Source organism: Shewanella sp. ALD9 (assembly GCF_002836315.1).
Classification (GTDB): domain Bacteria; phylum Pseudomonadota; class Gammaproteobacteria; order Enterobacterales; family Shewanellaceae; genus Shewanella.
This window is the reverse complement of the sequence record NZ_PJCD01000002.1, coordinates 922,740-978,063: the sequence shown is the minus strand read 5'-3', so window position 1 is coordinate 978,063 and position 55,324 is coordinate 922,740. Positions and strand designations below refer to the sequence as shown.

Here is a 55,324-nt window from a genome sequence, read left to right as displayed (position 1 = left end):
AACTACATCAATGGTAGGTGCATCGTTGGCTGGCGTTACATTAATAGTTAATGTCGCTGTTTCACCAGTGTTAGTAGTGTAAGTAATAACAGGAACTGTACCGTTCCAGTTTTCATTTGGGGTGAAGGTATAAGAGCCATCTTCATTGATGATCAGTACACCGCCCTCAAGTGTGACTTCTGTGCCGGCAGTATAAGTTTGGCCGTCAACTTCAAATGTCACCACGCTTAAATCTGAATCAACATCACCGTCGTTATCTAATACGTTACCCGTTGCTACACTGTCTTCAGCAACAGTATTGGTATCGTTGACCAAAAAGGACGCATCATCAACTGGGGTGATTTCAATAGTTAATGTAGCGGTAACACCAGTATTGGTGGTGTAAGTAATAACAGGAACTGTACCGTTCCAGTTTTCATTCGGAGTGAAGGTATAAGAGCCATCTTCATTGATGATTAGCACACCACCCTCAAGCGTGACTTCAGTGCCTGCAGGATAGGTTTGGCCGTCAACTTCAAATGTCACCACGCTTAAATCTGAATCAACATCACCGTCGTTATCTAATACGTTACCCGTTGCTACACTGTCTTCAGCAACAGTATTGGTGTCGTTGACCAAAACGGACGCATCATCAACAGGGGTGATTTCAATAGTTAATGTAGCGGTAACACCAGTATTGGTGGTGTAAGTAATAACAGGAACTGTACCGTTCCAGTTTTCATTTGGAGTGAAGGTATAAGAGCCATCTTCATTGATGATCAGTACACCGCCATCTAGTGTGACTTCAGTGCCGGCAGGATAGGTTTGGCCGTCAACTTCAAATGTCACCACGCTTAAATCTGAATCAACATCACCGTCGTTATCTAATACGTTACCTGTTGCTACACTGTCTTCAGCAACAGTATTGGTGTCGTTGACCAAAAAGGACGCATCATCAACTGGGGTGATTTCAATAGTTAATGTAGCGGTAACACCAGTATTGGTGGTGTAAGTAATAACAGGAACTGTACCGTTCCAATTTTCATTCGGAGTGAAGGTATAAGAGCCATCTTCATTGATTATCAGTACACCGCCATCTAGTGTGACTTCAGTGCCGGCAGGATAGGTCTGGCCGTCAACTTCAAATGTCACGACGCTTAAATCTGTGTCGGCATCGGTGTCATTAGCTAACACATTGCCAGAAGCAACTTGATCTTCGCCGACTGTAATAGTGTCATTTAATAATACTGATGGGGAATCATTTTCAGTAAGAGCTTCTTCTTGAATGACTGCTGTTGGGGCAGCAGCTTGTCCGGTTGTGTCGTAGCCAGAATCCGCAAGTGTTTCGTCACCATCTCTTGTTACAGCAACATAACCAAAATCACCTTGGTTGGCCGTTGGGGTGCCAGCCGCGGTTTCTGGTAAATCTGCAGTTGGGTCTTCTCCAGACGCAATCAATGCCTGTAAAGCTTCGATTTCATCTAAAGCTTGTTGATCTGCTACTTGTTCAACAACGGTATCATCGATGTTATCGGCTAATGTATTAATCGATTCGTCATTAGGAATGTTAGCGCTATTAAAAATAGTGCCGTCATCAAACGTAATCACGAAACCAAGGTTATTACTGCTGGCAACTATTGCACCAGTCGGCACAACTTGACCGAGTTGTAGTTCCTTAGTTTCATTGTTAATCGTTATTGTTACTGAACCTTCCGAAGCAGAAAGTATTCCATTTTTTGACGTAGTCATTGATCCCATTTGAAGCTCCCAACAGCTTTAATACACTTATAATACCAATACATTAATATGCATAATATATGCATAATATATGCATAATATATGCATAATATATGCATAATATATGCTTAATATATGCTTAATATATGCTTAATTAAATACTAGTATTAACATTAAAATTAATTTAGACACAATATGTTAATAATATCATCCGCTGCTAAAGTAGTCAATTTTTTGACGTTGTACCAACGTTAAATATATTATTGAAAATAGAGTTATAAAATAGATAAATACCATAGAGCATAAACTGATACCACACGTTTCTCCGTCATAAAAAGTTCACAATTAAGGATTAGCTCTACCACCATTATATCGGCAGATATAACATAAAATGAACAAATTGATGACAAAAAAGCCTGCAAGATTGCAGGCTTTGGGTGTGTACAAAAATAATACTTATTGTTTACAGAATATTAGCTGCATTGCGATAGCTATGAGCCGCTGTCGAATTTTCGCCTAACTGTTCTTGTGCTTGGGCTAAAGCCAGCCATGATTGATGGGTTGGTGCTATGCGACATACATTTTGCCAATGAATTTTGGCTTGTTTAGTATCCCGACTCTGAATCGCTAGTCTTGCAAGGCACATTTGATAGTCAGCATCATTTTCATGAGTGGTTTCTAATTTACTGAGTAATTTACGTATATCTTGATCTTGAGCGGTAATTAAGTCAGGTATTGCTGTAAACAACGCTGCTGATGGCGAAGCATTGAGTTGTTTATTAATTAACTTTAGCGCTTGATCTTTATGACCATACTGAATAAGTCCATGAGCATAAGCTAATATAAGTTCATCCTCTTTACGTTCTGACTTATTTAACCAATGCCAACATTTAGTTAACTCAGCTTCAGATACTTTTGCTGCATTGATCATTAAAATACTGTTGGTCTTAGTATTTAATTGGTTGAACTCTGTTTCAGCTAATAATTGACGCTTTTTAAGAATTGGTAACAACAACTTCAATGCCTGCCAATCGTGTTGTTGTTGATATAATTCTTGTGCCAATTTAAGCACTGGGGAGCTACTTTTGCTTGTAGGGTTCAGCTTATCTAATATTGCACGGGCCTTAATCAGTTCACCTTGTTTCATTAAATAACGGGTACGCGAAGTATAAACCGCTGTTTTTGCAATTGGGTTTTTCTCAGCTTGAGTTAAATAATGATCGCGAGCTGTAATATCACCTTGATAGTGTGCCGCTCTAGCTGCTGCAAATAGATTTAATACCGGAATTTCACCTTTTTCAGCCCCTTTTGCCATGGCTTTTTCTGCTGCTGACCAATCTTCTTCTGCCAACGCTAAAGCGCCGATTAACGTATGTTTTTTAGCGGCTTTTCTCCGCCATTGCTCAGGAAGATATCGGCTACTTAATACGATATTTAATAACAAGATGATTAACCATTCGAGTAATTGCAGCGCAAAATAAAACACAATTAAGCCAACAACACCTGTCACTAAGCTGGTTTCTATCTGATAGTCACCCATCGCGATGTAAATGTAACCGCTTTGCCCAATAATGAGTGGACTAAGACACAGTCCAATTAAAATGAGAACAACATAAACTAGCGTCTTAATCATTGCGTAGGCTCCCCAGTAGGCATAATTTCACCATAGATAACCAGTTGCTGCAGTAGTGGCGATGCTTGAAATTTATTGAGGGTAATCTTCTCGATGTTAACTTTGGCAAGCTTATCTAAAGACGCAATCATTGTTTTGGTCTTTGGATCACTTAAGTCAAAATACTGTTGTAACCACTTGTCTGCTAATGAAATAGATTGTTGATAATTCAGTTGATCAAATCGGTACAATGCTAATTGTGCTTGCAATAATTTGTTGCGAATATTTTCGACCAAATACCATTGCTGCTCAGGTGATAATAGTGGTTCTAGATCAGTAGTACGTTTACGGATAGTGATAAAGCCATCAGTTAAATCGTGCCAAGTTCGGGCCAAATTCTGTTGCCAGTCATCAATTGAATCAGTTACTTGTTGAGTGCTTTTATTGTCAGCAAAATTTTCATCAACACGATTTAATGGTAATTGTGTTAAGCCATCAATAAGGGTATCTAAGTCAAAGATAGTATTAGTGATGTCAGTCGTTTTTAATGCTTTAACTTTGGTGATGTCAGCTGCTAACGCTTTGCGTAATACTGTTAATGCAGGATCTTTCATCGCACTAATGCGTTCATCTGCCGATTGTAATAAACCAATAGCGGTTTGTGGATCGTTTTCTAACCACAGTTTTCTACCCGCCATGCGTACAAGGTATTCAGCTTCTGATGCCATCCAATGGTTAGGACTGCGCTGTGCAATCACCGCAACACGCTCTTGCAATTGTTTATTCGACTGCTGCAGTTGGGCTAATTTCGCATAAGCTTTGGTATCATTCAGTTGTTGTTGCTCTAACGTGCCAATGCGTTTATTCGTTGCCATTGCCGTTTGCTGTAATTCATATTTTAACGATTTATTTTGGGTTACTTGCTCAGAGATATTTTGCCCTAACTGAGTTTGGCCATTACTTTGTTGATCCAGTTGCAAATACAGCCAATAACAAGCTGCAATAGCCACTATTGCTACGAGTAAACTGAACAGTACTCCAAGACGGATCCACCAAGAACTAGGTTTCGCTTTGCGTCGACTATTATTGACAGGTGAATTAGCAGAGGAGTTTGCCTGGTTATTATTGGTTTTGCTGTCAGCAGATTTTTGGCTGGTTGCATTGCCTTTTTTGGTCTGTGTCGGCTTTTCTACAGGAGTTGGTGCTGGAGAAATAACTTTCTCATCCTTGTGAGCTGGCGAGTTTGGATCTTTTTTATTGTTTTCCATGAACAGTCCTTGAAAGCAAAAATACAACCAATAAAAGCAATATTAATAAATGCGTGTCGATGCAAGATAACAATACAATAACAAATTATAACGCAAGACTCGCTAGTATAGCTTGAGTATTTGCTCCATTTGCATTGGTAATGTGGCTTAAGCCCATTGCTTTTGCTTGTAATTCGACGCGATTACTGGGGACTATAATATGACATGCACGTAGCCATGCAAATAATTCTTTTGGTACAAGCTCAACTAAGTTGGATAATATTTCACCGCTGGTGACAACGATGGTGTCAATTCCAAACGATTCCCACTGCTGAGTTATCGCTTTAGCGTCAAGTTTTGGTATGGCTCGTTGATAGACTTGCCAATAGTTAACATTGGCGCCTCGCAGTCGTAACTGCTCCGCAAGTGTTTCTCGTCCGCCTAAACCCCGAACAATGATAAATGACTGTTTATCGACATTCTGTAATTGAGCTAGCGATAATAAACCTTCACTATCTTGATTGTCTTCAGGTGAGGTAAAAGCATTGATATTGTATTGAGCTAGGCTATCTGCCGTAGCTTGACCTACTGCAAAATAACGACAATGAGTCGGAAATTGTTGTTGTAATTTTTGCGCAGCAAAGTCCACTGAATTAGTGCTAATAAATAGTAAGTTGTCAGTGTTATTTAAGTGGATAGGATCGAGTTGTTCTGTGGTTTCTACAACCGATAATAGCGGAGTAACAAGATAAGCAACGTCTCGCAGCGAGAGTTGCTCTTCCATTGCTTGATTGCGCCCTTGTGGGCGCGTTAACAAGACTTTCATGGTCTGTTATCTTGATGACACAAGATTAACTGGCATACACGGCATCTAAAATCGTTTTAGCACCGCGACTCAATAAATCCTCTGCCAGAGACTCCCCAAGTGTCACCGCATCAGTTTTAGGCCCCGAAACAGTGCCTGTGATTATTTGGCTGCCATCAGGATTACCAACTAAACCGCGTAGAGTTAAGTTATCACCGTTTATTTCAGCAAAAGCACCAATAGGGACTTGGCATCCACCTTCTAAACGAGTATTCATTGCTCGTTCAGCAATTACTCTATAACGGGTTTCTAAATGTTCAAGGGGGGCTAATAAGGCTTTAACGCGCACATCATCAGTACGGCACTCAATTCCTACCGCACCTTGGCCATTTGCTGGCAATGATTCTTCGGCAGAAATAAAGTTAGCGATACGTTCATTTAGTTTTAAACGAATTAATCCGGCAGCAGCTAAAATAATGGCATCATAATCACCACTGTCTAGCTTGGCTAAACGTGTACCGACATTTCCGCGTAAATCTTTGATAACTAAATCAGGACGAGCAGCTCTAATTTGGCACTGACGGCGTAAACTGGATGTACCTACCACCGCGCCTTGTGGCAATTCGCTGATAGATTTATAACTGTTAGACACAAATGCATCACGTGGGTCTTCACGTTCACAAATCACTTGTAAGCCCAAACCTTCTGGAAACTCTACCGGTAAGTCTTTCATGGAGTGCACTGCAATATCGGCACGATTTTCAAGCATGGCAACTTCCAGCTCTTTAACAAACAGGCCTTTGCCACCGATTTTAGCTAAAGGAGTATCTAAAATGACATCACCTTTAGTACTCATTGGTAATAACTCAACGGTTAGTCCAGGATGAATACGCTCAAGCTCAGCTTTAACAAATTCAGCTTGCCACATTGCAAGTGGACTTTTACGTGTTGCGATACGAATTATATTTTCAGACATGGTAGTAGATCCATCAGATAGCCTCATTAAGGTAATGCTATCATCGCTCAAGCTTTGATGTAACAAATCGATGGTAATTGTTTGAAGTGTGTAGGGCTTATTTTTGATTACTATTGTTTGTTAGTGACGAGTTAAACAAAAACAAATGTTGCGACGATCACTATTTAAGCAAAAATGTGATCTTGATTGGCAATAATGGCCATTAACGGTTAGTCTTTTATAATGAGTAGTTACCAGATAGTTGTATTAGAGAAAGAAAAAGGAAGTCAGCCTTGACCGATAAAACGGCACATTATCAAAAGGATTTAGCTGAAAAACTAAATTGCACCAGATTAGCTCGAGCACTTAATGTACTTACTAATTTGCAGCAACATTTATTTCATCTTATTCCCTTCCTAATACACCATAATCAAATTGATGTTCCCGGTATTATTGATCCTGACACACCGTGTGGTGTCCACGGTTTTATCTTATCAGATGCGATAATTTCAGCATGTGATTTCTTATCTTTATCTATTCCTGAGACAAACCAGCCAAGTGATTGTGTTTTTGAAGGCGTATATGCCATGGGAAGCACCGCTAGTTTTGGGCAGAACCCACAAAGTGATGTCGATATATGGCTGGTTTACAATAGTCAATTGACTCAAGAGCAGCTTAAATTAATTGAATATAAGAATAAACTCATCAGTGACTGGTTTGCAGGTTTTGAGTTTGAAGTGAACTTTTATCTGGTGCATCCGATGCAATTTAGAGAATGCAGCGCATTTGATAATTGTCAGCCAGTAGGATTAGAACATAGTGGCAGTAGTCAGCACTGGCTATTATTAGAAGAGTTTTACCGTTCTCACATTCGGCTCACAGGTAAAGTTGTTGCTTGGTGGCCCGATGCCGACAGTCAAAATACAGAGTCTGATGCCAATTTACTTTATCTTGGCGATATCAATTCTTTGCCAGCGGCAGAATATTTTGGCGCCTCATTATGGCAACTGTATAAGGGGCTTAATAAGCCTCATAAAGCATTATTAAAAGTGTTGTTGCTGGAAACTTATGCCTCGGAATACCCCCATACAACACTGATTACCCAACAACTTTGGCAATATTGTGAACAACAAGATTTTAGTGTTGATAACGATGCTTACTTACTGCTTTATCAGCGTATTGAAGCCTACTTGATTGCTCAAGGTGATGACAATCGTTTAGAAATTGTCAGGCGTTGTTTTTACTTAAAATCTGGTGTCACGTTATCGTGTTTATCACCTCATAGTGCAGCGGACTGGCGGGTAGAAAAAATTAGCTCTCTGGTTAAGCAGTGGACATGGAGTCATGAGTTGGTGGCCACATTGGATAATAGCCCTCATTGGCATGCAGGTCAGTTAAAATGGTTCAATCAGCAACTTAGTGAACTGTTATTAGTCAGTTATAAGAATCTATTAAAATTTGCTTCAAAACAAACGCTAAGCGAACGTATGCGGGTTGAAGAATTAGGCTTGTTGGCGCGTAAATTACACACTTATTTCAGTGAGGATGAACATTTATTACAGCCTCTGAACCGCTTGTGGAGTTTATCGACTGCTGAAAAATCGTTGACTATCTTTCATTGCAAGCAAGCATCACGTTTTTATTTATATCGTCAAGCTTATATTGAACAGGATCCGTCTCAAGCTGTTGTGCACAATCAAGGAAATGAGTTCGATAATCATCCTATTCACGATGCGGATAATATATGCAGTTTAGTTGCCTGGTCAGTGTTGAATGGACTCGCAACGGTAGAGACTAAATGGTTTCAAGTTGGACGAGGTAAAAGACGGACTGATAAATTAAGTTACCTAACGCGTAAACTTATCCCTGTTATGCACAATGTACCAACGGTCTATAAGCGTGATTTATGTGAACCATGGTGCTATCAAAAAATTGTGTTGATTACCAATATGGATAAAGATCCGACCACTCAATTGAATGAACAAGAACTGATGTTGGAACATGTTAATGCCAACATTCTATCCTTCGGCCAGACAAAAATTAGTATGTTGTCATCGGTGGCGGTTGTTTGTTTAAACAGTTGGGGAGAATGGCAGAGTCATCGTTTTAATGGGAAAACCGCATTGCTCGAAGCGATTTCATTTATTATTTTGGGACTAAAACGTTCAAATGAGCAAGTTGATTTATCAATTATTAGTTGCTCGGCAAAATTAAAACAACCGATTTTTAATCAACTTAAAACCTTACTGTTACGTTGTTATGGTTTAATGAAAAAGGTCAATCAGACAAATACATTGATGCATCCGATAACGATAGGCGATCAACATTATAGTATGCATTTCAATTCATTAGGTATGATGTATCGTAAAATTGATTCCACAACAGGTACAGAAAATCTTAATTCGTCTGTGTTGCCGTATGCTGATTTAGCTGACCATTCCCATTTGAATGCGCCATCGGTGATCCAAAAGTTCATCGCCATGGGGGCGAAGCAGTATTTTTTACGCGAACGTCTTCAAACGCTCGATGTGTTCATTGCAGACGAGCATAATCAGCTTGAACATTTACAATACCAACACACTAGTATTAATGATTTTGTTGCCAAAGAAAGTCATTTGTATGTATTCGACGAGCAAAAGCAACGATCCCCTGTGTTTAATATGCCGCAGTTTTTTCAGCTTGTGGATATTGAAGGCAAGTTAACGGTAATGCCTTTTGGTTTGTCAGTAGATGAGATGGGCTCAGCATTTTAAGCAAAAGCCCAATCTCAATGACAATTAAATGACTAACTTAGTGCTATCACACACTAAGTTCTTACGAGGTTTATGCGTTTATCTCGAGCAAAATGCCACTTTGTTTATTGATGGCATCAATCACAAAAGACATAAATTCCAAGCCATTACGGGTATCTAACCATTTACCATCTTTGTAATTAAAGTGATAACCACCTGATTTTGTCGCCAGCCAAATTTCATGAAGAGGCTCTTGTTTATTGATGACGATTTGCGAACTGTCTTCAAAAGCCAGCTGTAAAACATTGCCACTGGCGTTGATATCAACATCGGCATCTTGCTCGTCAATCGCTTTTTCTACCGCGTTCTCTATTTCGCCAAACATTTCATCGGCTAATCGATGAAACTCAGTATCTGTAATAGCCATGTATTTCTATCCTTTGCTTTCTGCGTTATGAATGCGATTATAAGACCATTATTCACTAGATGCACAGATGTTGAAAAAAATGAGACTGCTTTTATTTATTATGCTTGCTAGCCTATTCGTAACCGCATGTGGTCAAAAAGGCGTTTTATACAAAACTCCCGAGCCGGTGGCCAATAAAGTCGCCCCAAAACCTGCTAGCACTGATGTGCTAAAGCAAACTGAGGAACTCGACTCTCAACCTTCAACTTCACAACAAGAATAGCATTTATAAGGGACCGCATTTTGGATTACTTTTCATATCAAAATAATTCACTATTCGCAGAAGACTGCGATGTAGCAAAACTGGCCAACACTCACGGTACGCCGTTGTACATTTATTCTCGTGCCACATTAGAGCGCCATTGGCATGCTTTTAATAATGCCGTTGCTGACCATCCGCATCTTATTTGTTATGCAGTGAAGGCGAATTCAAACCTTGCAGTATTAAATGTATTGGCTCGCTTAGGCAGTGGTTTTGATATTGTCTCTGGCGGTGAACTCTCGCGTGTGCTGCAAGCTGGCGGCGATCCTAAAAAAGTGGTTTTCTCTGGTGTGGGTAAAACCGTTGCCGAAATGGAGCAAGCTCTGAATATTGGCATTTACTGTTTTAATGTCGAGTCAAGTGCCGAACTTGAACAACTTAATGACGTCGCGAGGCGCTTGGGTAAAGTGGCACCAGTTTCATTACGCATTAATCCAGATGTTGATGCCGGTACGCATCCATATATTTCAACAGGTCTTAAAGAAAATAAATTTGGCATTGCCATGGAAGAAGCCGAAGTGGTGTTTGCCCGTGCAGCAGAATTAACCCATTTACATGTTAAAGGTGTGGATTGCCATATTGGTTCACAGCTCACCGAAATAAAGCCATTTTTAGATGCTATGGACCGTATGCTTGCATTGATCGATCGCTTAGGCGAGTTAGGCATTCAAATTGAACATTTTGATGTGGGTGGCGGCTTAGGGGTAACATATAACAATGAAACTCCGCCACATCCAGACGTATATGCTGCAGCATTACTTGATCGCTTAAATGGCCGTAAATTGAAGTTAATTTTTGAACCAGGTCGGGCCATTGCAGCCAATGCGGGTATTTTTGTCACTCAAGTGCTTTATTTGAAAGAAAACAGTGATAAGCGTTTTGCCATTGTTGATGGTGCAATGAATGATCTTATTCGCCCATCGCTGTATAGCGCATGGCAAAATATTATTCCGGTACAACAAAATGATGCGCCAACCTTTGCTTATGATATTGTAGGTCCAGTATGCGAAACGGGTGACTTTCTGGGTAAAGACAGACAGTTAGCGGTTAAATCAGGCGACTTATTAGCGATACGCTCAAGTGGCGCTTACGGTTTTGCGATGGCCTCAAATTATAATTCTCGCCCAAGAGTGGCTGAAATTATGGTTGATGGTGGTAATGATTTTGTTGTTCGTCAGCGTGAAACGCTAGAGCAACTTTGGCAAGGCGAACATTTATTGCCATAGGCAGTAAGCTAGCGGCATAACGTTTTATAAGGAAACTTTTGTGATCCATTTCACTAAGATGCACGGACTGGGTAATGACTTTATGGTCGTTGATGGCGTAACACAAAATGTGTTTTTTTCGCCTGAACAAATTCGCCGTCTTGCCGATCGGAATTTTGGGATTGGTTTTGATCAACTTTTGTTGGTTGAGCCGCCTTATGATCCAGATTTAGATTTCCATTATCGTATTTTTAATGCCGATGGCAGTGAAGTTGAACAGTGTGGCAATGGTGCTCGCTGTTTTGCTCGTTTTGTTCGCAATAAAGGTTTAACGCAAAAGAATAAAATTCGCGTGAGCACTAATTCGGGTAAAATAACTTTACGCATTGAGCGCGATGGTAACGTGACCGTTAATATGGGCGTTCCCGTTATCGAGCCAAGCCAAATTCCATTTAAAGCTAAAAAAAGCGAAAAAACCTATTTATTGCAAACGCCGATGCAAACTTATTTATGCGGTGCCATTTCAATGGGTAATCCACATTGTGTGATTGAAGTGGAAGACGTGCAAGCCGTTAACGTAGATGAAATTGGCAGTAGCTTGACTCGTCATGAGCGCTTTCCTAAAGGCGTGAATGTTGGCTTTATGCAAGTGATTAATCCTGGGCACATTAAGTTACGTGTGTATGAGCGCGGCGCCGCAGAAACCTTAGCATGCGGTACAGGAGCATGTGCCGCGGCAGCGGTTGGGCAATTGCAAGATAAGCTCGATAAACAGGTGAGAGTCGATTTACCAGGTGGTAGCTTAATCATAAATTGGGAAGGCGAGGGTAAGCCGTTATGGATGACCGGACCGGCAGAACATGTATATGATGGACAAATACAACTATGAGTGACATTACCTTAAAAGACAGTGTGACTAATGTAGGCGCTGACAATACGGTTAGCAGTGAACAAGCAAAAGATATTAATTCAATTGGACAAGATCTTGGCATCGACATGATGGCTAGCCTACAACAAGCTCCGTTTGATGAAATGTTGATCCGCGAATACTTATTGGACAATCCTGACTTTTTTAATCGTTATCCTGAGTTATTAGTGGCCATGCGTGTACCGCATGCGGAACGTGGCGCGGTATCATTAGTTGAACGTCGACAAGAATTGTTGCGTCAACGTGTTAGCCAGCTAGAAGAAGAAATTACCTCGTTAATGAATATCGCCACTCATAATGAGAGAATATTCAAATATAATACTGAGTTGTCGTTTAAAATGCTTGCGAGCCAAGATTTGGGTGAGCTGCGTTTAGTGTTGTCAGAAGGATTAAAAAACGAGTTTGGCTTTAGTCATGTCAGATTAATTACTGTGCACGATATCGACAGCGAATTAGCTAAAATTTGGCGTCATCGGGTTCAAAGTGGTTATTATTTTGGCCGGTTAACTCAATCAGAATCCAAACGTTTGTTTGGTAGTGAAGTTGGTTCTGTGGCATTAACTAAATTATCTGATGAAAATGGCCAAGTGATATTTGCTATAGCCAGTAAAGACCCAACGCATTTCCATCCTGATATGGACTCATTGTTATTCAGTCAGTTGCGTCGTTTATTAGATCATATGTTGCCGAAAATGTAATCGTTAAGCTAAGAGTATTGTTGAGAATACACGGATTACGTCAATCGTTTGTAACTGTTTTAAACGAGTATTCTTGAGCGATGAAATAGGCTCAAATGACGGCGGTCTTAGTCGTTACAATCTGGGAGTATCTTGATGAAGCCAACTGACTGGCAAGCGATATTTAGCCAACATTTGTCTTCAGAAAGACAGCTCTCTGCTTATACCGTACGCAACTACCTGTTTGAATTACGTCGTGTCGAAGACATGTTAGCTGAATCAACTCAGCTGATTGACGTTAGCCGTGATCAGCTGCAAGCAGTACTGGCTACATTACACCGTAAAGGGCTGAGTCCCCGTTCATTATCTTTGTGTTTGTCTGCCTTAAAACAATTTTTTGATTTTTTGCTGCGCGAAGATGCTGTCACCGTAAACCCGGCACAGACGTTAAGCGCACCTAAACAAAATAAACCCTTACCGAAAAATATGGATGTGGATGCTGTCAGCCATTTATTGTCCATAGAAGGTGATGATCCTTTGAGCTTGCGTGATAAAGCCATTATGGAATTATTTTATTCAAGTGGTTTACGTTTAGCGGAGTTAGCCAGCTTAGATTGCGTTGACATTAAGTTTGATCAAAGCGAAGTTAAAGTGATGGGTAAGGGCAGTAAACAGCGTGTTGTGCCCATTGGCCAAATGGCATTAACCGCGATCAAAACGTGGTTGGATTGCCGTAACCAGTTACCTTGTGCAGAAGCTGGGGATGCGTTATTTGTTAGCAGCCAAGGTAAACGATTGTCACATCGCAGTATTCAAGCGCGCATGGCTAAGTGGGGCCAAGAACAGGCCATGGCGGTAAAAGTTCACCCACATAAGTTGCGTCATTCGTTTGCAACCCATATGCTTGAATCAAGCCAAGATTTACGTGCAGTACAAGAATTACTTGGTCATGCGAACTTATCGACTACACAAATTTACACCAGTTTAGATTTTCAACACCTTGCTAAAGTGTACGATAACGCGCATCCAAGAGCGAAAAAAGACAGGGGGAAATAATGACTTTGCAATTGCCTAAAGCTTCGATGATCCAATATCAGCGCCTACAACCTTTTAGCGCGATTAGTTTTGATTTAGACGATACACTTTACAATAATCTTCCTTATGTAATACATGCCAGTGAGCAGCTGTTCTCGTTAATTAATCAAGCCTATCCTGCCACCACTGCATGGGATACTGCTCAATGGCAGCAACTCAAACATGCACTGTTCAAACTACATCCAGAGTTAGCTCATGATACCAGTGCAGCACGCTATGCCATGTTGCACCAAGGTCTTTTGCACTTTGGTTATAGTGAGACTGAAGCCAGCCAAGGTGCACAAGATGGCATGACATGCTTTCATCATCATCGCAGTGATTTTACTATTGATGATAACGTGCTGGGATTACTAGAACGCCTAAGCCAACGGTACCGACTAATCGGCATCACTAATGGTAATGTCGACACCCAGCGCATTGGGTTAGGTAAGGTGATGCAGTTTGTGCTACATCCTGGCCATGGGGTTAAAATGAAACCTGCCGCCGACATGTTTAGCCTTGCTTGTCGTCAATTAGATATTAAGCCGTCGGCGTTATTGCATGTGGGCGATCATCCGTTGTCTGACATTGCTGGAGCTAAAATGGCGGGGTGTCAAAGTGTGTGGCTAAACCCCTGTATGCAGCAACGGCATAAAAAGGCGCAACCGGTATTACCGCATATCGAGATTAACCAATTGGATTTACTGCTTCAGTTGCTTTAGCTTGAGATCGATTCCGGCTTTTAGGCTCATTTGTTCAACTTGCTCACGGCTAGCATGCATATCGGCATCGCCAACTCGAAAATAGGTACCACTGTAAGGATCGGTGCCAACATAAATAGGTCGGAGTTTTACGTCGACGCAGGGCACATGAATTCTGATCAGCTTTTTAGCCATAATTTCGATTATTTGTACGTCGGTAGGCGCTAAAATATTGTGACTGATTTTTTTGGGGTCATGTAAAATTGCCCAAATTTCACTGAGCATTGGCATTGGATTAATAATGCCCTCAATCGTAAACTCACCTTGTTGTTCTTTTACCCCTAAAATAATTTCCCCGCCTAAGGTGTTAGCAAAAGCACTATAGCTTTCCCACATGCCTTCGGGCAACATTCCATTACCATCTCTTCCACCTGCTAACTTAAATTCAACTTGGGCAGATTCATGTAAGTTTGCTATGTCGTCTAGGGCAAAGGTTGGGTAATGATGAGGTGACATTTAGGCTCCATATTGAAGTACGGTAAACTCATTATGTACTGTATTAAGTTTCGCAAAAAAAAGGAAGCAAATCCGTAAGGATGATCTCGAAGTTGCTTCAAAATGGGGAACCTAGGAGCATTATAGTGCTAAAGCTTTTGGGAATAATAAAGTGTTTTCAATCTCTATATGGATTTGCAAATCGGCATCAAATTCAGCCAAGGTGCGATAACACGCTTGCCACGTATGGCAAACACCTGCAGGTGGCGTGTAGTTATTGGTTAAGTTTCGAATGGTTTGCAACATGTGGTCTGCATTATCGTGTTCATGCAACATCATGTTGATAGGATTACTAATATGACCAAAGCATCCATCAACAGTTTTGCCTAAGCTGAGCGATTTAATCGCCGGAAATAAAATGCGTTCTTCTTTCATTAAGTGCGGCATTAATTCGGCAATTAACTCATTAACCGCATGTGCCAGAGGCTTTATCTCGCTGTGATCATCACCGTGTGCGCGAACCATTTTATCTGTGTATTCCACTAATAATGGGGCGGTTTCACGAATGTATTGATGATGAGTCGCTTCAATATGATCTATCAAATCAATTAATGATAAGTGCTGTAATGCGGGTGCTGCTTGTTCGGTTAACATGGCAATTCCAAAGGTGCACATAATTTACATGTATTTTATGTGCATCTTTAACAATGCTCAATTTATTCACCACTAATCTGTTAGCTAACTCACACATTAATTGAAAATTGATACGTTATTGAGTACAAGACTCGCCTTGCGCCAAAGTGCTTAGCAGTACTTTTGAACTGACTTTTTGTTGCTGTAGCATACCGCCGACTCTTAATAAGCTACCTTGCCAACACACTAACCCACGGTGATCCATGCTTGGCTGCGATAGTGTCTGCGGTGCGAGCCACTGCTTGGTAGCCAAGTCGAATCGATAACCATAGGCGTTTGGTTCGCTAGGTTCACCGTTATAACCAATACCTGAATAGTTATACGGATTATCACTTCCGCCTAAAAATACAATTTGGCCACCAGTTGCTGTTTTAATCCCGGTAGCAGCCATGCGGTAATGAGCTGTAGCAGTTGCAGCTGTGTTTGATTTGGCAGTGTTTGCTATTGCTTGGTTTACGTTTGATTCAGTTATTGTAGATTTACTTGCGTTGATATTAGCCGCGACAGAGTAATGCGGCAGTAATTGCCAATCAATTCGCAAATGATTATCTGGATTGACCTCACCATACAAACACACGGGTGATGCTTGGTAACTGCGGCGCGCGTTGATATTAGCTTGTACTTTTACGCCGTCGCATAATACCAGCTGATTACCTACCATTCCTACTGCTTGACCAAATACAGCCGGTGCTGGTATTGGGCTCGCTTGAGCCCAAGTGTTGGTCTGGGTGTCATACACTTGGACTAAATTGACGTTGCCGTCGTTGTGCCAGCCGCCAAATAAATAGATGTAACGCTGTTGATATGCTACTGCAGTGGTGTCATCAACAGCCACTGGCATGTCGGCAATACGAGTATATTGATTGGTCTTAATCGAGTATTGGTAATTATCAATTGTGCTAATTTCGTCATGATTGTCGGCCACGGTATAACCGCCAAACACATACGCCTTATCGTTAATGCCAATCGCAATCGATGCCAGCCTGCCCGCTAAAGGCGCAATATGAGGTACCGGCTTAATAGTTTGCCATTGGGCATTAGGGGTGTTTAAATTTAGTGCCCATGCCTTGTTATGTACAGCTTGATAATCTTTAGCTTTACCTAGCCCCATAAAGCTCAACAAGTAAGTGTGTTTATCGCTTTGCACCAACGCTATTGCGTTGTTGGTTACCGCTTGTGGCAATGGTGTTATATCGGTTGCTGCTGCATAAGCTGGTGTAGCAACAACTATTAATCCTATCAATGATCCTGCTAACCTACCCAATGTTGAGTTAATCATAGCGATATTGTGGTTAGTCGATTTTGGTCGTTTAACGGAGATACGAATGCGCAAAGAGAGTTGCTCGATTAGGCGAGACATTGTGTGTAAAATCCTTTATGTGCTTTATGGATAGCAATAGAGTGTAAACCAATTTATGGTTTTACTCCTGTGCCCATGCGTATTTCGATGACCTTTTCAACGCGCGATGGCGTGGTTATTAGCCCGCTTTGTTCGACAATAATAAACCAATCGTAACCTTGTAGCTCAGTTAACATTGATGCTTGTGTTAATGCGTAAGCATCGATATTGGTTTTATTTTTACTGATAATATTGAGCATAAAATAATTGTCAGTTATTTTATGCTCAATATAGCGATAGCCATCTGCTTGAGTATATTTGACTCTAGGTGTTGTATTTACACAACCGCCCACTAGCGTAACGAGTAATACCGCGACAATGGCGCCAAGTTTATACATGTCCATAACCTTTTAGGTAAAAATTCATAGCGAATTAGTCTGTTAACTCGCTAAGTATTTGCTGTTCTTGTGCTGTTGTTAATGGCGCGCCAACCATAATATTGTCGAGTAAGCTATCAAGTGCAGAACCGCCGCTAGCCGTTTGGTATTCAGCTTGCTGATCTTGGCTAATAGTATATTCAATATTAGCGACTTGTTGCCATTGCTCCTGCTGCTGACAGGCAATATTTTCGCTACGCAGGCTTAGGTCTTGCAAACCATACTGGCGACAAAAATCTCCCTGTTGATTATAAAAACTGAGTTGAATAGACATGATGCTGTCATCATCTAACAATGCAATAACACCGCTTGGCAAATGCGTTAGTTGTTCTGTTATGGTTGGGTCTATGCCTGCCGTTGTGGTATTGGTCTGTAGTGGCGTGTCTAGTTGATACACGCCATAACCCGCTATTAGCGCGATAACCGCAACTGCTGCAGCATATTGTTGCACCTGTTGCTGTGCTTTGCGCCACCAAGGAAAGGCTACAATGTTACTCTCTGTAGCGCTAGGCTCTTCAAACGGTGCACTAGGCGTTTCAAGTAGTGTGCTAATGGCTTTTGGAACGGGCTGTTGGTCAATGGCTTGATAGAATGTTTGTACCATAGGATCAACCATTGCCAGTTCTGCTAAACGTTCGGCAACCGCTTCATTATCGGCAATCGCTTGCCTGACTTGCTCCATGTCTTGCTCTGGTAGTTCTGCATCTAAAAAGGCTGATAAGGTTTCATCGCTGAGGTTCATGCCATGCTCCCGTTAGGTTGTTTAAAAAAGCTGACCATGTTGGATCGAGCTCTTGCTAGGCGGCTCATGATTGTTCCTGTTGGAATGGCGAGTATCTCAGCCGCTTCGCTGTAGCTCATGCCTTGTACAGCAATTAACGATAATACTTCACGCTGATCATCAGACAAATTGTTCATCGCGCTATTCACCTCACCTAAGGTGATATCGTTAATGATGTCCGCTTCACCGTCGGTGTAATTTTCTGCCTGCAGTTCTGGTTTACTGGTGGCTAAGGTGCGTACTTTTTGTGAGCGATAATCATCAATCCATTGATTTCGACATATCTTAAAGGCCCATTTAGCTAACAGAACATCTTCCGGTGGCGGCGATTTAAGTATCCGTAATAAGGTATTTTGCACCAAGTCATCGGCATCATGCATTGAGCCCGTTAATGAGTAGGCAAAGCGTCTTAATGCTGGTAGCAGTAGGATTAATTCGGGTTTCATATTTAGGGTATACTCCTCTTTACCCTGATAACGGTTCAATGGGCAAAGTTATTCCAACATGGAGGGAATTTTTTTTGTTGTCAGACGTTTTTATCTTACACACTATCAGCGCAGGTAGATAAATCAATGAGAACAATGACAGCATATTCACTCGCATTACTGAGTTTAACCCTCATACCTTTAGTGTCTTACGGGCAATTATTGTCTGTGCCAACACTTCCTGCTGCAGTGATAGATAAACTCGATCAAAGCGTAAGCCGAAGCGCCGAGCGCTTACAAGCACTGAAGCAGCAACGTTTGCTGGAGCAGCAATTACAGCAAACATTAGCGCTAAAGGCGACATTGTTAGACCCCTTATTACAGTTGCCTGCTGTAGTGCCTGTGCTAAATAGCGCAGGTCAGCCTGTATGGAACGATATTGAAGTTGAACATGGTTTACGCGCCGTTGAGCGTGAATGGCTATTGTTAATATCCATAGCACAATGGCAACAGCTGTTAACGACGACTCCTGAGCTGGAAATGTATGTGCAAAGCCGCACTGAACTGGCAATGTTAGGCTTACAGTTGGTTAAAATACAAGTACCGATCGAGCTTGATAGCGTTGATGCATTACGCAATACCTTACCTACACTACTGGCACCTTATTTAAACAGAAATTATATATACCAGTCGCAAGCGGCTAATCAAGCAAGCACAGTTACGGATGCGCAGGCGAGTACTGAAACGGCTATCCAAGCAGACAGAGCGACAACGGATCAGATAACGGCAGTGCAGCAAGTGGTTTCAAGTGAAACGACAGCGATGTGCGATAGACCGATAAGATTAGGCATGATAGATACCGCGATTGTGCCTCGGCATAAAGCGCTGCATATAGCCGAAGATCGCTTAGTATTGATCCAACAAAATTTTCTTACTGATGACATCCCATCTTCATATAGTCACGGAACCGCAGTGGCAGGCGTATTAGCGGGTAACAATGATCAACTTAAGCCGTTGTTACCGTCATTAACCTTATACAGCGCAGGAGCCTTTTATGCCCAAAATGCGTATCAACAAGGGGCTACACTCGACAGTATCTTGCAGGCGTTAAATTGGTTAGTAGGTCAACAGGTGCGGGTGATCAATATGAGTCTGACTGGACCAGATAATCCAATATTACATGAAGTTGTATCTCGTTTAGCTGAAACAAAGACCATTTTAGTGGCTGCAGCAGGTAACGGTGGGCCAGCCGCTAAGCCATTATATCCAGCTGCATATTCTGACGTTATTGCCGTCACTGCGGTAGATAAACAGCTGGGATTATATCGTTGGGCTAATCAGGGGGATTACATTGATTTTGCGGCGCAAGGAGTAAAGGTGTTGACTACCCGAGCAGATGGAAGCGTGGGTATTGAAAGTGGCACTTCAATGGCCACGCCCGTTGTATCGGCCAAAGTGGCCTGTATGCTGGCTGCAACACCAGAGCTGCTATTGGAGCAGGTGTTGCTGCAATTACAGCAGCAGGTGATTGATTTAGGCGCACCAGGTAAAGATCCACAATTTGGTTATGGGGTACTAACACGCCCTTAAAAACTGGCTTGTAACATCAGTCCTGCTCGTGTTTCATCATAATCCGCACTGGTCAAGATTGACTGATAGTCACCATATTCAACGGATGTCAGCAGCGCAAAAGTGGAATTAATATTTAACTCCCACTTAGCATCAATGTGTTGATGTATATCGTTACGTTTATTATCGTCAATGGCCAAAGCATAATCTCTTTGAGTTAATTTCATTCCTAGTTGAATTTTTTGTACAACGTGCCATAAATTAAATTGATTAGACAAGCGGATATTCATACTTTTAGCGCGATAGCTAAAGGCTTTATCAAGTGTATCTTCATCCTCATAAGTTGCGCCTAATGAGATAAAGCGTTGGCCCTGGTGAAAAAACCAAAATGAATCGATATTAGCACTTTTATTGCTAGCGTCACGCGATTCAAACTGAGCAAAATCTTTGTCGGCATACACTACGCTGGGACGAATAAACCAGCTGTCGCTAAGATTATGCATGGCATACACGCTAAATTGGTTGAGCGCTAAAAAATCGCTGCCATCTAAATCAGCTTGAGCCAGATAGACACTGCTGCCCAATGTTAGATTATCAAAGGCATAGCTCGCATCGATAAAAGCCAGCTGTAAGCGACTGTCATAAGCACTGGCATTTCGATAGCGTTTGTCATTAATACTATAGCCACTGTCTAGGCGGACATTGTCGCTAACTTGCCAAGCTGCATTGATTTCTCCCTCTAAAACCGTCGCCGTATCCGACTCACCACTGGCTTGTTCAAGTTCACTGATGTTGACGTTAGACTGGTATTCCATACCTGCTTTTAGCTTACCGTTAACGGATAGGGTTTCTGCCGCTACTCCCATATGAGCGCAAGCCAGTAGAAATAGTGTACAGGTAACGCGAGAGTGTAAAGTCATCATAAGGACTCCTAACAATAAAGATAGGCCGGCAGTATTGCCGGCATATGGAGTATTCGACTTAAAGACCGCTTGATAAGCGAATGGTATTTTGAATGGTGTTAGTGACTTCTGCATTCACTGTTTGGCTCACCGCTTGCGTCACTTGTTCGCGAGTGTTCTGCTGCATGAGTTCACTTGCACTTGCCTGTAACTGTTGTTGCACTGCGCTGGTTGCTGCGGCATTGATGGCCGATGATGTTGTCCCAGAAACTGCCGCGCTTACTGAATCAGATACTGCTGTGCTAGTGGCAAACAGTGTATCGGCACTCATACGTGATTGAATCTCTTCTGCGGCGGTGTTCGCACCAAGTTGTGCTGCGTTTACTGTCGCTGCTGCGGTGTTGAGTGATGTCTCTGCTTGATTAACCGATAACTCTGTTGCTGCAGATAATCCGGCAGAACCAGATGCTATTACTTGAGTTGACACCAATTGCGCAGCCGTCGAGGCGTTATTAATCAGGCTATTAGCTATGCCAGCACCAACAGTTGTGGTGTTGGCTAATTGGTTATTAGCAAGTGTTGTTGCTGAGTCAGCGTTGGTGATTGATGTATCAAGTGCTGACGTTACCGTAGTGAGCATTTCTGTTGTGGGTATGGTTATCGCAACTTGGTTGTCAGTTGTGGCTGCCATTTCAGTTGATGAAGTTTGCGTGGAGTCACTCGAGCCGTCTGACTCTGCTTCATTTGAAGCAGTTTGATCTGAGGCGCTGTTGGTCGGCTCGCTTGAGGCAATTGTTGACTCATTATTGCTTTGTGTTTCAGCGTTAGCATTTGGGCTATTCTGTTGGTTTTGGCTTAATTGAACATCAGCTTGGGCTGATACGGTTGTCGATGCTGACATTTCGGCACTTATTGCCATGGTTGAGAAACAAGCCAGAGCAATAATCGTTGGTTTAAGTAATGTTTTCATTTTTAATTCCCTCGTAATGTCGTGATTGACACTGTGATAACGAGGCGGCCGTCGATTCTATTCCATTTATTTTTTCTTAATTGGCATTATTGTCTTGCGCGGTGAACGTGAAATTAATAAGTGATTGTTTAATATTGTTATTTTGTTTTTATCTTTATTGATGTAAAAAGACTAAATGATGCTTAGATAGACATCTCTACTGAAATATAACCATCGTTTAGCGTTGTTGCTTGAAAATAAATAGTGGTTTTGTCGCCCGCTGGGATTCGTCGGCAGAACTAGCGATTGAGCCGCGGACAAATGTCATGCTCAGTATGTTAAATGCTGTGTATATGTTTACTTTTATGGTTAATGTAAATCAATTATCATTGGTATCAGCGCGAAAGCCCATTGAGTCATTCGCACACCCAGTATTGTCCGTAATGAATGCTTAATTACGATATAGTTATCTTAAATATAAGCCGGTTACCCATGAAACCATTGAGTCGTAGGTTTTACTTTGTCATTAGAAAATTCAGTTAGCTTTATCCCTCATAGTTGGTTTGGGCATTTGTATCAGCGTGACGTAAATGCGATCAAATTGACGCAAGAGGGTATTACCTTTATACCTAGCCATGGCCAATTTTTAGCAAGATTTCGGTATAATAATAAACAGCTTATTATTGGGCAGTTATCATGGCAGCAATTAGATCACCCGCCACTGTTTAGTGCCAGTTTACTCGGTAACTTATTGAGCTTTAATGCTGCAGGTACCCATTATCAAATTCCATTTTTAAGTTATTTTGCTAAATCTGATTTTAAGCAACAGGTCGAATTACTCTGGGCTTTATCTCATCAAAAATCGCTGTGCGATTTGATATTACGAGTTGAAAAAGCCACATCGAGTCGGTATTTACGCCAGTCATTAGTAGACAAAATGCGCGCTAGAATTGAACGTGAGTACTTTCGCTGGTTCCCTTGGAGTGAAGGGGCAGAGCTACCCGCTAATATACGTACCGCATTAACTCAATTACACGATTTTTATCACTGGAATAAAGCGGATATAGAGCGCTTACGTGAAAGCTATATTCAATCACAGTTGCTTGCATTTGCAGACTTTTTTGATCATGTTGAGTCAAATCCACTAACCAATAAACAGCGTCGAGCATGTATTATCGATGATGATAATAATCTGCTGCTCGCGGGCGCTGGAACGGGGAAAACCAGCGTAATGGTGGGCCGAGCAGGTTATCTAGTGAATAGTGGTCAAGCTCAAGCTAATGACATTCTATTGCTTGCTTATGGCAAAAAAGCCGCCATGGAAATGGATCTGCGAATTAAACATAAGCTGGGCAGTGATGATATTAAGGCCAGTACTTTTCACAGTTTAGGCCTGAAAATTATTGCCGATGTTGAAGGTGTGAAACCTAGCTTATCAGCGTGGGTAAATGATGAACCCGCCAAAGACAAATGGGTGCATGATAGATTAGAAGTTTTGATTAAAAATGAATCTTATCGTAAACAACTTTTTGATTATTTCAGTCGTTATTATTACGTTGAAAAAAGCCCATTCGAATTTTCAACACAAGGTGAGCATTTTGAATATTTAAATGATAACGACATTCGCTCATTGAAAGGTGAAAGGGTCAAAAGTTTTGGTGAGTTGCATATCGCCAATTGGCTGTTTACCAATGGCATTGAATATCAATATGAAGCCAAGTATGAATTTGATGTCAGCACGGTTGATTTTCGCCAGTATCAAGCTGATTTTTATCTACCTGAATATGAGGTTTATATTGAATATTATGGCATTGATGAAGCCAATAATACGGCTCCTTATATCGATCAAACTGCATATTTAGCATCAATGGAATGGAAACGGCAGTTACATCATCAGCGCCAAACCAACTGCATCGAATTATTTTATTATCAGCACAAGACAAGTCAGTTAATTAATAAGCTTGAACAAGCTTTAACGGTATTTAAGGTTAACGACTCACCTTTACCCGATGAAGCGATATTGGCAACTCTTTATGAACTGGGACGAGTCACTGAGCTGGCAAAATTGTTTAGCCAGCTCATTGGCTTATACAAAGCAGCTTGTATTGACGAGGCCGGGCTGGAAAAGGTATTTGCCAATGCTGCTGATGCTACCCAAACGCGTAAAGCATTTGAATTACTCCAACCCATTTTACAGCAGTATCAACAGTATTTATCTGCTCACGGTGATATCGACTTTGAGGACATGATAGCCAAAGCACTCGCATACCTGCAAAGTGGTCAATATGTCAGCCCATGGCAATATATCATGGTCGATGAGTTTCAAGATATTTCAGAACCCAGAGCACGTTTAGTGCGAGCCTTGCGAGATTCGCGCACGAAAAAAGGTAACAGCGATACTTCATTATTTTGTGTTGGCGACGATTGGCAGGCTATTTATCGCTTTAGTGGTGCGGATGTCCGTTTAACGACTCAATTTAAACGCTATTTTGGCCATGCCAGCGAAACGTATTTGGATCTTACTTTTAGATTTAATAACCGTATCGGCGAAGTGGCTAGCGCTTTTGTGAGTAAAAATCCGCATCAACTCAACAAAGATATCCATTCATTGGTACAAGTTGCCAAGCCTGCAGTATCAATACTTCGTCGTGGTACCAATGAGGGCGCAACTAAAGATGAGCCGAGTGCCAACGCATTAGAGCAAGCCTTAAATGCTCTGTCCGTCCGTGTTACTCAAGCTGTTGATAAGCTTAAAGCTAAACCAACAGTATATTTGCTGGCCCGTTTCTGGTTTCAGTTGCCAGATAAAGACATGTTGCGTCAGTTAACGGCTAAATACCCGATGTTCGTGATTGAGTGTTTATCGTTTCATGCTTCCAAAGGTAAAGAGGCCGACTATGTGGTGATTATGGGAATGACCCAAGGCATACATGGATTTCCGTCGAAAAAAATAACGCCACCTTTACTTGATGCGTTTTTACCTAAAGCTGAAAATTTTGAGTTTGCAGAAGAACGGCGTTTATTTTATGTCGCGCTAACCCGTGCAAAGCACCGAGTTTACGTTATCGCCGATATGACCAATGTGAGCCCATTTATTGTGGAACTGATCCAACAAGATTATGCCGTTGAACAACAAGAATTTAGTACGTCTTTGGTGCAATCCTTGTTTGAACAAATTAACTGTGTCCGATGTACCACTGGGATATTAAAACTACGAGTGGGCAAGTTCACATCATTCTTTTCTTGCTCACACTTTCCATTGTGCGATCACAAAGAAGTAGGCTGTGACGAATGCGGCAGTCCGATGACACGTAAACGTTTTATCGGTTTCAAGGTATGCCTCAATGACAGTTGTAGCCATATGGCGCCGATATGTAACGTCTGTGGCGGTGATATGAGTTTACGAGAAAGTGCTCGAGGGGTTTTTTGGGGCTGTAAAAATTATCGAGGTAACCGCGTGCCTAGTTGTAGCAATACCATTGATAAAGCCAAAATCTCTCCGCAACAGGTGCAGTAGTTATTAGAAATGGATGACTGTTTCTACTCGTATATAACACTTGCTGATAAGTGATGTGTTACTACGAGTGTAACTGATAAAACAAAACGGGCTTATCATTGCTGATAAGCCCGTTTCATTACAATCACTTAGACGCTAGGTCTTAGTTCATGCCGTATTTCTTTAATTTCTTACGTAAAGTACCACGGTTGATACCTAACATATTAGCAGCGCGCGTTTGGTTGCCACGAGTGTGTTGCATGATGATGTCTAGTAAAGGTGCTTCAACTTCGCACAATACCATTTCATATACTTCAGAAGCTTCCTGACCGTCTAACTGAGAGAAGAAGTTAGTCACGGCACGTTTTACTGCGTCACGTAATAACTGCGGCTTGATAGTGCCGTTTGCTGTTTCGATTTTGCCTACGGTAAGCTGGTGAACTTCTGTGTTAGTTGTCTGATCAAACATTCTATTCTGCTCTTTATTAAATTCTAAACTAATTCATCAAAATAACATTCTACGAGGGAATGTTGCTGGGCAGCGGTTTCAAGCCGATTGAAGTCAGCACGAAATTGGCGCTGTTCCTCATGGTTTAGGTACCACCCGACATGCTTTCTAGCAAATCGGACACCTTTGTATTCGCCATATAAGTCATAAAGTTTCTTAAGGTGTTCAAGCATCACACTGCGTTGCTCTTCTGCCTTAATTGGCGCTAACTTTTTACCTGTTTCCAGATAATGTAGGATTTCTTTAAAAATCCAAGGCCGTCCTTGTGCACCTCTTCCAATCATCAGGGCATCGGCGCCAGTGTAGTCAAGTACAAACTTGGCTTTTTCTGGTGTGTCGATGTCCCCGTTAGCGACAACAGGAATTGAGACATTCTGTTTAATTGCTTTTATGGTGTCGTACTCGGCAAAGCCTTTGTACATGCATTGTCTGGTTCGGCCGTGAACGGCGAGCGAGACAATGCCACAATCTTCAGCAATTTGGGCTATTTCAACACCATTACGATGTTCAGGCTCCCAACCCGTGCGTATCTTTAACGTTACTGGTACGTCTACTGCAGCAACCACGGCTTGTAAAATCTCTTTTACTAAGCTGGGGCTTTGCATTAACGCAGAACCAGCAAATTTTTTATTCACTTTCTTTGCTGGACAGCCCATATTGATATCAATGATGTGCGCACCTTGTTCAACGTTGAACTTAGCGGCATTGGCCATTAAATCAGGATCTGCACCTGCTATTTGTACGGAGCGTATTCCTTCTTCACCAGAATGCATCATGCGCTGGCGGCTTTTGTCGCTGTCCCAAACGTCGGGATTCGATGAAAGCATTTCTGATACGGCTAAAGCTGCGCCATAGCGTAAACAGAGATTTCGGAAGGCCTGATCGGTGACACCTGCCATTGGTGCCACAATCAGCTGATTAGACAGTTGATACGGGCCAATTTGCATTTCGGACTTCACCTTGCTCTCCAAAGGGGCGCTATAGTAGCCCTTTTTTACGGCCGTGAAAAGGTCAATAAATGACCTAAATGCAACTTTTTTGCTTGACTTTTATTAGCCGTCACATCTTTGACTAATAATTGGCGTTTTTCGGCCATTTTTGAGCACTGGTGCGTGTTGCAGAGAGACGTTTTCATATATACCAGTGTCAATTATTGATGTTAACAACCTGTAAACGAGAATTTACGCACGCAATTCGTTCATAATATAGCCCATAATTGAGTGCGTTTTAGGCTTGTGGGCAGGCTACTTACGTATTCCTGTTAAGCGACTCCAGTCTTCTTTGTTACATACTGGATCCATGATGAACCATTGGCTGTAGAAGTCGGATACTTCTTGTGCTTGTTCTTGCAATAAACCCGATAGCGCCAGTTTGCCACCAATTTTGACTTTTTCAGCTATCAGCGGTGCTAGCTCTTTTAACGGACCGGCAAGAATATTGGCGACTAATACGTCTGCTTGTAAGTTGGCTGGTTGATCTTCTGGTAAATATAGGGCCAATTTATCCACTACGTCGTTACGTTCAGCATTGGCTTTTGAAGCGTCAATAGCCTGATAGTCAATATCAACACCTGTTACTTTCTTGGCGCCGAGTTTGATTGCGGCAATAGCCAAAATACCCGATCCACAACCAAAATCGATGACTTCTTGGTTTGATAAATCTAGGCTGTCTAACCATTCTAAACATAAGGCGGTGGTAGGGTGAGTACCTGTACCAAAGGCTAAACCTGGATCGAGAATGACGTTAACCGCAGTCGGATCAGGAATTTCACGCCAGCTAGGGCAAATCCATAAACGTGTACCAAATTGGATTGGGTGAAAGCTGTCCATCCATTCGCGGATCCAGTCTTTATCTTCGACTTGTTCAATTTTATGATTAAAGCCTTTGCCTAAAAATGGCATCGATTCTAAAAATTCGATTGTGGGTGCTAAGTCAGTACCTGCATCAAACAATGCAATCATTACGGTATCTTGCCACAGCGGTGTTTCACCTAGCTTAGGTTCGAAAATAGGCTCGTCTTGGCCATCTTCGTAGGTGATGGAAAGTGAACCGTGATCCATTAATAAGTCGCCAAGCAAGTCGGCGTTATCGCGATGAGTGTGAATGCGTAATTGGATCCAAGCCATGGGATTTTCCTAACTGTGGTAAAAGTAATATCAAATTGGCGCTTATTATACCCAAGTTATTTTAAGATGCTCGTTTAGGTGAGAGTTTATTGGTTGTTTGCTAAATGAAGATGGACCATTTTCGGTCACGTTTATATTAAAAATCGCCCAGGATATTGCTGATGATAAGAAAACAGGTAAGTTAGTCCCGAAACTTACTGAATGTGTTGGTGAGTCAGTTGCGTTAAATTTGATCTGTCCTGGTCGCGAAAATATCACTCAGGTCATGTTGCTATTACGCGATAAGTTACGTCAATATTGCCCGTAATTATTAGCGTAACGACACCTTTTTAGATACACGTTAGATTGTTTTACCTACCGAATACTCGTTTCGATATTTAGTTAACTATCAGTATTGTTTAAGTTTTTATTTGCTAGTTTGTGTGACATGCTTCTAACTCCCGCTTAATAATAGGTGAACATTATCACGGTTTGATCATTGTTCATTGCCGCTATTCAAAAACTCTTGATATGGTCAATACTTGTTATTGTGCTTAACAGGATATGATGCTTTATGGCTGCGAATTCTTTGCAAACGAAAGTCGACAGTGCGGTAAATACCGACAAAGGTTTTGCTCACCCTCTTTGGGCTGCTCGAGCGGATAAACTACAAAGTTTGTCCGGTGTAATACTGGGACTTTTTCTAGTGATGCATTTGCATTTTGAGTCGAGTATTTTGTTTGGCAAAGAAGCCTTCTACCAAGTGGCACAGTTTCTTGAGGGTGGAATATTCAGTGAAACTGGTCATGGTTACCCGCTGGTAACTCAAATTTTTTCCTGCTTTATGTTATTGGTAGTACTGATCCATGCGGTATTTGCATTACGGCGTTTTCCGACTCAATTAGGCCAATGGCGCGCCTTACGCAATCAAATGCGTTTTTTACCTCATGAAGATACCAAAATCTGGTTTTGGCAAATGATCACTGGTTTTTTATTGTTCTTCCTCGTGCCAACGCACTTATTCACCATGATAACCAATCCTGAAATAGGCCCACATCTTTCGGCCGAGCGTGTGTACCACCTTAATGCTTGGGTTTTATATATCCTGCTATTACCTGTTGTAGCAGTGCATGGCGTATTTGGTTTATATCGAGTAGTGGTGAAATGGGGCTTGGTTGAGCAACGCTTTGCCATGCTCAAATTTGCTAAGGTGCTGTTAGCGTATTTAATGGTGCTAGGAGTAGCGAGTTTGCTGACTTATATTTTTATTGGCCGTTCTTTGGCGTTACCTGTGGTGCCATATGTGTCGATGTTATAAGGAATTAAAATGAAAATTATTTATACCGACACCTTGGTAGTAGGCGCTGGACTGGCAGGGTTAAGAGTCGCGATAGCCTCAAAAGAACGTGGCCTCGATACCTTGGTGTTATCGCTTGTTCCTGCTAAAAGATCGCACTCTGTCGCTGCCCAAGGTGGCATGCAAGCCAGTTTAGCCAATACCATAAAAGGTGAAGGTGATGATGAAGACATCCATTTTCAAGATACGGTAAAAGGTTCCGATTGGGGCTGCGATCAAGATGTTGCTCGAATGTTTGCTCACTGTGCACCCAAAGCGGTAAGAGAGTTAGCTCAGTGGGGCGTTCCTTGGACTCGAGTAACTAAAGGCGATAGACAAGTTATTGTTAATGCGGAAAAAGTGACTATCACTGAAGCAGAAGCTGCTCATGGACTCATTAACGCGCGTGATTTTGGGGGTACCAAAAAGTGGCGTACTTGCTATACCGCAGACGGTGCAGGTCATTCTTTATTGTATGCCGTCGATAATAAGGCTATTTCGCTAGGTATTCCTGTGCATGAGCGGATGGAAGCATTAACGCTTATTCATGATGGAGTGCGTTGCCATGGTGTCATCGCTCGTTGCTTAATTACGGGTGAATTACGCGCTTACATCGCTAAATCTACCACTATTGCCACAGGTGGCTATGGGCGGATTTATGCGGTGTCGACCAATGCCATTATTTGTGAGGGGATTGGTCAAGCATTGGCGCTAGACACTGGCGTCGCAACGCTGGGCAATATGGAAGCGGTACAGTTTCACCCTACGGCTATTGTTCCTGTGGGTATTTTAACGACGGAAGGTTGCCGTGGTGATGGTGGTGTGCTGCGTGATAAAGACGGTTACCGCTTTATGCCCGACTATGAACCAGAGAAAAAAGAACTGGCTTCGCGAGATGTTGTGTCTCGTAGAATGACTGAGCATATGCGCAAAGGAAAAGGCGTAAATAGCCCTTATGGGCCGCATTTATGGCTGGATATTACCTTATTAGGTCAAAAGCACATTGATACCAATTTGCGTGAAGTTAAAGAGATTTGTGAGAACTTTTTAGGTATTGATCCGGTTAAAGATTGGATCCCTGTTCGGCCTACACAACATTATTCTATGGGCGGTATTCGTACTAAAGCCAATGGCGAAAGTCCACAATTATCAGGGTTGTTTAGTGTTGGAGAGGCTGCTTGTTGGGATATGCATGGCTTTAATCGACTCGGTGGCAACTCCCTAGCAGAAACTGTGGTTGGCGGAATGATTATCGGTAAGTATGTTGCTGACTTTGGTGAGCAAAATAGTTTGGTCGTTGATACCGATTTAATCGCCCAGTTTGGTAAGCAGTTACAAACAGAAGTTGATCAGCTTATTGAGGGCGAAGGAACAGAAGATCCATTTAAACTTAAAGCTGCAATGCAAAAAATCATGATGGATTACGTCGGTATTTTCCGCAATGGGCCTGAACTTGAACTGGCTGTTAACCAATTAACTGAACTGCTTGAACGTTCGAAAAACCTCGGGTTAAAGTGTAAAAAACGTCATGCAAATCCTGAATTAGTTGAAGCGTTACGCGTCAAACGGATGTTGAAAGTGGCTGTGACCGTTGCATGCGGGGCGCTTGCTCGTACCGAAAGTCGAGGCGCGCATTCTCGTGAAGATTTTCCACAGCGTAATGACCAAGACTGGTTGAATCGTACATTAACCCGTTGGCCAGATGCTAATAGCTTACGACCAGAAATGAGTTATGAAGCGCTCGATGTGATGCGAATGGAATTACCGCCTGGTTATCGAGGTTATGGTGTTGATAATGCGATTGCTCATCCTGATACCCAAAAACGTCAGCAACAGGTTGAAGCTATTTTAGCTGAACTCGGTGACGATGCAGATAGGTATGCCAAGCAAGCGGCATTAATGCCTTATGAGTTACCTGAAGAATATCAACCACGTAATCAGCGCTTCACTGATACTGTAGCCAAAACCAACGCTGAGTCTGGAGAAAAGTAATATGAGCCAAGCACGCACGTTAACTTTTTCAATTTTTCGATATGACCCGCAAGAGCCTGGCGACAAACCTAAAATGGTGAGTTACAGCTTAACAGAGGCACCCGGAATGACGGTGTTTATCGCGTTGAATCAGCTACGTGAAACACAAGACCCATCACTACAATTTGATTTTGTTTGTCGTGCGGGTATTTGCGGCAGTTGTGCCATGGTGATCAATGGTTTTCCGACGTTAGCTTGTCGAACCTTAACCGCTAATTATCCAGATGGACATATTAAATTGATGCCATTACCTGGCTTTGATTTAATTGGCGATCTGTCGGTAAATACCGGTAAATTTATGCGCGAATTATCTGAGCGTTTATCGTTGTGGTTGCATCCAAATAGTGCAGATAATGATATTCATCGTATCGAAACGCCGATGTCACCGGAAGAAGCAACCAAGCTTTATGAGTTAGAGCGATGCGTAGAATGTGGTGTATGTGTTTCTGCTTGTGCGACTAAACAAATGCGTGACACTTTTGTTGGCGCAGTCGGTATGATGAAAATTGCCCGTTTTGAATTAGACAGCCGTGATACTCGAACCGCTGATGATTTTTACCATGTCATAGGTAATCAAGATGGCGTGTTTGGTTGCATGACGTTACTCGGCTGCCAAGATACTTGCCCGAAAGATTTACCGCATATGCAGCAAATTGCGTATTTACGTCGGAAAATGGCATCTGTTTAGGTTGAAAGAGCGGTAACGAACGGTAAAGCGGTAACAGGCGATGGCAAGCGATAGAAGTACAAAGACTAGATGCTAGAGCGCTTCGCTGCTAGATGCTATACAAGCTAAAGCTTTAAAAGCGGGGGGATCGATAACGAACGGTAAAACGATAACAGGCGATGGCAAGTGGAAGGACTAGATGCTAGAGCGCTGCGCTGCTAGAGTGCTACGCAGCTACAGACGATACAAGCTAAAGCTTTTATAGCAGCGAAGCGTACTATCAGGACGAAGTCCGCTCTAGATTCTAGGCATGGCTTTGGTTAGTAACCGTGATATACATATAAAAATGCCGCTAAATTAGCGGCATTTTTGCGATTATTTTGCGTTTAGGTAATTAATTACTTAGCGCGTTTCATTGCTGTGAAGAATTCTTCGTTAGTTTTGGTCATAGCCAATTTATCGATTAAGAATTCCATTGCAGAAACTTCATCCATTGGATGTAAGATTTTACGTAAAATCCACATTTTTTGAAGTTCTTCAGTTGTCGTTAGCTTTTCTTCACGACGAGTACCAGAGCGATTGAAGTCAATCGCAGGGAATACGCGTTTTTCAGCAGCTTTACGAGAAAGGTGTAACTCTTGGTTACCAGTACCTTTAAATTCTTCGTAGATTACTTCGTCCATTTTCGAGCCTGTATCAACCAAGGCTGTGGCGATAATGGTTAAGCTGCCACCGTGTTCAATGTTACGTGCAGCACCAAAGAAACGCTTTGGACGATGCAGTGCGTTAGCATCAACACCACCGGTTAACACTTTACCCGATGAAGGGATGACGGTGTTATAAGCACGGGCTAAACGAGTAATCGAATCTAACAAAATGACGACGTCTTTTTTATGCTCAACTAAACGTTTTGCTTTCTCGATAACCATTTCGGCTACTTGAACGTGACGGCTGGCTGGTTCATCAAAGGTAGAAGCAATCACTTCGCCTTTTACCATACGCTGCATTTCGGTCACTTCTTCAGGACGTTCATCGATAAGTAATACCATTAACACCACATCTGGGTTGTTGTAAGTAATACTTTGAGCAATGTTTTGCAGTAACAATGTTTTACCGGCTTTTGGCGGCGCAACAATCAAACCACGTTGGCCTTTACCGATTGGAGAACAAAGATCAAGAATACGCGAGGTGATGTCTTCTGTTGAACCATTACCGCGCTCCATGCGAAGGCGTTCTTCTGCATGTAATGGGGTTAAGTTTTCAAACAGGATTTTGTTGCGAGAGCTTTCTGGTTTATCAAAGTTGACTTCACTGACTTTCAACAGTGCAAAATATCTTTCGCCTTCTTTCGGCGGTCGAATTTTACCAAAAATACTGTCACCAGTACGCATGTTAAATCGACGAATTTGACTTGGAGAAACATAAATATCGTCAGGACCCGCAAGGTATGAGCCATCTGAACTTCTTAAAAATCCAAATCCGTCTTGGAGGATTTCTAATACACCGCCACCGAAGATGTCTTCTCCGCTTTTAGCGTGAGCTTTCAAAATTGAGAAGATGATATCTTGTTTACGGGTACGAGCCATATTTTCCAGATTCATGCTTTCAGCAAGCGAAACTAGATCTGAAATTGGCGTGTCTTTTAATTCTGTTAAATTCATGTATGGGAGTCTTGTTTTGCGCGACGAAGCTTACCGCAATCAATCAGCAAGTTTGAAAAGATATTTTATGATTGATAAACGAGAAGAGGTTAATTGAAAAAATCTGATGAATAAATTAGCACTTTATATGTTAGCCGTCCAGAAATTTAGCGTAAATAAAATCTAAAAACGGCACAAATTGTTCAAAACTTGTGCCGTTTAACATTTCTAGGCTATTTCTAGTTAGATTTTAGCGTCAATGAATTCTTTTAGTTGCGTCTTTGATAGTGCACCAACTTTAGTTGCCACTAGCTCGCCACCTTTGAACATTAACAATGTTGGAATACCGCGTACGCCGTATTTCGCAGGTGAAACGTTGTTTTGGTCAACGTTTAGTTTTGCGACGGTTAGTTTGCCTGCGTACTCTTCGGCAACATCGTTTAGGATTGGAGCAATCATTTTACAAGGACCACACCACTCAGCCCAGAAGTCGACTAATACTGGTGTTTCAGACTTTAATACGTCGTTTTCAAAGCTGTCATCGCTTAGGTATACAATTTTATCGCTCATGTAGTTCTCCAGATTTGGTTCCATTGCTAGTTTATTAATGGCTTACCATGTATATTGGGTCAGTTAAATAGCTTTTCAAGAGACCGTTTTAGTAATGTAGCTATTTCAAACGATCGAATCTTTTTTTGCAACCCCTACAGGTATGCTTGTGCTATGAGCCAAACACATTTATCGACCCAGAAATTCGCCGACTTCCCTTTAAAGCCCGAAATACTCGCGGCATTGAACGAGAACGGCTTTGAGTTTTGCACGCCAATACAGGCGTTATCTTTACCTATTTTACTTAATGCAAAAGATATTGCCGGACAAGCCCAAACCGGCACCGGTAAAACTATGGCATTTTTAGTGGCCACATTTAACCACTTACTCAATGTTGCTGCACCTGAGAGTCGCAAAGCAACCGAACCCCGCGCTATTATTATGGCGCCAACGCGAGAATTAGCAATTCAGATTGCTAAAGATGCCAAGCTATTAGCGGCACATACAGGCTTAAAAGTTGGTATTGTTTACGGTGGCGAAAGCTATGAAACCCAACGCGCTGTATTAGACAAAGGCGTTGATATTCTGATTGGTACCACCGGACGTATTATTGATTATGTACGTCAGGGTGTCATTAGTCTAAGCCACATTCAAGCCGTTGTGCTTGATGAAGCCGACCGTATGTTTGATCTTGGTTTTATTAAAGACATTCGCTTTTTGTTCCGCAGAATGCCTGATGCTAAGTCACGTTTGAATATGTTGTTTTCTGCCACGCTTTCAATGAAAGTGCAGGAATTAGCATACGATCATATGAATGATCCTGAAAAAGTTGAAATCGAACCATTAGAAAAAACTTCTAAAAATATCAAAGAAGAAATTTTCTATCCGTCGATGGAAGACAAGATGCGTTTATTACTGAGTCTAATCGAAGAAGATTGGCCAGATAAAGCGATTGTGTTTTCGAACACAAAACACAGCTGTGAAAAGTTGTGGTCTTATTTAGAAGGTGATGGTCATCGTGTGGGTTTGTTAACCGGCGATGTTCCGCAAAAGAAGCGTATTCGCATTCTTGAGCAATTTACCTCAGGTGATATCGATGTTTTAGTGGCAACAGATGTGGCCGCTCGTGGGTTACATATTTCTGATGTGTCACACGTATATAACTATGATTTACCTGATGATTGTGAAGATTATGTGCATCGTATTGGCCGAACAGGTCGTGCGGGACAGAAAGGTATTTCAGTCAGTTTTGCTTGTGAAGAATATGCACTGAATTTACCTGAAATTGAAACTTATATTAATCATTCAATTCCAGTGTCTAATTACGATAAAGATGCGTTACTAGATGATATTCCGCCTCCTGCGCGTATTCATCGTAAGCCTCCTACATCTCGGACTCGTGATGGTGGAAGTAAAGGTGCGCATCGTAGTGGTGGAAATACTTCGCGTCCGCCACGCCATAGGACTCGTAGACCATAGTCAATGCCATTGTTAACTGTATCTCAGCCGTATGCGGCGATAACATTAGGTTCTAACAGTTTCAATATGTTAGTGGCTAATTCGGTGGGTAATAAGCCGATTGTTATCGCTAAATATAAACGCAAAGTACGCCTTGCCGAAGGTATAGGTGATGACGGTATGTTGTCTGAACCTGTTATGCTGCGTGGTTTAGAATGCTTAGCCATGTTTGCCGACATGTTAGCGCAGCACCATATCGATAGCGCTAATGTGGCTGTATTTGCTACCGCTACTTTGCGTGTTATCCGTAATGCCGATGAATTTCACCAGCGAGCGATGCCAATATTATTGCATCCAATCGAGGTCATTTCGGGATTGCGCGAAGCTGAACTGATTTATCAAGGTATGGTGGCAACCACTAAAGGTGAGGGACGCCGGTTAGTGATTGATATTGGCGGCGCTAGTACCGAGTTTATTATTGGTGACGGCAGTCAGGTGTTGTTTAAAACCAGTTTGCCAATGGGGTGCGTGCTATTTAATCAACGATTTTTTAGTCATGCGCCGCTTCAAAGCATCGATTTTGAACAGGCCGTAGATTACGTTAATATGATTTTGGCAGAACATCGTCCTCACTTACTCAATTTAGGGTGGCAAAGTGTTGTAGGGGCTTCTGGTGCGGTTCAATCAGTGGTATCGGTGTTACAGCATCGACAACGCTCGGAAGTGATTACCCTTAAGATTTTGTATGCTTTTCGTGATGAAATATTATCGCAAGCAGATGCAAGGCTTAGTGGTATTAACGGCTTAAATGCCGAACAAGCTCCCACATTTGCTGCGGGAGTTGCGATTTTAATCGCGTTGTTTGAAAGTCTATCAATGAGTCGTTTACATCTTGCTGGTGGCGCACTTCGCGAAGGCGTATTACAACTGTTAGCCGATCGCATAGCCGCTAAAGTCTCGTTGTAGTTACTGACATAAGCGTAATAAAAAATAGGTCACCATTGGTGACCTATTTTTTTGATTATTAAGTTATTACTTTTAGTTGTTTAAACAAAAATTTTCAATAACTTCTTACATAACTACTTTAAAATCTCAACTAAATCGGCTTCCAGTGTGGCTTGAGGGCGTTCAACGATACGACCTAGCTCATTGCCTTGCTGTTTAACGATAAACGTTGGAATGCGGCTGAACGCATATTTTGCCGCTAAACCTTCAGGGTCCTGCTTGCTTCGGTCGACACCAATGTATTCAACTTCAATGTTGGGATTGGCTGCCGCTTCAATAATTCGCATAAAGTGCGGTGTTTCGCGATGGCAATCTGGGCACCAAGTGCCAATAATCACGACTATTTGCGTCGGTTCATTAATGGCTTTGAGTACATCGATTGCTTGCGCATCAACTTGGTAATTGGTAAACCCTTCAGTATAGCCTGGTAATTCAGTCGTTAGAGTTTGTGGTTGGATTACGCCAGTTAAAATCACTTCTTGTTTCTCCTCGCTGCATGTTGCCATAAAGCCTTGTTGATCTTTTTCAAATGCGCAACCTGAATTCGCAGATGCGGCCATAGGCAGCATTTGGGCACTGAAAAAGAGTGCCGTGGTGGCCAATAATGTTCTAACGTTATTGTGCATGATAATGTCTCGCTTAAGAAGAAAATACTGTTCTTGAGTGTATTCAAGCATGCTTAAACAGGGCTGTTAAGAGACTATGAGCTATGATGTAGAGCTGATCACGATAATGAGGTGTATGTGACTTGTCCCACGAGGTAATCGAATTAAAACCGACGCAAAGTAGGCAGTGTTAAATTAAAAAAGCCAACCCGAGATGGATTGGCTTTATAACCACTCAATATCGGAGGCTTATGAATTTTGTTCTTTAAGCCACTGAGCAGCACGTTTGGCAAAGTAGGTTAAAATACCGTCTGCACCAGCGCGCTTAAAGCAAAGTAATGACTCCATCACAATGGCTTTTTCTGCTAACCAACCGTTTTGAATAGCAGCCATATGCATGGCGTACTCACCACTGACTTGATAAGCAAATGTTGGCACTGCTAATTCAGTTTTGACACGGCGTACTATGTCTAAATAAGGCATCCCTGGTTTAACCATGACCATGTCAGCACCTTCTTGGATATCTAATGCCACTTCGTGTAATGCTTCGTCGCTATTGGCCGGATCCATTTGGTAGCTGTGTTTATTGCCACCTTTTAAATTACTAGCCGATCCGACAGCATCACGAAAAGGACCATAATAACTTGAGGAATACTTAGCGGAATAAGCCATGATCTGAGTATTCACAAAGCCATTTTCTTCAAGGGCTTGGCGAATTGCACCTATACGACCGTCCATCATGTCTGATGGCGCGACAATATCTGCCCCTGCAGCGGCATGAGATAAAGCCTGCTTGACTAGGATCTCGGTGGTGATGTCATTCATGATATAACCAGTGTCATCGATAATACCGTCTTGACCATGAGTCGTGTAGGGATCTAAAGCTACATCAGTCATGATACCAAGCTGTGGGAATGCTTGCTTTAATTCACGCACGGCACGCTGCACTAATCCATCAGGATTGTAAGATTCTTCTGCCAGTAAACTCTTTTTATCCGCTGGCGTCACGGGGAATAATGCAATAAGCGGAATGCCAAGCTCAACCAGCTCAGCGGCTTCTTTTAACAATAGATCAACTGAAAATCGTTCAATTCCTGGCATTGAAGCAATTTTTTCTGAGCGTTGAAAACCTTCTAACACAAACATTGGATAAATGAGATCGTTAACTGTTAAGGTATTTTCAGACATTAAACGACGGCTAAATTCATGTTTACGCATGCGGCGCATTCTGCGCTGTGGAAAGGCACTAGTAATAATATTCAATTTCGACTCCTGGTTTAGATCTCGTCTGTTTCGAGCGGGTAATAGCAGACTTTGTTACGGCCACTGCGTTTGGCTTTATACAGGGCTTTATCTGCTTGTTCTAGTAATAGCATTGGATGCTCATCACTGTCGATAATTGTCTCACTCACACCGATACTGACCGTTAAGGGTATCGTGTAACCATTATGGGCAATGGTAAGATCGCTGATAGCTTGGCGAATTTGCTCCGCAACTAGCAGAGCACCTTCTATATCTGTACTCGGTAATATAATAGCAAATTCTTCACCACCAAAACGTGATACGAGATCCGTTGGACGTTTAATGTATTCACATAATGTATTTGCAATCATCTTTATGGTGTAGTCGCCACTAAGGTGACCATATTGGTCATTGATATTTTTAAATTTATCGATATCAATCATTAACAAAGACATCGGTGTCTGTTGGCGTCGGCTAATACGGCCTTCTGCAATGAGGCGACGATCAAAAGCACTACGATTCTTCACTCCAGTAAGGCTGTCTATGGTGTTTTGTTCTGTCAGCTTTTGATTCACCTCATTGAGTTCACGTAAGGTAATTTCTAATTCAAGTGTCCGTTCTTGAACCATTTGCTCAAGTTTTTCACTATTTCCAGCCTCACTACGCAGTGCTTCTTCACGGATTTCTCGCAGCCGTTGTTCTTGCTCTAATGTCTGTTGCTGGATCTCAAATTTAGCCTTTCGTTCATCGTTATAACGTAAGGCGAGTACTGCCGCCATGGTGATGACTTCAAAAGTGAGTCCTATCATTACGGGGATCTGTGGCGATATGCTTAGGGTGATTAGACCGAGGTAAATTAGCCCTGTAATGATGCACCCAATCATTAAGCCCATACGGCCAATGGCATATAAAGGGGCATTGCGTTGGCCGCTAAAAGCTTGGATTAATGAGAAAGCCATTAGGATTGTGCTGATAGTTAACACCACAAATGCTAAAACATACAGCGCAAAACTGTAGTTAATAAATGGCATGATGATCGTTAAGCCAAAACAAAGCACTGCCATGATGCGACAAATACGCAGCATTTTTAGATTATGATATTTTAGTTGCAATACTTTTTCAGTAAACATCAATGAAAAACCCAATGTTAATGGGATAATAATAATGAAAATATACTGTTGTATAATGGGCCATTGAGGCCACAAATAGCGAAATGATACGCCATGAATTGTCGCCGTGAGTAACGTAAGCCCTAATACATAGCCGCTGTAATAACTGTAACTATAAGATGCCGACGCGAGCGCGATAAATAAACTGAACAAGCAAATAGCGAGTAATAATCCTATTTGCATGCCATTAAACAAATTCTTAGTTTCAGTGAGTTGGGTTAGGTCGTTTGATGACCACAACACTAATGGCAAACTGATGCTACCTTTGCTGTCTATTTTTAAATAAAAAGTATGTGTATCACCAGGTTCAAAATTAACTGGGTATAAAAAGATATTGCTTTGTAGTGGTCGTTGCTTAAACGGTAAGGAGTCGCCCATTATTTCAGTACTGACCAGTTCCCCATTGATCAGGTGGTATATTTTAACACTGTCGAGCAATGGGTTATCTAAGGCAATAATGCGTGATAGATGGTCGTTGGGATTAAATATACTAAAACTCACCCAATAGTTTTTAATGCCTATTTGATATGGTTGATTGGTATCAAGTTTTTTCCAGCTGTTTTCTGGCCGTTGTAATAATGTGGTTAGAGTTTCAATATCATTACTTTGATTGGCATAAACCCAGTCGTGTAATTCAATTTTTGTTATGGAGTCTGATGTCAGTCTAAGCGGTACTCCAGAGAGTGTATTAGCCCAACAGTTTTGGCTAATCAACAGCAAAAATAATCCAATTAACACCCTAAAGTGATATTTACATTGCTGTTGTAACTGATGAGTTATGATGGCCATCATGAGTTATTATTCACGCTAAAATGAACTGGCAGTTGGAAAAAGTCACAACTGTTTTTATAACATTCTTGCGCTAATGATTGTACTGATTGTTGGCGTAAATTGGCCATGTATTCGACAATATAAGGTAAGTATTGGGGTAGATTTTTACTCGATTTAGGTTTAGGTCGCATACTGCGAGGTAATAAGTAAGGACTATCGGTTTCTGCCATAATGCGATTATTAGGAATTAATGGTACTAATTGAGCAAGGTCTTGCCCTCGACGTTCATCGCAAATCCACCCAGTAATGCCAATATATAAATCAGCGGCTAAGCACTCAATTAACTCATCTTTACTGCCAGTAAAGCAGTGTAGTAAGGCATTAGGGAGATGAGCTCGATACTCATTTACAATGGCGATAAAATCGCTATGCGCTTCACGACAATGCATCAGCACTGGCATATTGAGTTCGCAAGCTAGCTCTAATTGCGCTGCAAATGCCTTTCTTTGTACCGGGCGTGGTGAAAAGTCACGATTGTAGTCAAGCCCACATTCACCAATAGCTACCACGGTGTCTTGTTTGGCCAGCTGAGTTAAACGTGCTTTGCTATGTTGATCCCAAGATGATGCATGATGCGGATGTACACCTGTCGTGCAGTAGAGTTGTTGCGGGTATTGTTGGCAGAGAGATATTGAGTCGGAGCTTTCATCGAGATCGCTGCCAATAACAATTAACGGCGAAACATGATGTTTCGCCGCGTCATTGATAATAGTGTCAATATCGTGCTTCAGCCTGTCGCTAAGCAGATTAACAGCAATGTCGATGTATTGAGTCATGTAATAAAAGTACTGTAGTTACTTTAATCGTCTAACTCGGGTAGTAGCATTGCGATCATCGCTACCCAATAAAAATGAATTCAATGCACCTGTTTCAATAAAGATGCGTTGACCTTTTTTGATTTTATAATACTTTGAGCTACTTTGCTTCCAGACTTGACCATTGCTGAGTGTTATCACAAATGCGCCTAACGCATCTTTCTTAACACTAATGACTTCAGAGTAAATCTTATCGACTTCATCTTCTATGACTTTCTTTTGTAAACCAAAATCATCAACGCTGAGTACTTGAGGACTTGTTGCAACCAAAGGTAACACAACGTTTGGTGTAGCGGGTGGCCTTGGAGCCTCTGATGGGGCAATCTTAGTTGTATTTGCCGTCGTCATTATGTGAGCACTGGGTTTAGCATTAGCCGCTAATTCGTCATAACAAGTTAATCGCACAGTTTTGTCCGTTTTAGCTGCACATATAGACAGTTGCTGGCCAAGATTGGTATTGGCATATGCATTAGCCGAGATCAATACGATCCCGACGGCAATTAAACTTAAACGCATTGATTCTTCCTTATTATTTTAGTCTGTAGAGCCTTTCTTTATCGCTTAATTTTCAGCTTCTTCGTTCTCTGGCTCATCTTCTTTTTTGCTGTAGAAACGCGCGGCGATTAGTCCACCTTCAAACAATAACAGCATTGGTACGGCTAGCATAGTCTGCGAGATAATATCGGGAGGCGTGAGTACCATGCCAACAACAAAAGCTCCTACTACAATATAAGGACGTTTTTGGCGTAACTCATCGGGTGTTGTAACACCAGCCCAGCAAAGCAAAACGACTGCTACAGGTATTTCAAAAGCTAAACCAAAGGCAAAAAATAATTTTAGAATAAAACTCAAATAACTGCTGATATCAGTAGCAACTTGCACGCCTTCTGGAACGACACTGGTGAAAAACCCAAATACAACTGGGAAAACAATATAGTAGGCAAAGGCTATTCCAAGATAAAACAACAGGGTGCTGCTGGCTAACAAGGGAACAACTAAGCGTTTTTCATGTTTGTATAACCCAGGTGCTACAAAAGACCATACTTGATAAAGCACATAGGGAATGGCGATGAAGAATGCTAATACTAGTGTTAATTTAAAGGGTGCAAAAAAAGGCGCGGCTACGTCGGTTGCAATCATACTGCCCGTTTCTGGAAGCGAGCGCATTAAAGGCAAAGCTATGTAGTGATAAATATCGTTAGCCCAATACACAATAGTAATGAATACCAATAACACACTGCCAATGGCTTTAAGCAATTTGTTACGTAATTCAAGCAAATGGCTAATAAGCGGTTGCTGTTGCGACATGGATTATCCGTTTGATTTAGGGTTTGAACTGTTTTCGCTAGTCACTTCAGATGACTTAGCTTCTTTGACTGAAGGAGACTCGTCAGCTGATTTTTTTGGCTCGACAGGTGATGTGTCTTCAACCTTATAAGGACGATTCACTGATTCAGCGGCTTTTTTCAGCTGATCAATCGACTCTTGTAACTCTGGCGACAAATTGGCTAAACCTTTGCTTTCAGCTTTTTTTAAATCAGCATGTAACTGATCAATTTTAAGCTCTTGCTCAAGTTCATCTTTGACAGAGTTAGCCATGCGCTTAAGCGCACGGATCCAACCTGTTAACGAACGTACTGCAACCGGTAGTCTTTCGGGGCCTAGTACCACTAGCCCCAAAATACCGATCAGCAGCAGCTCCATAAAGCCGATACCGTCAAACATAATAAATTACGCCTGTTTATCTTTAGATTCTGTTTCAGGTTGCTTTTCTGCAGCCTGTTGCGAAGTCGCTGCCGTTTGGTCTTTGTCTTCTAGTGATTTACTTTCATCTTCTGGAGTCATGGCGTTTTTAAAGCCTTTTACTGCTCCACCTAAATCACCGCCCAAAGAACGCAATTTTTTAGTCCCAAATAATAGAATGACAATTAACGCTACGATTAGAAGCTGCCAAATACTGATGCCGCCCATGAAGATTTTCCTCTTTAAAGTAAAAATGGTTTTTGTAAAAAAGTTATTTCAAAATCCATAATAACACCCAATTCTTTAAGTATTATGAACCTCTAATAAATTAGTGCTAGCTAAAACTTACGATTCTTTGGCCTAGATCGCCATCCTATTGCCCAAATCAATATGCCTGCACCTATACAGGTATATGCAGGCCATAGTGTAGCTATTTGAGTAAATAAAATTGTGCCACAGATCAATAATACAGCCGAAGTGATAAGTAGATAATTACTCTTGTGAGATTTCTGTTGGTAGCGCAAGTACTTATCTAACATTTGCTGTTGAGTGCCGAGTAATTTACGGCCTAGTTTTAAATTGTCGTAAATCAATTCAGGAAACTCAGGGAGTTTATCGGCCCAAAATGGCGCATTTGATTTTACTTTATTGAACATGGCTTTAGGGCCAACTTGTTCTGACATCCAATTTTCTAGGAAGGGTTTGGCGGTTTGCCATAAATCTAATTGTGGATATAACTGACGGCCTAAACCTTCAATATACAGTAAGGTTTTTTCGAGTAACACCAATTGTGGCTGCACCACAATATCAAAATGACGCGCAGTTCTAAACAGCTCTAACAGAACATGACCGAATGAAATTTCATCCAATGGTTTATTAAACATGGGTTCGCAAACTACTTTTACAGCTTGTTCAAACGCAATAATATCTGTGTGTTCAGATACCCAACCTGACTCAATATACAGCTGGGCAATACGGTGATAATCGCGATTAAAAAAGGCTAAAAAGTTTTCTGCTAGGTAACGTTTATCCACTTCGGTTAATGTGCCCATAATGCCGCAGTCTAGGCCGATATAAAATGGGTCGTCTGGATGTTCACGACTGATAAAAATGTTGCCTGGATGCATATCTGCGTGGAAAAAATTGTCGCGAAACACTTGGGTGAAAAACAATTCTACACCGCGTTCAGCAAGCAGTTTAAAGTTGGTACCTTGAGCTCGTAACGCTTCGGTGTCAGAGACTGGAATACCGTAAATGCGTTCCATGACCATAAGGCGTTGATAACTGTGTTCTTCGTAAACAAAAGGCACATACAGCGAATTAGAATCCAGAAAATTATTGCGCAGTTTGATGGCGTTAAGCGCTTCTAGCTTTAAGTTTAGCTCGCCTAAAATGGTGGTGCGGTAATCTTCAATCACTTCTGCTGGGCGTAAACGATTACCGTCACCTAATAAGGTTTCGAGTAAGTTAGCCGTTTGAGTCATTAACTGTAAGTCAGCTAATATCTGCTGCTCAACATTAGGTCGCAGCACTTTAAGCACCACGGCTTTACCGTTAGATTTTAAGGTAGCGGTGTGTACTTGCGATATGGATGCAGAGGCAAGTGGTGTATCGTTAAAATCATCAAAATAGGTTGCGATAGGAGCACCAAGCTCAGCTTCAATGGCTTCTCGTGCTAAAGCAGAATCAAACGGTGGCACTCTGTCTTGCAACATGGCCAACTGATACGCCCATTCGTCGTCAAGTAAATCACGGCGAGTCGACAGCATTTGTCCTAATTTGATGTATACCGGCCCTAAATCTTGCATCGCTAATTTTAAGCGCTCTGCAGGCGATTTAGTTTTATGCTTATTACGGATCCAAAATAAGCTGTTGCGCACAATGGCGAAATACCAGGGCTTTTTGTGTTTAGGTATTAAGTCATCTAAGCCAAAATGCAGAATGGTTTTAATGACATGGTAACCACGCCTGATACTTGCAGTTGTCATTGCGTTATTTGATCTCTTAATTGGGCTATCTTGGCTTCGATACGTTCGGTTTGACTCACCAGTTCGTCCAGATTATCACGAAAATGTAGCCATTCGATTTTATGCGGCGCTAGGCGATATTCTTCAGTGGTTAACTGGCTGATGTGTGAGCGAGTTTTTTGTAAGACCAGCTTGATATCATGGTTAAATTGTTTTGCTGTAGCAACGAGTTTATGCGTCGGAGCATCACCAATATAACGTGATAATGGTTCGGCAAAATCAACATGAATATTCTGTAAATAATGGCTTAACGATTGCAGTAATTGAATATCGCCTTCCAAACTGAGTTTATCTTGTTTGATAAGCTCAGTTAAATTAGCGCCTTCAGTCAGCTGATATAATGTTGATACATCAGCACGTACGGTTACTGCTACATCACCTTCGTAATGGCTGAGTACTTGAATTTGTTTGGCAAACACCAAATAAATGGGCCAATTTAACTGACTCAGCTGGATACAAAATACTTTGCCGTGCAATGACTTTTGGCGAGCATAGTCACTTTTAGCCTGTGCTGGCAGTTGGTTAAAAGCGGTTTCAATGGCAGCACAAGTTAACAAAGCAAAGTGATTAGGGGTCATTAGAACTTATAACCTCTATGTAATGCGACAACGCCGTCTGTCATGTTGGTGTAGTCGACTTGTTCAAAACCTGCATCTACCATCATTTGTTTAAGCGTTTCTTGATCAGGATGCATCCGAATTGATTCGGCAAGGTATTCGTAGCTGTCAGCATCTTTAGTGATTAATGCGCCCATTTTAGGTAACACCTTAAAGCTATACATGTCGTAAACTTTACGCATTAATTCATGTTTAGGTGTTGAAAACTCAAGCACGAGTAGTTTTCCACCAGGCTTTAATACTCGTTGCATTGAACGTAACGCCGCATCTTTATCGGTAACATTACGTAAACCAAACGCGATAGTGATGATATCAAAATGGTTATCAGGAAACGGCAGTGCTTCAGCGTTAGCTTGAACATAGCTGACGTTATTGACGATACCTTTGTCACGTAATTTAGTGCGACCGACCTTGAGCATGGAATCATTAATGTCAGCAAGAACGACTTGACCTCTATCGCCGACTAAATGTGAAAACTTAGCCGTGAGATCGCCAGTACCACCGGCTAAATCAAGCACTTTCATCCCCGGTCTTGCAGCAGCGACTTCAATGGTGTGGCGCTTCCAAAAGCGGTGAACTCCAAAAGACATCACGTCATTCATAATGTCGTATTTTGCCGCGACGGAATGAAACACGTCAGCGACTAAGTCTGCTTTTTTATCGGCTTCGACAGTTTTATATCCAAAATGAGTGTTTTTCGGTTCGCCTTCAGACATCGGTATATTCCTATAATGTGCGATAATTAATAGCGAGTGTATGCCATTGCGAATGATTGCTGAAATGCTGTGGTGCGAGAGTGTGACAACAATCAATTAGTTGTCTTACCTTGCACCTAATATACATTTCACTTCAACTTGAACGCAGCAATGAGCTTCGCGTCGATTAGCCCCAATAAAAAGCAGCAGTTAAGGCTAAAAAATTGCCTGCATTAGAGCATAAAATTAGCCTTTAATGAATAGCCGTAGCTGATTCTAATTCAGACCGGTTAATCGACCCTGAAGATAAGCATAAATTAACTCACTGAGACCTTGACCTGCATCGCGGTAACCCGCTTCTAAACCCGCGTGATGACATGCTGGGGCAGTTTCTGCAAAATGAGCGTAATGGCATGGACAATGCTTAGCAATATAATGCACATAATGGCAGGCATCGAGTATCGATATACCGGCAAAAGTCGCTGCACTGCTGGGCATATTGGCAATCGCATCGACATCGAGCTCTAATGCTACAGGCAGTTGGGTTTGATTTAATGCTTTAGCGATTTGTTTTAATGCGGTTTCTAGTGACAGTTCACGCCGGATCCAAATTTGTTGCAAACTGTTCCATGTAGCGCCAAACAGGCTCAGTTGTTCTAGGGTTTCTTCACTATTTTTTAATTCATGCAAGCCGAGAATATGATAATGGTCGAGTGCGCCATTGGCGGCGGCATAACTAAATCCATTACCGCTGTGGCGACCTTCTCGTGGTCTAAAATCACTGTGTGGATCGAGGTTGACGGCTGCGACAGGTAGGCCTGTAGTGGCTTTTGTTGCCATTAATAAACCATAAGCATTATTGTGGCCGCCGCCGATAACGATGGGTTCTAATCCTGCTTGCATGATTTCACTTACTGCAGCAATGACGATGTCATCCAATTGTGCGGTTGCTTGGCGTAATTGTTCAACGGTAGCGGTTGTGGATACTGATGTATCAAGACTGATTTGGCCTAAAATGGCACATTCGTTACCATTAAGAAATCGATTGGACTGTAAATTAATTAACTGTTTCATGCTAGCGATAAAGGCATCATCAGCGCCGCCTCGCCCGAGGTTAGCTCGTGGTCCCACATCTTCTGCGATGGCAATAATGGCAAACTGGGCGCCACTGAATTTAGCCTGTTGTGCATTTTGCGCTAATGACAGTTCAGCCGATGCCAGATAAACCTGTTGGCCTATTTTGGTTTCATTAGGGCGTAAACTTAATAATGCATCGCAATGCTGCTGAGTAAATGCGCTAAACATGGTGATTCTCCGAATTACAGCCACAAAAAAACCAGCATAGCTGGTTTTTAAAGGAATTGTCTGCCAGCTTTTTACAAAGCTAAATTGGCTATGACGGGGTTATTCAATATCTAATGGTTCTGGAGACAGAATAACGCCCGTGTTATCAGCATAGATATGATCACCCGGTAAGAAGGTCACGCCACCAAAATTAACTGGAATTTCGATTTCGCCCACACCGTTACTTTCAGCACCGACAGGAATCGAAGCAAGCGCTTGGATACCAATATCAAGTTCTTCAAGAGCGTCAACGTCACGTACTGAACCGTAAATGAGAATACCTTCCCAATTATTGGCTACAGCAATTTCAGCAATTCTAGCATCTAGTAGGGCACGTCTTAACGATCCGCCACCATCGACTAATAATACTTTACCTTCACCGTCTTCTTCTAAAGCTTCAGCAATCAGGCCATTATCTTCAAAACACTTAATTGTACTGATTGAGCCACCGAAGGAGCTGCAACCACCGTAGTTACTGAACATTGGTTCGACGACATCGACTACATCTATATACATGTCGCAGAGTTCTGAGGTGTTGTATTCCATATTTCACTCCTGTTGGACAGCAAAGGTAAATTGCTGGGTAAAGCAAAGTTAAATGAATTATATGAGCTTTTTATGAAAATAAAAGCCTTATCAATCACTGGATTGTTATAAATCAACTTATGGTGTGACTTATGCGCAGATGACGCATTGGCCTAAATAGAGAACAGGGATCAAATTTGTAAGTAATTTTCTTTCAAATTGAACCAATTAGTCGATATATGTTGATTTAGGTCATCCTAATACGTTTTTTAATTACATTTTTGCTCTACAGTTTGTTAGCATATTGCTAGATTTATTAATGTTAGTTTACAAAATAATACTAGCTTTAGGGGCACGGAACCCCCGTTACGCATACGGAAGGCAGAGAGCCTGAAACAGAGGTTCTTATGGAAAATATCAATATTATTGAAGTATTAGGCTATGCCGCATCCGTTATGGTTGCCATTTCACTAATGATGAAAGACATCGTTTTACTAAGATGGTTAAACTTTATTGGCTGTTCTTTTTTTGTCGCCTACGGATATGCAATCGAAGCATGGCCAGTAGCGGGCATGAATGCCTTTGTTGCATGCATTAACATTTTTCACTTAATTAAGATTTATCGTAATAAAGGTGCACAGCCACAAACTGCATAATTGCACGAGTCATATTAAGTTATCGTGTTAGTGAATGACGATAACACGGTCGCGATTAATAACCCCTCAAGCCAAACTTGAGGGGTTATTGCTTTAAATCGCTTTGATTTAAATCAATAAATGGCTATCAAACCGCTCTGTATTCCCCTGTCTGCGTTTTAATGGCCCACAATAAGCTCTCTATTGACGAGTCAATACATCTTGTGAGTAACATCAATGGCAAGCACATAGTACCGATTTTAAATAAAACCGTTGTTATCGATTTATCCCATCTCTTATTCTCAGTTGAAGTGACCTCGCGGGTAAACATCAGCCGTTAAGCTTCTTTATGGTTATTCGCTAATTTATGCTTATTCTCGAATTTATGGTTATTTCTAACGTGAAACTCAACTCTGGGCTGTGTCATAAAACTTTAGGCTAACTGTCACCTCGTGTTCATTACCTCTGTCTATTATCTAAACTGTTAACAAATACATAACTTTAGTCGGATCAATATTAGCTAAATGATATTGCCGACGTTTGACATGGAGTCAGGCATGAAGAGTATCAGCCAGTTAGATAAATATTGGTTTTATTGGATAGCGCAATTTAGTCGAGATAACGGCCTAAGTCAGGCTGCTAAACGTGTATCTGCAACCGGTGATGGCCACTATTATGCTTATTTATCTGTTGCGCTATTGTTTTTTCATCCTAATGGCCAGCACTTTTTTAATTTAGTGTTGGGGAGTTTCTTGGTTGAGTTTCCGTTGTATTTACTGCTGAAAAATAGCATTCGACGTCATCGTCCTTGCCATGCGTTAGCTGGGTTTGAGTCTGGTTTTGAACCGTCGGATAAATTTAGCTTACCTTCAGGGCACACTGCTGGTGCCTTTGTGTTTGCTAGCGTGGTAAATCTGGTGTTTCCTGCCTTAGCACCGATTGCGTTTGCTTGGGCTTGTTTTGTTGGCTCATCGCGTATCGCTCTGGGAGTTCATTATCCTGTGGATATTATGGCTGGCGCTGGGTTGGGGATCGGCTCGGTATTTCTGGTCGATCAACTGATGCTGTAAAGCTTATGTTAAGAACGCTCATGAAGTAATCGCTCATGCCGTCACAGTACATGTGGTAAAGGTTCGCGTAGCCACTCTTCATGTAGTAACTGTTTATGTAGAAAGAAGTACAGCGTTTTAATCTTGATCATTAAGCCGTTGAGGGATGTAAGGCAATATGAAAATCTTGTACGGAGTTCAAGGCACAGGGAATGGCCATATCAGCCGCGCACGCGTAATGTCTACTGCGCTTAAGCAACATAATATCGATGTCGATTTTCTTTTTTCAGGCCGAACACCACAGCACTACTTTGATATGCAATGCTTTGGCGATTATCAGACCCGTAATGGTATGACTTTCGTAACCGAAAATGGTCGTGTTAATTGTGTTAAAACCGCCAAATACAATTTAACCACTCCCATTTTATCTGAAATTAAGCAGCTCGATTTAACGGGTTATGATTTAGTTTTAAACGATTTTGAACCTGTGAGTGCTTGGGCGGCCAAACAACAAAATGTGCCGTCAATCGCCATTAGTCATCAAGCAGCATTACAGTATCCAGTCCCTAAACAAGGTAACAGCTGGTTTAATGAATTTCTGCTCAACCATTTTGCACCCGTTGACATCGCTTTAGGTTGTCATTGGCATCATTTTGGCTTTCCTATTTTACCTCCATTTGTGGAGGTGTGGCCCAATGGTGGTGATCATAGCCACCAAATTTTAGTCTATTTACCCTTTGAAGAGCCTGATCGTATAGCTGCCTTTTTAGCCCCATTTGATCAATATCACTTTTCTGTTTACCACAGCACTAAACCATTGAAACCATTAGCAGAGCATATTCATTGGCATGGTTTTAATCGTGAAGGCTTTAAACAACACATGGCTCAATGTGGTGGGGTGATTGGCAATGCTGGCTTTGAGTTGGCCAGTGAGGCGATGACGTTAGGTAAAAAGTTATTGGTGAAACCGTTACAGGGTCAGTTTGAGCAATCTGCTAACGTTGCGGCGTTAGAATTACTTGCTGCGGCAGAAAGTATGCAAACTTTAGATCCTGCTGTGCTTAAGCGTTGGTTAAAAAGCCCGTCACCTAAACCTATTGCGTATCCACAGGTAGGCGATGCATTAGTGGAGTGGTTAAAAATGGGCGATTGGCATCAGCCGCAAGATTTATGTCAACATTTGTGGTCACAAGTTGAGTTGCCTGAAAACTGGCATAAACGGCAATAATGTTTGCTGCAATCAAGTTAACCGTATTAAAAAGTGCGTCAATTCATCGCACTTTTTAATGGGCTGGCTCAATTAAGGAAGGCGTTGATATAGCAATTCTAGCAGCTCATCTTCTAATTCGAAACGCGACTCCATCGCTTGTGCTAAATGTGATAAATCGTTGTCGAGTTGATACAGCACTTGTTCGTCAGATGCGTCGGTATATTTATCATTAAAATCCAATGCCGTGTCAGTACTTTCGCTAATCAGCGGTAATAAGGCGTTGGCTGTTTCGATACTCGTTTCACCAAACTTCTCGCAAGCTTTAATAACGTTGTTGTAAACCTCAAAGTGACCTTCTGAGACATAATCAACTAATTGGGCACAAAATTGTTTCACTTGATCCATGCTCGGAAGTGATTTTTCGCTACGAGAATAGGGTGCTAATCCGGCAACGATAAAATATTGGATTAATAATTTGCGGCGATGATTAAGCCATTGATCGATTAAATTATGAGAACCGCCCCAGCGTTTTTCTGCTTTTTCTAGTTTTGTTAGCATGTCTTCTCTCTAATTGGCAGCCATTCTGTTACAACTAATGTATTGGACAAAGTGTATTGCGATCAACTGTTTTATTTTTATTTGCTTATCGACGAGCTTGCTTTGGGGATGAAAAGGACAGGAGTCTTGGAGCGGGATAATAAAAAACCCCGTGATGGCATGCCATCACGGGGTAACGAAGTTTTCAAAGGCTCGATTTGTCGGGCTTCTTGATTGTTCTTGCTAGCGCACACTTTTTATACCAAACCACTTAACGCGACGCAACTTTTAATCCAATAAATTGCGATTTACACATCAGTATTGTGTGTTTTGTGAGCATAGTGGCGGTTGTGTTAATAAAATCGACCATAGATTTAGGAATAGCTCACATAAATTCTGCATGAGTGGTTACATTAATCGCGTAAGTGCTAAACTAACGCCCAGCAAAAATCATAACAGTCTAGGAACAAAGTCCACATGGCAGAATTAAAGAATGATCGTTATTTACGTGCGTTGCTAAAGCAGCCTGTTGATGTCACTCCAGTATGGATGATGCGTCAAGCAGGACGTTATTTACCTGAGTATAAAGAAGTTCGTGCTCAAGCGGGTGACTTTATGTCTTTATGCCGTAATGCCGAATTGGCTTGCGAAGTCACTTTACAGCCGTTACGTCGTTATGACTTAGATGCTGCGATTTTATTCTCAGATATCCTGACCGTGCCAGACGCAATGGGCTTAGGTTTGTATTTTGAAGCAGGTGAAGGTCCGCGTTTTGAACGTCCAACGGATACTATCGATGCAATCAAAAAATTATGTATTCCAGATCCAGAAGATGAATTGGGTTATGTAATGCGTGCAGTGAGTACCATTCGTCGCGAACTGAATGGCTCTGTGCCGTTAATTGGTTTTTCGGGTTCTCCTTGGACTTTGGCCACTTATATGGTTGAAGGCGGCTCAAGCAAAACCTTCGAAAAAATCAAGCGTATGGCGTATGCAGAACCTGCTGCATTACACATGTTATTAGATAAGTTAGCAGACTCAGTAGTGTTATATCTTAACGCTCAGGTGGCTAACGGTGCACAATCGTTAATGATATTTGACTCGTGGGGCGGTGCGTTATCACACCACGCTTACCGTGAGTTTTCATTACGTTATATGCAAAAAATTGTTGATGGCTTAACTCGTTTTGCTGATGGCCGTAAAGTGCCAGTTACCTTGTTCACTAAGGGCGGCGGATTATGGTTAGAGTCTATGGCTGAAACAGGCTGTGATGCATTAGGTTTAGATTGGACTGTTGATATTGGTGATGCTCGTCGTCGCGTAGGTCATAAAGTGGCTTTACAAGGCAACATGGACCCATCAATGTTGTATGCTACGCCAGAGCGTATTCATCAAGAAGTTGATCAAATTCTAGCAAGTTATGGTGAAGGTACTGGCCATGTATTTAACTTAGGCCATGGTATTCACCAACATGTTGATCCTGAGCATGCTGGTGCATTTATCAATTCTGTGCATGAGTTGTCTGGTAAATACCACAAGTAATTCAGTGATATTGGCTAAAAAAGCGAATCTTCGGATTCGCTTTTTTGTTGATCGTTTTTTGTTTTTTAGTTTTTGAATGCGAGCAGTTAGTTTTTCTATTTTACGTCTTTCCGGTAATGCTTGTGAGCCGGAATCCAGCTGTTTTTTATGATTTTGATTTAGGTTTTATGGCCTGCGGCCACTAAAGTCGTGGCGCTTCACCCACACCAGACCAAGAGGAAACCAACGGCTGCTCCCTCTTTACTCTTGATAAAAAAATTGGCCTCGCCGCCCCGCAATATTTTCGCTATTTACAAAACAATAGCGACGAAAAGGTTGCCATGGAGATTGATCCAGCTTTGAACCTCGTTTTGTAGTTGGCCCAGTCCAACGAGCGATTTATGACTTTCACACAGCGTAACGCACAGATTCTAATATACGAGGCAATATATGAAACAGCAGACATACAAGAATGATAAAAACATATTGATGACGAAACATTGAGATAAGTATGGTACTTTCACTAAATTGATGCAGGGACTGTCTGTTGGTTTTCGCTACTTTATACCATTGATTCGCCAAATTCCGCACCACATTCACAACAACCAAAATGCAATTTAGCAAATCGTTATACGCATTAAATAGGATTGAGTTCAATGGAAGAACAAGCAGTTAAAATTCAACGTAGTTCAAACCTTGTTAAAGGTTTTATGGCTCTGGTAATAATATTCCAAGTAGTTCAGTTTTATCAAACTCGAATGTTAGATTTTGGCGAAATAGCTGGGGTTTTTGGAATATTATTTTTCTTGCGTGGTTTACTCTCGTCGCCATTATTATTAGTAGCTCCGCTTAAGCACTGGTTTAAATCAAATTTGGTTTTTTCTACTGCAAGCTATAAATATTTTATATGTGCTTTTGTGTTAGTTGTAGTTAGTTTGTTTTAACAATATTTATAGTCGGATACTCGGAGGTAATCTAGTCTCCTCCGGCCTTACATGACACGATTGCTTCGCAAGCGATTTAATCAACCAGAAGTAGAGCAATGGCAGAGTATGTTGCCAAACACTGTTTATTTAGATATTCAATCGCAACAAATCTAACCTCAACCTCAACACCTAACTCTGCGTTACAAGCTCTATCTTAAATTCGCTGCCAACGCCGGGTTGGCTGTCGATTTCAATTCTGCATTTCAATAAGCCTAATAATTGCCTGACGATGGCGAGTCCGACGCCGAGTTGTGGCAGACTTTGATTAGTCTCAAACGACAGTGTCGTCATCGATAATTGTTTCAGGGCGTCAACTTCATGCTTGTGCATGCCTGCGCCGGTGTCGCGCACGGTTAACCATTGTTGACCATTGTGTTGTGCGTTGATGATTTGAATCTTGCCACCGGCGGGGGTGTAGCGCAGGGCGTTATCGACCAAGTTGTTCAGTATGCGGCGCATTAGTGCGGGGTCGGTATAGATTTGGCTGGCATGATTGATGTCGAAATCTAATTGAACCCCGAGCTTTTTTGCTCGAGGAGTAAAGGTTTGTTCAATATCGCTAAGCAGTTCGCTTAGGTTTACTTGTTGCAGTTGCGCATCGATTTGGCCATTTTCTAGGGCGGCCAATTCTAATAACTGTGCCAGTAGCTGCTGTAAGGTTTGGCCTGAGTTTGCAGCATATTGGATTAGCGCCTCATCCCGTTCGTGCTCGGGTAATATCAACCAAGTATCGATATAACCTAACAATGCGGTAAGTGGGGTTTTTAAGTCATGTGATAAATGCAGTAAAAAGTCGTGTTTGGCCTGTTGTTGGCGTTTCACTTGCTGTTGCTGCAATTGGATTTCTTGCAATAAATGATTGATATGATGGCTGAGCTGGCTTATTTCTAAGCTGCCACGATAGCGCTGGGGGAGCATCAGTTTGTCTGACATCGGCGTGTTTTTAAGTTCGGTTAAGTCTTGAGCGAGCTTTTGGATTGGGCGGGTAAAATAGCGCAATAAAATCAC

The 55,324-nt window shown here is 41.8% G+C and carries 52 protein-coding genes and 1 pseudogene (1 of these 53 running past the window's edge); 19 read left to right on the top strand and 34 right to left on the bottom strand.

Going from position 1 to position 55,324, the window contains the following annotated elements; genetic code table 11:
* From CXF88_RS07655 to hemC, 5 genes are all read right to left on the bottom strand, one after another.
* On the bottom strand, nucleotides 1–1,737 hold a 1,737-nt coding region (locus CXF88_RS07655), incomplete at its 3' end, for a retention module-containing protein (protein ID WP_157822784.1).
* A gap of 442 nt (nucleotides 1,738–2,179) precedes the next feature.
* Nucleotides 2,180–3,349, bottom strand: coding sequence for a heme biosynthesis HemY N-terminal domain-containing protein (locus tag CXF88_RS07650; protein ID WP_101086287.1), 1,170 nt, complete (start codon nucleotides 3,347–3,349; stop codon nucleotides 2,180–2,182).
* Entirely contained in the window at nucleotides 3,346–4,596 is a 1,251-nt protein-coding gene (locus CXF88_RS07645) for a uroporphyrinogen-III C-methyltransferase (RefSeq protein WP_101086286.1), read from the bottom strand. Before CXF88_RS07645 ends, CXF88_RS07650 begins: the two co-directional genes overlap by 4 nt.
* Before the next feature lie 85 nt (nucleotides 4,597–4,681).
* Complete coding sequence (locus CXF88_RS07640) at nucleotides 4,682–5,401, bottom strand: uroporphyrinogen-III synthase (protein ID WP_101086285.1); 720 nt, start codon at nucleotides 5,399–5,401, stop codon at nucleotides 4,682–4,684.
* Between the two features lie 25 nt (nucleotides 5,402–5,426).
* Nucleotides 5,427–6,356, bottom strand: coding sequence for a hydroxymethylbilane synthase (gene hemC, locus CXF88_RS07635; RefSeq protein WP_101086284.1), 930 nt, complete (start codon nucleotides 6,354–6,356; stop codon nucleotides 5,427–5,429).
* 272 nt (nucleotides 6,357–6,628) lie between these two features.
* Here hemC and CXF88_RS07630 point away from each other — a divergent pair, with 272 nt between their 5' ends.
* Nucleotides 6,629–9,088: a class I adenylate cyclase gene (locus tag CXF88_RS07630; RefSeq protein ID WP_101086283.1), complete on the top strand. Its 2,460-nt coding sequence runs from the start codon at nucleotides 6,629–6,631 to the stop codon at nucleotides 9,086–9,088.
* A 70-nt stretch (nucleotides 9,089–9,158) separates the two neighbouring features.
* Here CXF88_RS07630 and cyaY read toward each other — a convergent pair whose 3' ends face one another.
* Nucleotides 9,159–9,494, bottom strand: coding sequence for an iron donor protein CyaY (gene cyaY / locus CXF88_RS07625; protein ID WP_101086282.1), 336 nt, complete (start codon nucleotides 9,492–9,494; stop codon nucleotides 9,159–9,161).
* 282 nt (nucleotides 9,495–9,776) lie between these two features.
* Here cyaY and lysA point away from each other — a divergent pair, with 282 nt between their 5' ends.
* The 5 genes from lysA (at nucleotide 9,777) to CXF88_RS07595 (ending at nucleotide 14,401) form a co-directional block, all read left to right on the top strand.
* Nucleotides 9,777–11,021 carry a diaminopimelate decarboxylase gene (lysA, locus tag CXF88_RS07615; protein WP_101086280.1) on the top strand — a complete coding sequence of 415 codons (1,245 nt, stop codon included), beginning with the start codon at nucleotides 9,777–9,779 and terminating at the stop codon, nucleotides 11,019–11,021.
* A gap of 40 nt (nucleotides 11,022–11,061) precedes the next feature.
* On the top strand, nucleotides 11,062–11,889 hold the full coding sequence (gene dapF, locus CXF88_RS07610; protein WP_059747101.1) for a diaminopimelate epimerase: 828 nt from the start codon (nucleotides 11,062–11,064) through the stop codon (nucleotides 11,887–11,889).
* 110 nt (nucleotides 11,890–11,999) lie between these two features.
* Nucleotides 12,000–12,626 (top strand): DUF484 family protein, encoded by a 627-nt coding sequence (locus CXF88_RS07605; protein WP_174839667.1) that lies wholly within the window; start codon nucleotides 12,000–12,002, stop codon nucleotides 12,624–12,626.
* A 135-nt stretch (nucleotides 12,627–12,761) separates the two neighbouring features.
* Nucleotides 12,762–13,661 (top strand): tyrosine recombinase XerC, encoded by a 900-nt coding sequence (gene xerC / locus CXF88_RS07600; protein ID WP_101086279.1) that lies wholly within the window; start codon nucleotides 12,762–12,764, stop codon nucleotides 13,659–13,661.
* Nucleotides 13,661–14,401, top strand: a complete 741-nt coding sequence (locus tag CXF88_RS07595) for an HAD-IA family hydrolase (protein WP_101086278.1) — start codon at nucleotides 13,661–13,663, stop codon at nucleotides 14,399–14,401. The genes xerC and CXF88_RS07595 overlap by 1 nt, the downstream gene beginning before the upstream one ends.
* On the opposite strand, the gene CXF88_RS07590 is transcribed toward CXF88_RS07595, so the two are convergent.
* From CXF88_RS07590 to CXF88_RS07565, 6 genes and pseudogenes are all read right to left on the bottom strand, one after another.
* Nucleotides 14,381–14,896, bottom strand: coding sequence for an ATP-binding protein (locus CXF88_RS07590; RefSeq protein WP_101086277.1), 516 nt, complete (start codon nucleotides 14,894–14,896; stop codon nucleotides 14,381–14,383). The genes CXF88_RS07595 and CXF88_RS07590 overlap by 21 nt on opposite strands.
* A 120-nt stretch (nucleotides 14,897–15,016) precedes the next feature.
* Nucleotides 15,017–15,478: pseudogene (locus CXF88_RS07585) on the bottom strand (hemerythrin domain-containing protein); the annotation flags it as partial.
* Nucleotides 15,479–15,644: 166 nt separating this feature from the next.
* Nucleotides 15,645–16,928: a kelch repeat-containing protein gene (locus CXF88_RS07580; RefSeq protein WP_242445112.1), complete on the bottom strand. Its 1,284-nt coding sequence runs from the start codon at nucleotides 16,926–16,928 to the stop codon at nucleotides 15,645–15,647.
* A gap of 53 nt (nucleotides 16,929–16,981) precedes the next feature.
* The gene (locus tag CXF88_RS07575) at nucleotides 16,982–17,305 is read right to left on the bottom strand and encodes a hypothetical protein (RefSeq protein ID WP_101086275.1); all 324 of its coding nucleotides are present in this window, start codon (nucleotides 17,303–17,305) and stop codon (nucleotides 16,982–16,984) included.
* 34 nt (nucleotides 17,306–17,339) lie between these two features.
* Complete coding sequence (locus tag CXF88_RS07570; RefSeq protein WP_101086274.1) at nucleotides 17,340–18,086, bottom strand: hypothetical protein; 747 nt, start codon at nucleotides 18,084–18,086, stop codon at nucleotides 17,340–17,342.
* A complete protein-coding gene (locus CXF88_RS07565; RefSeq protein ID WP_101086273.1) occupies nucleotides 18,083–18,571 on the bottom strand; it encodes an RNA polymerase sigma factor in 489 nt (162 codons plus the stop codon). The genes CXF88_RS07570 and CXF88_RS07565 overlap by 4 nt, the downstream gene beginning before the upstream one ends.
* A 135-nt stretch (nucleotides 18,572–18,706) precedes the next feature.
* On the opposite strand from CXF88_RS07565, the gene CXF88_RS07560 reads away from it, so the two are divergent.
* Nucleotides 18,707–20,140 carry a S8 family serine peptidase gene (locus CXF88_RS07560; protein ID WP_101086272.1) on the top strand — a complete coding sequence of 478 codons (1,434 nt, stop codon included), beginning with the start codon at nucleotides 18,707–18,709 and terminating at the stop codon, nucleotides 20,138–20,140.
* On the opposite strand, the gene CXF88_RS07555 is transcribed toward CXF88_RS07560, so the two are convergent.
* Both CXF88_RS07555 and CXF88_RS07550 read right to left on the bottom strand, forming a co-directional pair.
* On the bottom strand, nucleotides 20,137–21,042 hold the full coding sequence (locus CXF88_RS07555) for a surface lipoprotein assembly modifier (protein ID WP_101086271.1): 906 nt from the start codon (nucleotides 21,040–21,042) through the stop codon (nucleotides 20,137–20,139). The two genes, CXF88_RS07560 and CXF88_RS07555, sit on opposite strands and share 4 nt — an antisense overlap.
* A gap of 58 nt (nucleotides 21,043–21,100) precedes the next feature.
* On the bottom strand, nucleotides 21,101–21,991 hold the full coding sequence (locus CXF88_RS07550; protein WP_101086270.1) for a hypothetical protein: 891 nt from the start codon (nucleotides 21,989–21,991) through the stop codon (nucleotides 21,101–21,103).
* A 499-nt stretch (nucleotides 21,992–22,490) separates the two neighbouring features.
* Here CXF88_RS07550 and CXF88_RS07545 point away from each other — a divergent pair, with 499 nt between their 5' ends.
* Nucleotides 22,491–25,487 (top strand): UvrD-helicase domain-containing protein, encoded by a 2,997-nt coding sequence (locus tag CXF88_RS07545; RefSeq protein WP_101086269.1) that lies wholly within the window; start codon nucleotides 22,491–22,493, stop codon nucleotides 25,485–25,487.
* Between the two features lie 142 nt (nucleotides 25,488–25,629).
* Here the strand turns inward: CXF88_RS07545 and fis are convergent, their stop codons facing one another.
* The 3 genes from fis to prmA form a co-directional block, all read right to left on the bottom strand.
* Nucleotides 25,630–25,935 (bottom strand): DNA-binding transcriptional regulator Fis, encoded by a 306-nt coding sequence (fis, locus tag CXF88_RS07540; RefSeq protein ID WP_011635942.1) that lies wholly within the window; start codon nucleotides 25,933–25,935, stop codon nucleotides 25,630–25,632.
* Between the two features lie 23 nt (nucleotides 25,936–25,958).
* Nucleotides 25,959–26,921 (bottom strand): tRNA dihydrouridine synthase DusB, encoded by a 963-nt coding sequence (gene dusB / locus CXF88_RS07535; protein WP_011635943.1) that lies wholly within the window; start codon nucleotides 26,919–26,921, stop codon nucleotides 25,959–25,961.
* Between the two features lie 297 nt (nucleotides 26,922–27,218).
* Complete coding sequence (gene prmA, locus CXF88_RS07530) at nucleotides 27,219–28,100, bottom strand: 50S ribosomal protein L11 methyltransferase (RefSeq protein ID WP_101086268.1); 882 nt, start codon at nucleotides 28,098–28,100, stop codon at nucleotides 27,219–27,221.
* Nucleotides 28,101–28,197: 97 nt separating this feature from the next.
* Between prmA and CXF88_RS07525 the strand changes: the two genes are divergently transcribed.
* From CXF88_RS07525 to CXF88_RS07510, 4 genes are all read left to right on the top strand, one after another.
* Nucleotides 28,198–28,407 carry a hypothetical protein gene (locus CXF88_RS07525; protein WP_101086267.1) on the top strand — a complete coding sequence of 70 codons (210 nt, stop codon included), beginning with the start codon at nucleotides 28,198–28,200 and terminating at the stop codon, nucleotides 28,405–28,407.
* Nucleotides 28,408–28,653: 246 nt separating this feature from the next.
* A complete protein-coding gene (locus CXF88_RS07520) occupies nucleotides 28,654–29,397 on the top strand; it encodes a fumarate reductase cytochrome b subunit (protein WP_101086266.1) in 744 nt (247 codons plus the stop codon).
* A gap of 9 nt (nucleotides 29,398–29,406) precedes the next feature.
* Nucleotides 29,407–31,407 carry a fumarate reductase flavoprotein subunit gene (locus CXF88_RS07515; protein WP_101086265.1) on the top strand — a complete coding sequence of 667 codons (2,001 nt, stop codon included), beginning with the start codon at nucleotides 29,407–29,409 and terminating at the stop codon, nucleotides 31,405–31,407.
* A gap of 1 nt (nucleotide 31,408) precedes the next feature.
* Entirely contained in the window at nucleotides 31,409–32,134 is a 726-nt protein-coding gene (locus tag CXF88_RS07510) for a fumarate reductase iron-sulfur subunit (RefSeq protein ID WP_101086264.1), read from the top strand.
* A gap of 377 nt (nucleotides 32,135–32,511) precedes the next feature.
* Here the strand turns inward: CXF88_RS07510 and rho are convergent, their stop codons facing one another.
* Both rho and trxA read right to left on the bottom strand, forming a co-directional pair.
* Nucleotides 32,512–33,774 (bottom strand): transcription termination factor Rho, encoded by a 1,263-nt coding sequence (gene rho, locus CXF88_RS07505; RefSeq protein WP_059747484.1) that lies wholly within the window; start codon nucleotides 33,772–33,774, stop codon nucleotides 32,512–32,514.
* Nucleotides 33,775–33,996: 222 nt separating this feature from the next.
* Nucleotides 33,997–34,323, bottom strand: coding sequence for a thioredoxin TrxA (gene trxA / locus CXF88_RS07500; protein ID WP_011635949.1), 327 nt, complete (start codon nucleotides 34,321–34,323; stop codon nucleotides 33,997–33,999).
* Nucleotides 34,324–34,476: 153 nt separating this feature from the next.
* Between trxA and rhlB the strand changes: the two genes are divergently transcribed.
* On the top strand, nucleotides 34,477–35,781 hold the full coding sequence (rhlB, locus tag CXF88_RS07495) for an ATP-dependent RNA helicase RhlB (protein WP_101086263.1): 1,305 nt from the start codon (nucleotides 34,477–34,479) through the stop codon (nucleotides 35,779–35,781).
* Nucleotides 35,782–35,784: 3 nt separating this feature from the next.
* The gene (locus CXF88_RS07490) at nucleotides 35,785–36,726 is read left to right on the top strand and encodes an exopolyphosphatase (protein WP_101086262.1); all 942 of its coding nucleotides are present in this window, start codon (nucleotides 35,785–35,787) and stop codon (nucleotides 36,724–36,726) included.
* A gap of 113 nt (nucleotides 36,727–36,839) precedes the next feature.
* Here the strand turns inward: CXF88_RS07490 and CXF88_RS07485 are convergent, their stop codons facing one another.
* From CXF88_RS07485 to rraA, 13 genes are all read right to left on the bottom strand, one after another.
* Nucleotides 36,840–37,391 carry a thioredoxin family protein gene (locus CXF88_RS07485; RefSeq protein ID WP_101086261.1) on the bottom strand — a complete coding sequence of 184 codons (552 nt, stop codon included), beginning with the start codon at nucleotides 37,389–37,391 and terminating at the stop codon, nucleotides 36,840–36,842.
* Between the two features lie 228 nt (nucleotides 37,392–37,619).
* Nucleotides 37,620–38,633 carry a porphobilinogen synthase gene (gene hemB, locus CXF88_RS07480; RefSeq protein WP_101086260.1) on the bottom strand — a complete coding sequence of 338 codons (1,014 nt, stop codon included), beginning with the start codon at nucleotides 38,631–38,633 and terminating at the stop codon, nucleotides 37,620–37,622.
* A gap of 14 nt (nucleotides 38,634–38,647) precedes the next feature.
* The gene (locus CXF88_RS07475; RefSeq protein WP_101086259.1) at nucleotides 38,648–40,573 is read right to left on the bottom strand and encodes a diguanylate cyclase; all 1,926 of its coding nucleotides are present in this window, start codon (nucleotides 40,571–40,573) and stop codon (nucleotides 38,648–38,650) included.
* The gene (locus CXF88_RS07470; RefSeq protein ID WP_101086258.1) at nucleotides 40,570–41,388 is read right to left on the bottom strand and encodes a TatD family hydrolase; all 819 of its coding nucleotides are present in this window, start codon (nucleotides 41,386–41,388) and stop codon (nucleotides 40,570–40,572) included. Before CXF88_RS07470 ends, CXF88_RS07475 begins: the two co-directional genes overlap by 4 nt.
* Before the next feature lie 18 nt (nucleotides 41,389–41,406).
* Nucleotides 41,407–41,943: a hypothetical protein gene (locus CXF88_RS07465; protein ID WP_101086257.1), complete on the bottom strand. Its 537-nt coding sequence runs from the start codon at nucleotides 41,941–41,943 to the stop codon at nucleotides 41,407–41,409.
* Nucleotides 41,944–41,988: 45 nt separating this feature from the next.
* Nucleotides 41,989–42,735, bottom strand: a complete 747-nt coding sequence (tatC, locus tag CXF88_RS07460) for a twin-arginine translocase subunit TatC (RefSeq protein ID WP_101086256.1) — start codon at nucleotides 42,733–42,735, stop codon at nucleotides 41,989–41,991.
* Between the two features lie 3 nt (nucleotides 42,736–42,738).
* The gene (gene tatB / locus CXF88_RS07455; RefSeq protein WP_101086255.1) at nucleotides 42,739–43,152 is read right to left on the bottom strand and encodes a Sec-independent protein translocase protein TatB; all 414 of its coding nucleotides are present in this window, start codon (nucleotides 43,150–43,152) and stop codon (nucleotides 42,739–42,741) included.
* Nucleotides 43,153–43,158: 6 nt separating this feature from the next.
* Nucleotides 43,159–43,398 (bottom strand): Sec-independent protein translocase subunit TatA, encoded by a 240-nt coding sequence (tatA, locus tag CXF88_RS07450; protein ID WP_101086254.1) that lies wholly within the window; start codon nucleotides 43,396–43,398, stop codon nucleotides 43,159–43,161.
* A 110-nt stretch (nucleotides 43,399–43,508) separates the two neighbouring features.
* On the bottom strand, nucleotides 43,509–45,158 hold the full coding sequence (gene ubiB, locus CXF88_RS07445) for a ubiquinone biosynthesis regulatory protein kinase UbiB (RefSeq protein ID WP_101086253.1): 1,650 nt from the start codon (nucleotides 45,156–45,158) through the stop codon (nucleotides 43,509–43,511).
* Nucleotides 45,155–45,775, bottom strand: a complete 621-nt coding sequence (locus tag CXF88_RS07440; protein ID WP_101086252.1) for an SCP2 sterol-binding domain-containing protein — start codon at nucleotides 45,773–45,775, stop codon at nucleotides 45,155–45,157. The genes ubiB and CXF88_RS07440 overlap by 4 nt, the downstream gene beginning before the upstream one ends.
* Entirely contained in the window at nucleotides 45,775–46,530 is a 756-nt protein-coding gene (gene ubiE / locus CXF88_RS07435) for a bifunctional demethylmenaquinone methyltransferase/2-methoxy-6-polyprenyl-1,4-benzoquinol methylase UbiE (protein WP_011635964.1), read from the bottom strand. Before ubiE ends, CXF88_RS07440 begins: the two co-directional genes overlap by 1 nt.
* 255 nt (nucleotides 46,531–46,785) lie before the next feature.
* On the bottom strand, nucleotides 46,786–47,814 hold the full coding sequence (locus CXF88_RS07430) for a formimidoylglutamase (protein ID WP_101086251.1): 1,029 nt from the start codon (nucleotides 47,812–47,814) through the stop codon (nucleotides 46,786–46,788).
* A gap of 99 nt (nucleotides 47,815–47,913) precedes the next feature.
* Entirely contained in the window at nucleotides 47,914–48,399 is a 486-nt protein-coding gene (gene rraA, locus CXF88_RS07425) for a ribonuclease E activity regulator RraA (RefSeq protein ID WP_101086250.1), read from the bottom strand.
* A 386-nt stretch (nucleotides 48,400–48,785) separates the two neighbouring features.
* Here rraA and CXF88_RS07420 point away from each other — a divergent pair, with 386 nt between their 5' ends.
* From CXF88_RS07420 to CXF88_RS07410, 3 genes are all read left to right on the top strand, one after another.
* Complete coding sequence (locus tag CXF88_RS07420) at nucleotides 48,786–49,034, top strand: YgjV family protein (protein WP_101086249.1); 249 nt, start codon at nucleotides 48,786–48,788, stop codon at nucleotides 49,032–49,034.
* 536 nt (nucleotides 49,035–49,570) lie between these two features.
* Nucleotides 49,571–50,083 carry a phosphatase PAP2 family protein gene (locus CXF88_RS07415; RefSeq protein WP_101086248.1) on the top strand — a complete coding sequence of 171 codons (513 nt, stop codon included), beginning with the start codon at nucleotides 49,571–49,573 and terminating at the stop codon, nucleotides 50,081–50,083.
* 157 nt (nucleotides 50,084–50,240) lie between these two features.
* Nucleotides 50,241–51,290, top strand: coding sequence for an MJ1255/VC2487 family glycosyltransferase (locus tag CXF88_RS07410; RefSeq protein WP_101086247.1), 1,050 nt, complete (start codon nucleotides 50,241–50,243; stop codon nucleotides 51,288–51,290).
* Between the two features lie 72 nt (nucleotides 51,291–51,362).
* Here the strand turns inward: CXF88_RS07410 and rsd are convergent, their stop codons facing one another.
* Entirely contained in the window at nucleotides 51,363–51,830 is a 468-nt protein-coding gene (gene rsd, locus CXF88_RS07405; protein WP_101086246.1) for a sigma D regulator, read from the bottom strand.
* A 456-nt stretch (nucleotides 51,831–52,286) separates the two neighbouring features.
* Here rsd and hemE point away from each other — a divergent pair, with 456 nt between their 5' ends.
* Together hemE and CXF88_RS07395 are read left to right on the top strand one after the other, a co-directional pair.
* Entirely contained in the window at nucleotides 52,287–53,351 is a 1,065-nt protein-coding gene (gene hemE / locus CXF88_RS07400) for a uroporphyrinogen decarboxylase (RefSeq protein WP_101086245.1), read from the top strand.
* Between the two features lie 635 nt (nucleotides 53,352–53,986).
* Nucleotides 53,987–54,274, top strand: coding sequence for a hypothetical protein (locus CXF88_RS07395; RefSeq protein WP_059747517.1), 288 nt, complete (start codon nucleotides 53,987–53,989; stop codon nucleotides 54,272–54,274).
* 171 nt (nucleotides 54,275–54,445) lie between these two features.
* Here CXF88_RS07395 and CXF88_RS07390 read toward each other — a convergent pair whose 3' ends face one another.
* A protein-coding gene (locus tag CXF88_RS07390; RefSeq protein WP_101086244.1) for a HAMP domain-containing sensor histidine kinase crosses the window boundary here: on the bottom strand, nucleotides 54,446–55,324 show its 3' portion. Its footprint extends 579 nt past the window's final position; only the last 879 of its 1,458 coding nucleotides appear in the window; its start codon lies off the right edge, out of view — the gene reads right to left on this strand; it ends in the stop codon at nucleotides 54,446–54,448.

Excerpts from the sequence above, each read along its gene's own strand:
- CXF88_RS07650 (WP_101086287.1), bottom strand. The coding sequence starts at position 3,349 with ATGATTAAGACGCTAGTTTATGTTGTTCTCATTTTAATTGGACTGTGT.
- CXF88_RS07645 (WP_101086286.1), bottom strand. The coding sequence starts at position 4,596 with ATGGAAAACAATAAAAAAGATCCAAACTCGCCAGCTCACAAGGATGAG.
- CXF88_RS07640 (WP_101086285.1), bottom strand. The coding sequence starts at position 5,401 with ATGAAAGTCTTGTTAACGCGCCCACAAGGGCGCAATCAAGCAATGGAA.
- hemC (WP_101086284.1), bottom strand. The coding sequence starts at position 6,356 with ATGTCTGAAAATATAATTCGTATCGCAACACGTAAAAGTCCACTTGCA.
- cyaY (WP_101086282.1), bottom strand. The coding sequence starts at position 9,494 with ATGGCTATTACAGATACTGAGTTTCATCGATTAGCCGATGAAATGTTT.
- CXF88_RS07605 (WP_174839667.1), top strand. The coding sequence starts at position 12,000 with ATGGCTAGCCTACAACAAGCTCCGTTTGATGAAATGTTGATCCGCGAA.
- xerC (WP_101086279.1), top strand. The coding sequence starts at position 12,762 with ATGAAGCCAACTGACTGGCAAGCGATATTTAGCCAACATTTGTCTTCA.
- CXF88_RS07595 (WP_101086278.1), top strand. The coding sequence starts at position 13,661 with ATGACTTTGCAATTGCCTAAAGCTTCGATGATCCAATATCAGCGCCTA.
- CXF88_RS07590 (WP_101086277.1), bottom strand. The coding sequence starts at position 14,896 with ATGTCACCTCATCATTACCCAACCTTTGCCCTAGACGACATAGCAAAC.
- CXF88_RS07580 (WP_242445112.1), bottom strand. The coding sequence starts at position 16,928 with ATGTCTCGCCTAATCGAGCAACTCTCTTTGCGCATTCGTATCTCCGTT.
- CXF88_RS07575 (WP_101086275.1), bottom strand. The coding sequence starts at position 17,305 with ATGTATAAACTTGGCGCCATTGTCGCGGTATTACTCGTTACGCTAGTG.
- CXF88_RS07570 (WP_101086274.1), bottom strand. The coding sequence starts at position 18,086 with ATGAACCTCAGCGATGAAACCTTATCAGCCTTTTTAGATGCAGAACTA.
- CXF88_RS07565 (WP_101086273.1), bottom strand. The coding sequence starts at position 18,571 with ATGAAACCCGAATTAATCCTACTGCTACCAGCATTAAGACGCTTTGCC.
- CXF88_RS07560 (WP_101086272.1), top strand. The coding sequence starts at position 18,707 with ATGACAGCATATTCACTCGCATTACTGAGTTTAACCCTCATACCTTTA.
- CXF88_RS07555 (WP_101086271.1), bottom strand. The coding sequence starts at position 21,042 with ATGATGACTTTACACTCTCGCGTTACCTGTACACTATTTCTACTGGCT.
- CXF88_RS07550 (WP_101086270.1), bottom strand. The coding sequence starts at position 21,991 with ATGAAAACATTACTTAAACCAACGATTATTGCTCTGGCTTGTTTCTCA.
- fis (WP_011635942.1), bottom strand. The coding sequence starts at position 25,935 with ATGTTTGATCAGACAACTAACACAGAAGTTCACCAGCTTACCGTAGGC.
- dusB (WP_011635943.1), bottom strand. The coding sequence starts at position 26,921 with ATGCAAATTGGCCCGTATCAACTGTCTAATCAGCTGATTGTGGCACCA.
- prmA (WP_101086268.1), bottom strand. The coding sequence starts at position 28,100 with ATGGCTTGGATCCAATTACGCATTCACACTCATCGCGATAACGCCGAC.
- CXF88_RS07520 (WP_101086266.1), top strand. The coding sequence starts at position 28,654 with ATGGCTGCGAATTCTTTGCAAACGAAAGTCGACAGTGCGGTAAATACC.
- CXF88_RS07515 (WP_101086265.1), top strand. The coding sequence starts at position 29,407 with ATGAAAATTATTTATACCGACACCTTGGTAGTAGGCGCTGGACTGGCA.
- CXF88_RS07510 (WP_101086264.1), top strand. The coding sequence starts at position 31,409 with ATGAGCCAAGCACGCACGTTAACTTTTTCAATTTTTCGATATGACCCG.
- rho (WP_059747484.1), bottom strand. The coding sequence starts at position 33,774 with ATGAATTTAACAGAATTAAAAGACACGCCAATTTCAGATCTAGTTTCG.
- trxA (WP_011635949.1), bottom strand. The coding sequence starts at position 34,323 with ATGAGCGATAAAATTGTATACCTAAGCGATGACAGCTTTGAAAACGAC.
- rhlB (WP_101086263.1), top strand. The coding sequence starts at position 34,477 with ATGAGCCAAACACATTTATCGACCCAGAAATTCGCCGACTTCCCTTTA.
- CXF88_RS07490 (WP_101086262.1), top strand. The coding sequence starts at position 35,785 with ATGCCATTGTTAACTGTATCTCAGCCGTATGCGGCGATAACATTAGGT.
- CXF88_RS07485 (WP_101086261.1), bottom strand. The coding sequence starts at position 37,391 with ATGCACAATAACGTTAGAACATTATTGGCCACCACGGCACTCTTTTTC.
- CXF88_RS07475 (WP_101086259.1), bottom strand. The coding sequence starts at position 40,573 with ATGATGGCCATCATAACTCATCAGTTACAACAGCAATGTAAATATCAC.
- CXF88_RS07470 (WP_101086258.1), bottom strand. The coding sequence starts at position 41,388 with ATGACTCAATACATCGACATTGCTGTTAATCTGCTTAGCGACAGGCTG.
- CXF88_RS07465 (WP_101086257.1), bottom strand. The coding sequence starts at position 41,943 with ATGCGTTTAAGTTTAATTGCCGTCGGGATCGTATTGATCTCGGCTAAT.
- tatC (WP_101086256.1), bottom strand. The coding sequence starts at position 42,735 with ATGTCGCAACAGCAACCGCTTATTAGCCATTTGCTTGAATTACGTAAC.
- tatB (WP_101086255.1), bottom strand. The coding sequence starts at position 43,152 with ATGTTTGACGGTATCGGCTTTATGGAGCTGCTGCTGATCGGTATTTTG.
- tatA (WP_101086254.1), bottom strand. The coding sequence starts at position 43,398 with ATGGGCGGCATCAGTATTTGGCAGCTTCTAATCGTAGCGTTAATTGTC.
- ubiB (WP_101086253.1), bottom strand. The coding sequence starts at position 45,158 with ATGACAACTGCAAGTATCAGGCGTGGTTACCATGTCATTAAAACCATT.
- CXF88_RS07440 (WP_101086252.1), bottom strand. The coding sequence starts at position 45,775 with ATGACCCCTAATCACTTTGCTTTGTTAACTTGTGCTGCCATTGAAACC.
- ubiE (WP_011635964.1), bottom strand. The coding sequence starts at position 46,530 with ATGTCTGAAGGCGAACCGAAAAACACTCATTTTGGATATAAAACTGTC.
- CXF88_RS07430 (WP_101086251.1), bottom strand. The coding sequence starts at position 47,814 with ATGTTTAGCGCATTTACTCAGCAGCATTGCGATGCATTATTAAGTTTA.
- rraA (WP_101086250.1), bottom strand. The coding sequence starts at position 48,399 with ATGGAATACAACACCTCAGAACTCTGCGACATGTATATAGATGTAGTC.
- CXF88_RS07420 (WP_101086249.1), top strand. The coding sequence starts at position 48,786 with ATGGAAAATATCAATATTATTGAAGTATTAGGCTATGCCGCATCCGTT.
- CXF88_RS07415 (WP_101086248.1), top strand. The coding sequence starts at position 49,571 with ATGAAGAGTATCAGCCAGTTAGATAAATATTGGTTTTATTGGATAGCG.
- CXF88_RS07410 (WP_101086247.1), top strand. The coding sequence starts at position 50,241 with ATGAAAATCTTGTACGGAGTTCAAGGCACAGGGAATGGCCATATCAGC.
- rsd (WP_101086246.1), bottom strand. The coding sequence starts at position 51,830 with ATGCTAACAAAACTAGAAAAAGCAGAAAAACGCTGGGGCGGTTCTCAT.
- hemE (WP_101086245.1), top strand. The coding sequence starts at position 52,287 with ATGGCAGAATTAAAGAATGATCGTTATTTACGTGCGTTGCTAAAGCAG.
- CXF88_RS07395 (WP_059747517.1), top strand. The coding sequence starts at position 53,987 with ATGGAAGAACAAGCAGTTAAAATTCAACGTAGTTCAAACCTTGTTAAA.